The sequence below is a fragment of the Mycobacterium sp. NPDC003323 genome (assembly GCF_053589535.1).
Window position 1 is genome coordinate 55,996 of the sequence record NZ_JBSFSB010000002.1, and the last position, 56,343, is coordinate 112,338.

The window sequence follows — 56,343 nt, forward strand, 5'->3', positions numbered from 1 at the left end:
TGCCGTAGAGCATCTGGTACTCGAAATCGTCGAATGCCCTGCCGAATTCGCGCACCAGACCGGGCACCCGGTTGATGATCGCCGGATCGTGGGAGGCCACCATCGGGTATCCGGTGCCGGCCATCAGGACACGCAGACAGCGCAGATAGGCGTCGGTGATGTCGTCGCCGTCGCGGTGAGCCACCGAGGCCGGTTCGTCATAGGCGCCCTTGCACAACCGGATTCGGGCATCGGCGAAGTCGGCACAGTCGGCGGGGGTGCGCTTGAGGTAAGCCTGCAGCACGGTACCGACCCACGGGAAGTCGACCCGCAGGTCGGACACGATGGACAGGGTGGAATCGGTGGTGGTGTGATCCTCGGCGTCGACCGTCACCCACACCCCGAGCTGTTGCGCGCGTGCGCAGATGGCGCGCGCATTCTCCAGGGCCACCTTGGCCCCGTCGTGTGCGAGCGCCTGCCCCAGCGCCGACAGCTTCAACGACACCTCCAAAGGCCGCACCGGATGCTCGGAGTCACCGGCGGTCCCGAGCGCGTCGAGCAACCGGAGGTAGGCGGTGACGGTGTCGTCCGCGGTGTCGGTGTCGGTGACGTCCTCACCGAGATGGTCGATGCTGACCAGTCGCCCCGAGTTCCGCAGGTCGACAACGGCTTTGAGCGCGTCGTCGACGGTCTCGCCGGGGACGAACCGGTGCACGACGTCACGGGTGACCGGCAGCCGTTCGGCGGTGCGCCGCAACCGGTGTGAGCGGCTCGCGGCCAGTATCGCCGGCCGCGCGACCTTGTGGAAGACGCCCATCGTTCAGTCCTCCATGTGGGGGTACTCGTGGTGGACCGCCGGCACGAAGGTCTCCTTGACCGATCGTGCCGACGTCCAGCGCAGCAGGTTCAGCGGCGACCCCGCCTTGTCGTTGGTGCCCGATGCGCGGGAGCCGCCGAAGGGCTGCTGCCCCACCACCGCCCCGGTGGGCTTGTCGTTGACGTAGAAGTTGCCCGCCGTGTTCCGAAGAGCGTGCTGCGCCGCCATGATCGCCGTCCGGTCATCGGCGATGACGGCGCCGGTCAGCGCATACGGTGACGCCTCGTCGACGACCTGCAGGATCCGCTCGAAATCGTCATCGGGGTAGACGTGCACCGCCAGTATCGGCCCGAAGTACTCCTCGCGGAACGCCTCGTCGGCCGGATCGTCGGACAGCAGTACCGTCGGCTGCACGAAATAGCCCTCGCTGTCATCGGATTCACCGCCGACGGCAACGGTCACCGCGGGTGCACTCTTGGCGCGCTCCAGGGCCCGCACGCTCTTGGCGTAGGCGCGCTCATCGATGACGGCGCCGCCGTAGTTGGTCAGATCGGTGACATCGCCATAGCGCAACGACGCGGTGGCCGACAGCAGGTCGTCACCCATCCGCGCCCAGACCGAGCGCGGGATGTACGCCCGGGAGGCGGCCGAACATTTCTGGCCCTGATAGTCGAACGCGCCGCGAATCAGCGCGGTGCGCAGGACATCCGGTTGCGCGCTGGCATGGGCCAGCACGAAGTCCTTGCCGCCGGTCTCGCCGACCAGACGCGGGTAACTGCGGTAGCGGTCGATATGGGTGCCGACCTCGCGCCACAGATGCCTGAAGGTCGCGGTCGATCCGGTGAAATGGATACCGGCCAGCCGCGGGTCGGCCAGTGCCACCTCCGACACCGCGCGCCCGTCGCCGGTGACCAGGTTGATCACACCGGGCGGCAGTCCGGCCGCCTCCAGCAGCTGCATGGTGAGGTAGGCCGAAAAGGTCTGCGTCGGTGCGGGTTTCCACAGCACCGTATTACCCATCAGCGCCGGCGCGGTGGGCAGGTTGCCGGCGATGGCGGTGAAGTTGAACGGGGTGATGGCATAGACGAAGCCCTCCAGCGGACGGTAGTCGGTGCGGTTCCACACCCCCGGACCGCTGACGGGCTGCTGGGCCAGGATCTGGCGGGCGAAGGCGACGTTGAACCGCCAGAAGTCGACGAGTTCGCACGGTGCGTCGATCTCGGCCTGATAGGCGGTTTTCGACTGCCCCAGCATGGTGGCCGCGGCAATCTTCTCCCGCCACGGGCCCGCCAGCAGATCGGCCGCCCGCAGGAATACCGCGGCGCGCTGCTCGAACGGCATGCCCGCCCACTCGTCCTTGGCGGCCTCGGCGGCCTCGATCGCATCGGCCGCCTCGGTATGTCCGCCATTGGTCAGGGTCCCCAGGCGGGCGCGGTGCCGGTGCGGTTGCACGACGTCGAGGCGCTCCCCGTCGCCCATCCGGTGCACGCCGCCGATGACGTGCGGCAGGTCGATCGGATTGTCGGCCAGGTCGGCCAGTGCGGTCGTCAGCCGGCGGCGCTCGGCCGACCCGGGGGCGTAATCGTGTACGGGCTCATTCGACGGAACCGGGACGTCGGTGATGGCGTTCATGGCTGTCAGACTTGTCCGCCGACACCGCCACTGTGTTGTCTGATCAGCCAAAGATCGGCCGCACCGGCAGTAAGATCGGACAGATGCGGTCGGTGGGGTTGGGACAGCTCCTCCTGGCACTGGATGCCACACTCGTCACTCTGGTGCAGGCACCGCGCGGCCTGGATCTGCCGGTGTCATCGGCGGCGTTGCTGGACAGCGACGATGTGCGGCTGGGCCTCGCCGCCGCGGCCGGATCCGCGGATGTCTTCTTCCTGCTCGGCCTGGACACCGAGCACACCCTGCGCTGGCTGGACAAGCATCAGGGCCGACCGGTCGCGATCTTCGTCAAGCACCCCGAGCCGGCCGTGATCGCGCGCGCCACACGGTCCGGCGTCGCGGTGGTGGCCGTCGACCCGCGGGCCCGCTGGGAGCGGCTGTACCGGCTGGTCAATCACGTGTTCGAGCATCACCGCGAGGGGGCGATCCACGACTCGGGCACCGACCTGTTCGGGTTGGCGCAGTCGATCGCCGAACGCACCCGGGGACTGGTCAGCATCGAGGACGACAGCTCCCACGTGCTGGCCTACTCGGCGTCCGACGATGAGGCCGACGAGCTACGCCGGTTGTCGATCCTGGGCCGCGCCGGACCCCCGGAGCATCTTGAGTGGATCGCGCAGTGGGGCATCTTCGACGCATTACGTGCGCGACCGCAGGCGGTGCGGGTGGCCGAGCGACCCGAACTGGGACTGCGGCCGCGGCTGGCCATCGGCATCTTCGGACCGTCGGGGGACGCGCGACGCGCACCGGCGTTTCTCGGCACGATATGGGTGCAGCAGGGAAACCGGGCGTTGGCCGATGATGCCGAGGACGTACTACGGGGTGCGGCGGTCCTGGCCGGTCGCATCATCGCGCGGTTGGCGGCCGCGCCGCCGACCCATGCCGTGCGGGTTCAAGAACTGTTGGGACTGCGCGATGATCCTCCGGATGTCGAGGCGATCGCGCGGGAACTCGGTGTGGTCGCCGACGGGGCGGCCGCCCTCATCGGCTTCCAGGCGAGCAGACCCGCCACCCGACTGGCCGATCTGCTGGCGTTGAGCGCCAGCGCTTTTCGCCCGGACGCGCAGATCGGGTCGGCAGACGCGCGGGTGTACGTGCTGTTCCCGACTGTTGGCAGAACGCTCGCGTCGTGGGTGCGCAGCACGGTGGCGGGCCTGCGCACCGAGCTGCAGACCGATCTGCACGCGGTGATCGCCGCGCCGATCGCCGGCCTGGCCGGTGCGGCGCAGGCGCGCGCGGAAACCGACCGGGTGCTCGACAGCGTGCACCGTCACCCGGGCTCACTCGGTGCGGTGACCTCGCTGGCCGAAGCTCGGACCACCGTGCTGCTCGACGAGATCGTCACGGCCGTCGCCGGCGATGAGCGGCTCATCGATCCGCGGATCCGGTCGCTACGCGCGCAGGAACCGATGCTGGCCACCACTCTCGGGGTGTACCTCGACAGTTTCGGCGATATCGCTTCGGCCGCCGAAGAATTGCACGTGCATCCCAATACCGTGCGCTACCGCGTCCGGCGCCTGGAGAAGGTGCTGGGCAGTTCGCTGGGCGATCCGGATGTGCGACTGCTGCTGGCGTTGAGCCTGCGAGCCACGGCGTGAGCGCAGCGTCCACCATCTGGTTGACCCCCGATTCGACCGAGCGGTCGTCGCGTTTCGGCCGCGATGCGCGCACGCTCGAGTCATGAGCCAGCACACCGTCAGCGCAGCACCGCACCGGCCCTCAGCCAACCCGTTCCTGTCGGGCAACTACGCGCCCGTGCGGGAGGAGATCACCGCCACCGCACTCGAGGTCACCGGCACCATCCCGGATTACCTCGACGGCCGCTACCTGAGGACCGGGCCCAACCCGCTCGGCGATCCCGATCCGGCCACATACCACTGGTTCCTCGGTGACGGTATGGCCCACGGCCTGCGCCTGGCCGACGGCACCGCGCACTGGTACCGCAACCGCTGGATCCGGTCGGCCGAGGTATCCCGCAAATTGCGTGAGCCGTGGCCGAGCGGGGCGCGCACCGGCGGATTCGACTTCGCCGGTAACACCAACATCATCGGCCACGCCGGACGCACCCTGGTGATCACCGAGGCCGGTGCCCGACCCTATGAGCTCACCGACGAACTCGACACCATCGGCGGATCGGACTTCTGCGGAACCCTCGTCGACGGATACGCCGCCCACCCCAAACGCGACCCTGATACCGGCGAGTTGCATGCGGTGTCCTACAACCCGATGCGCGGCAATCTCGTTCGCTACACAGTCACCGGTGTCGACGGCAGGGTGCGTCGCACGGTCGACATCGCGCTGAACTCCGGCACCATGATGCACGACTTCTCGCTGACCGAACGCCATGTCGTCATCTACGACATGCCCGTGGTGCTGGATTTCGGCGGCAGGCCACTGACCAAGAGGGTGAGCCGTTTCATGTCCCGCCATCCGGCACCGGATGCGTTGGTACGGGCGATCATGCGTGGATCCGAACGTACCCGCGGGGGACTTCGCGGTATGCCCTACCGCTGGGCGCCGGACAAACCCGCCCGGGTGGGCGTCATGCCCCGCGAGGGTGAAGCCGGCGACATCCGCTGGTTCGAGGTGCCGCAGTGCTACGTGTTCCATCCGATGAATGCCTATGACGACGGCACGCACCTGGTGCTCGACATCGTCGCGCACCCCTCGGTGTTCACCGTCGGCACCAAACTGTTCGAACCGCCCACCCTGGACCGATGGACCATCGACCTCACCACCGGCGCTGTGGCGGCCGAACGCCTCGACGACCAGTCCCAGGAGTTCCCACGAGTGGATGAACGGTTGGTCGGCAAGCGGCATCGCTATGGCTACAGCGTCGGCAGTGTGCCCACCGAGCAAGGCTCCACACCGCGTGCCCTGCTGCGTCATGATCTGCACAGCCGTAACCTCCGGCGGATAAGCTTCGGCGACGATGCGGAACCCGGTGAGTTCGTCTTCGTCCCAGCCTCGGCCGACGCCGCCGAGGACGACGGAGTGGCGATGGGGTTCGTATATCACCGCGCCACCGACCGTAGCGATCTGGTCCTGCTCGACGCGCAGACCCTCGACACCGTCGGCACGGTGCATTTGCCGGTACGGGTACCGCACGGTTTCCATGGCAACTGGGTTCCCGGCGCGGGGACTACCATCACGCCATGACCGACAGCGCGTCGTCGGCCACGCCGGACGGCAGTGAGTGGCACTGGCTCTGGCAGGCCTACGTGATCGGCATGCTCGTCGTGGCCATGATCGCCGTCGCGCTGTTGCAGCACCGGTTCGGCGGCAACGTGCCGGTATCGGTGGCGGCCCTGACTGCGCTGCTGGCCGTTGTCGTGCTGCCCGGCAGGTGGATCATCCGTCGCAACGAGAACATGTGGTACACGGCCGCTTTCATCGGCGTGGTAGTCGTGCTGTGGACCGTGGCGATGGCCGCCTCGCCGGTTGCGATCACCGCGGTGCCGGCGCTGTACCCGCTGTTCTTCGCCGCGGTGCCGCTGGTGCCCGCGTTGGTGGTGACCACCGCGGTGAATCTCGTTCCGCTGTTGCTCGTGCTGATCGGCGGTCTGCGCTCACCCAATCTCTCGATCACCGTTGCCATCACCCTGATCGCGGTGGTGTCGGCGCCCATCATCGGGACGGTCATCATGACTTCCATGAAGCAGCGGCGGACGCTGGCTGCAGCCGTGGCCGAACTGGCGGCCAGCCGTGCGGAGGCCGCGCGGCTGTCCCGACTGGCCGGCGTTGCCGCGGAGCGGGAGCGGTTGTCCCGAGAGATTCACGACACGCTGGCACAGGGATTCACCAGCATCGTGACACTGAGCCAGGCGGTGCAGGCCGAGTTGGACGCCGATCGCGCCGCCGCCGACCGGCACATCGGCCTGATCGAGTCGACGGCCCGCGAGAATCTGGCCGAGGCACGGCAGATGGTGGCCAGCCTGACACCGGCCGCACTCGGTGACGACACCCTGCCCGCCGCGATTCGGCGCCAGTGTGCGCGACTGACCGCCGAGATCGGGATGCCCGTGGCGGTGCACATCGACGAGGGGCTGGCCTCGGCCGGTATGGGCGCAGATGTGGTGCTGTTGCGCGCCGCCCAGGAGGCGCTGTCCAACATCCGGCGGCACTCCCACGCCGACGCGGTGACCGTCGCGCTGACCAGAGATGCCCAGGCACTGCGGCTGACGGTGTCCGACAACGGCATCGGCCTCGATGAGCGCCATTGCGACGGTTTCGGACTGCGCGGCATGCGGTCTCGGGTGGCGCAGGTCGGCGGCACGGTCACGGTGTCATCCGATCATGGTGTGCGAGTGGAAGTCACGGTGCCGTTATGACCTCTGTGCTGCTGGTGGACGATCATCCCGTGGTCCGGGAAGGGCTGCGCGGCATGATCGAAGCCGAGGACGATATCACCGTCGTCGGTGAGGCCGGCTCCGGACGTGAGGCCGAGGCCCTGGCCGCCGCGCTGCGGCCGGACGTGATCCTGATGGATCTCCGGATGCCCGACGGCGACGGCGTCGTCGCCATCGAACGCATTCTGGCGCAGTTGCCGCGCATCCGGATCGTCGTCGTCACCACCTACGAATCCGATGCCGACATCCTGCGGGCGGTGGAGGCCGGAGCGGCGGGCTATCTGCTCAAGGACGCCTCGCGCACCGAACTCGCGACGGCGGTGCGCGACGCGGCTGCGGGAAAGACCGTGCTGGCCTCGGCGGTGGCAGGGCGGCTGATGGGACTGATGCGCGAACCTGCACAGGCGTCTCTGACGTCGCGCGAACTGCAGGTGCTGGCCCTGGTCGCCCGCGGGCACACCAACTCCGATATCGGCCGCGAACTGCACATCAGCGAGGCGACGGTGAAGACGCATCTGCTGCGGACCTTCGGCAAGCTGGGCGTATCGGACCGCACCGCGGCGGTCACGACGGCGATGTCGCTGGGGCTATTGAGCTAGCCGCGCCGCGGCCGCCTCGATCCGTTCGTCGGTGGCGGTCAGCGCGACCCGCACATGCTGTGCACCGGCGGGGCCGTAGAACTCGCCCGGTGCCACCAAGATTCCGCGTTCGGCCAACCATGCCAACGTGTCTCGGCACGGCTCACCCCGGGTCGCCCAGAGATACAGCCCGGCCTCGGAGTGATCGACGGTGAACCCGGCGTTCTGCAGCGCCGGCAACAGCACCGCGCGCCGGCGCGCATAGCGCTCGCGTTGCACTGCCACGTGCTCGTCGTCGGTCAGACCGGCGATCATCGCGGCCTGCACCGGTCCCGGCACCATCATCCCGGCGTGCTTGCGCACCGCGAGCAGTTCGGACACCACCGCCGGATCTCCGGCGACGAATCCGGCCCGATATCCGGCCAGCGATGAACTCTTGGACAGCGAATGGATCGCCAGCAGTCCGGTGTGGTCACCATCGCAGACGGTGGGATGCAACACCGACAGTGGCGCGGCATCCCAGGCCAGCCCGAGGTAGCACTCGTCGGAGGCGACCAGCACGCCGCGTTCGCGCGCCCAGCCGACGACCTTGCGCAGGTGATCGAGGCCGAGCACCTTGCCCGTCGGGTTGCTCGGCGAGTTCAGGTAGATCAGCGCCGGCGTCTGCGGTCCGATCTGGGTGAGCGAATCGGCCGCGAGGATGGTCGCGCCGGTCAGCCGGGCACCCACGTCGTAGGTGGGATAGGCCAGTTCCGGAACCACCACGGTGTCGGCGGGGCCGATACCGAGCAGGGTCGGCAACCAAGCGATGAGCTCCTTGGTGCCGATCACCGGCAACACCGCCTCGGGGGCGACGCCGGTGACACCGAATCGCCGCTCCAGCGCGGCGTGGATGGCCGACCGCAGCGCCGGGGTTCCCGCCGTGGTGGGGTATCCCGGTACGCCCGCGTCCGCCGTGAGCGCATCACGGATGACCGGGGCGACCTCGTCCACCGGCGTGCCGACCGACAGGTCGACGATGCCGTCGGGATATGCGCGTGCGGCGGTGGTGACGTCGGCCAGGGTGTCCCAGGGGAACACCGGTAGCCGGGCCGATATGGCCGATCGTGTCTCGGTCACTCGCCCTTGGGCTCGAGGTCCTTGATGGCCTGCGGATCGTTGTCGGTCTGGCCGACCTTCGACGCACCGCCGGGCGAACCCAACTCGCTGAAGAAGTCCGCGTTGCTCTGCGTGTAGCTGCTCCACTGGTCGGGCACATCGTCTTCGTAGTAGATGGCCTCGACGGGGCACACCGGTTCGCAGGCGCCGCAGTCGACGCACTCGTCCGGGTGGATGTACAGCATGCGAGCACCCTCGTAGATGCAGTCGACAGGGCATTCCTCGATGCATGCCTTGTCTTTGACGTCGACGCAGGGTTCGGCAATGACGTACGTCACTGATGTTTCTCCTGTCCAGTGGGCTGCTGGTCGGGTTCAGTTCTGGGTCGGGACCCGCTGAGCGTGTGTCCCGCGGGCCAGTATGAACGGCCCGTAACTGGACGTGCGTCTCAGTGTGTCCTAACTTCACACGCCGCCGGTTTCCCGGTGGCGTGTAGTTACTGATACTAGACGTCGCATATACAAATGGCCTAGTCACCACGCGCACATCCGAGCTGCAATGCAACTTGTTGCATAGGACCACCGGTACCGCATACGCTGCGAACGTGGGACTGCCGCACGCCATCCTCGTCTCGCTGCGCGAAAAGGCCGGCTCGGGCTACGAGCTGGCGCACCGCTTCGACCGGTCCATCGGATACTTCTGGTCGGCCACCCATCAGCAGATCTATCACACGTTGCGCGTCATGGAGGCCGACGGCTGGGTCCAGGTCCGCGCCGTCGCGCAGCACGGTCGGCCCGACAAGAAGGTCTACTCCGTCACGCCCGCCGGGCGCGCCGAGCTGGCCCGGTGGATCGCCGAACCACTGACCGGACGCGGGTCCACGGTGGCCGACAATCGCACCCGCGACCTGGCGGTCAAGATCCGCGCCATCGAATACGGCTGCCCGCACGCCGTCCGCGAACAAGCCGCCGCGCTGCGTGCCGAACGAACCGCACTGCTGGACACCTATCACGGTTTCGAGAAGCGGCAGTTCCCCGATCCCGCCCGGCTCACCGGTGCCGAATTGCACCAATACCTGGTGCTGCGGGGAGGTATCCGCGCCGAAGAGGGCGCCATCGAATGGCTCACAGAAGTTCTATCGGCCCTCGGAGGCACTCAGTGAACTATCCGAATCTGCTGTCCCCGTTGGATCTGGGCTTCACCACCCTGCGCAACCGGGTGGTCATGGGCTCCATGCACACCGGCTTGGAGGACCGCGCCCGGGACACCGACAAACTGGCCGCTTACTTCGCCGAACGGGCCCGAGGCGGCGTCGGGCTGATCATCACCGGCGGGTACGCCCCGAACCGGACCGGCTGGCTGCTGCCGTTCGCAGCCGAGATGCTCTCGGAATCCGATGCCCGCCGGCACCGCCGCATCACGACGGCCGTGCACGATGAGGGCGGCAAGATCGCGCTGCAGATCCTGCACGCCGGACGCTATGCCTACCACCCGTTCTCGGTGAGCGCGTCGTCGATCAAGGCGCCCATCAACCCGTTCCGCCCGCGCGCGTTGCGCAATGTCTCCGGCACCATCGACGATTACGTCCGCGCCGCGCTGCTGGCCCGCTCCGCCGGTTACGACGGTGTCGAGATCATGGGCAGCGAAGGCTATCTGATCAATCAGTTCCTGGCGCCGCGCACCAACAGACGCACCGACGCCTGGGGCGGTACCCCCGAGAAACGCCGCCGGTTCCCGGTCGAGATCGTCCGCCGCGTGCGCGAGGCGGTGGGCACCGACTTCATCCTGGTGTACCGGCTGTCGATGGCCGACTACGTCTCCGATGGCCAGACCTGGGACGAGATCGTGGCGCTGGCAACCGAAGTCGAGGCGGCCGGGGCGACGATCATCAACACCGGCATCGGCTGGCACGAGGCCCGGGTCCCCACGATCGTCACCTCGGTGCCCGACAGTGCCTTCGCCGGCACCAGCGGCGCACTGGCCGAGCACGTCGGGATCCCGGTCGCCGCCTCCAACCGGATCAACATGCCAGAGGCCGCCGAACAGATCCTCGCCGACACCGGGGTGCAGTTGATCTCGATGGCCCGTCCGCTGCTGTCGGATCCGGACTGGGTGCGCAAGGCGGCCGCGGACGCCGCCGATCAGATCAACACCTGCATCGCCTGTAACCAGGCCTGCCTGGATCACGCCTTCGTGCACAAGACGGTGTCGTGCCTGCTCAATCCGCGCGCCGGGCACGAGACGACACTGGTTCTCGGGCCGACCCGACGCGCCCGCACGGTCGCGGTGGTGGGCGCGGGCCCGGCCGGGTTGTCGGCCGCCGTCACCGCCGCGCAGCGCGGGCACCGGGTCACCCTGTTCGAGTCGGCGACCGTCATCGGCGGCCAATTCGATCTGGCCAGACGGGTGCCCGGCAAGGAGGAGTTCAACCAGACGGTGCGCTACTACACCCGGATGCTTCAGGTGCACGATGTCGACGTGCGCCTGGGTTGCCGCGCCGATGCCGACACCCTGGCCGGCTACGACGAGGTGGTGCTCGCCACCGGGGTGACGGCGCGCAAACCCGACATCCCCGGTATCGACCATCCCATGGTGCTGACCTATGCCCAGGCGCTCTCGGGTGCGCCGATCGGCAGATCGGTCGCGGTGATCGGCGCCGGCGGTATCGGTTTCGATGTCAGCGAGTTCCTGGTGACCGACGAGTCGCCGACACTGAATCGCAAGGAATGGCAGGCCGAATGGGGCGCCCTGGACCCGCAGGACGCCCCGGATGTGCGCGGCGCGTTGACCACACCGATTCCGCTACCGGCCGCGCGCGAGGTGTACCTGTTGGCGCGCACCAAGGGCCCGCAGGGCCGCGGCCTGGGCAAGACCACCGGCTGGGTGCATCGCGCCTCGCTGAAAGCCAAAGGCGTGCAGCAGTTGTCCGGGGTGAACTACGAACGCATCGATGACGACGGCCTGCACATCAGCTTCGGCTCCGACCGGTCCCGACCCCGCCTGCTGGCCGTCGACAATGTGGTGATCTGCGCCGGGCAGGAGTCGGTCCGTGAGCTCGAGGACGATCTGCGTGCCCGCGGAATCGAACCCCACATCATCGGCGGCGCGGCGCTGGCGGCCGAACTCGATGCCAAGCGGGCGATCCGCCAGGGCACCGAGCTGGCCGCCCAGCTGTAGCTCCCGTTCCCGGCGAGCGTGCGTGTCTGCTCCCCGACACGCCGGGCACAGCACAGAGTTCACGCACGCTCGGGGGGCGCGGTCAGGCCTGCTTGAGCGCCTCGACCTCGAGGGTGACGGTCACCTTGTCGCCGACCACGGCACCACCGGTCTCCAGCGGGGCATCGAAGTCAATGCCGAAATCCTTGCGGTTCAACACGACCGAGGCCTCGAAGCCTGCGACCTCGCCGTGCCCCATGCCGGGGTTCACGCCGTTGAACTCGAGCTTGAGCGAAACCGGCTTGGTGACACCCTTGAGGGTGAAGTCACCGTCGAGCACGTAATCGTCGCCGTCGGCGCGCACGGCGGTGGAGCTGAACGACGCCGTCGGGAACTGCTCGGCATCGAAGAAGTCGGCGGACTTCACGTGCGCGTCCCGCTGCTCGTTGCGGGTGTTGAGGGAGGTGACGTCGATGGTGGCGGTGACCGACGGGGTGCCATCCTCGGCGACGACGATCGCGCCCTCGAAGGAGTCGAACGAGCCGCGGACCTTGCTCACCATCAGATGCCGTACCGAAAAGTTGACCGACGAGTGCACGGGATCGATGGCCCAGGTACCGGCGGTCAGGGCGGTGGCTACGGATGCGGACATGATGGCTCCTTGTTCGGTGGGGCCGGCCGTCCCGGCACCCTCACCCGATCTAAACGGACCATGGTCCGATTTCATTCCGTAGCCGTCATTCGTCCCAGGACACGGTGCGCAACTGCCGTCGCGAGGTGATGCCGAGCTTGACGAACACCTTGCGCAGATGCCATTCCACGGTGTGCGTGCTGATGAACAATCGGGCCCCGATCTCCGGATTGGTCAGACCGTCGCGGGCCAGGCCGGCGATCTGCGCCTCCTGAGCGGTCAGCCCGTCACCGGATCGGACCGGTTGCTTGCGGACCTTTTCCCCCGTCGCCACGAGCTCGCGGCGCGCCCGCTCGGCGAAGCCCTGCGCGCCCATCTTCGTGAAGGTCTCATACGCGGTGCTCAGTTGGCTGCGCGCGTCGTTGCGACGATTCGCGCGACGCAGCCATTCACCGTAGGACAACCGCGCCCGGGACAGGTGCAGCGCGATATCCGCCCGTTCCAGACGCCGGATCGCCTCCAGAAACATCTCTTCGGCGTCGGCGTTGTCGGCCAGCAATGCCCGGGCCGCCGCCATCACGCCCAGACCCCAGTCCGAATCGGTGGCACCCGCGCGTGCCTGCAACTCGGGCAGCGTCGCGGCGGCACGGACACCATCGCCCACGTGCGCCGCAGCTTCGATCAGTTCGTAGAGGCACCAGGTGTGAAAGCCCAGATCCTCGTAGTCGCAACAGGTCTGCGCGGCCGACAGCGCATCCTCGTACCGGCCGAGCCCGTTGTACAACACGGCACTGCAGAATGCGGTCAGGCCGAGCAGTCTGCCTTCGCCCCTGGCCGCGCCGTCGGCCGCGGCGGATTCGATGATGCTCAGGGCGTCGGGCAGGCCCCGCCATGCCGCGAGGTTCAGTGCGTGGTAGCGCACCGGCGCATTGCCCATGGCGGCGGTGATCGATGCCGACTCCTCGATGAGCCGGTCCGCGGAATCGAACTCGCCGCGGTAGAAGTGGACGCCGGCGCGATAGCCCAGCGCCGGCGGTAGCGCCGCCAGTGCGCCGGCGTCCCGGGCCCGGTGCAGAATGCCCGTGGCGATCCGTTCGAGGACCTGGTCGTCCCACATCTCGTGCGCGGCGGATTCCTGCAGGACCGGGAACGGCCAGTACAGCCGTTCGCCGGGGTTCTGCTGCGCCTCGGTGTTCCACAGTTCCAGCGCGGCGCGCAGATCCGCGGTGCCGGTACCGGGGCCGTCGTTGATGCGCGCCGACATGCCCTTGAGCAGATGGTCGAGTGGCCGCCGCACATCGGCGAGGCGTCCCGCCGCGCGGGCACCCGCGGAGGCCACCTCGGTCAGCAGGCCGGCCGCGCCGAGACGCCCGGCGTACATCGCCGCCGCCAGCGCCTCCAGATAGGTGTCCCTGGCCAGCTCGTCATCGAGCCCGTCCAGAGCCTGTGCCGCACTGAGTAACTGAGCGCTCGCTTCACCGACGGTGGGTGCGCCCGCTGCGCCGGCCCGGCTGCGGACGAAGTCCATCTGCGCCCGCATCCGCGCCACCCGGGCGCGTTGCAGCGCGCTCAGCGGCGCGGTGTCCGCGATGGCCAACAGCGCGTAGGCGGCCTCGGGTGAGGCGGCCTCCCGCTTGGCATGTGCCGCGGCGATGGCTCGGGACCCGCGCAGCTGCGGATCCATCGTCAGGACCGCCGATCGCTCCAGAAAGGCGGCGGCGGCAGCGATCCCGCCCCGACGCTGCGCGCGGTCGGCCGAGATCTCCAGATCGGCGGCCACGGCGTCGTCGGGACCGGCGGCGGCGTTGGCGGCGTGCCAGGCCCGGCGGTCGGGGTCGGCCTGCGCATCGGTCGCCTCGGCCAGCGCCCGGTGCACGACGCGACGCTGCGACAAACTCGCCGCACGGTAGGCGGCCGAGCGCATCAACGGATGGTGGAAGCGCATCCGGGGACCGAACTCGATCAGGCCCGCGACCTCGGCCGGGGCCAGTGCGTCGACGGGCACGCCGAGTTCGGCTGCGGCACGCAGGAACAGCGCCGAGTCCCCGACCGGCTCGGCCGCCGCCGCCAGCAGCAACTGTCGGGTGTCGGCCGGCAACGCCTTGATGCGCGCGATGAATCCGTCCTCGATGGCGGCCGTCGACGAGCGGCGCCCGGAGATCCAGAAGCCGCCGGCCAGCTCGGAGGCGGACACGCTGCGCGGCACATCGAGGATCGCCAACGGCAGCCCGCGGGTTTCCTCGACGATGCGGTCGCGCACCAGCGGGTCGATGCCGCCGATCATCACCGAGTCCAGCAGTTCCCGCGCGGCGGCGTCGGACAGCACGGCGACGCTGTGCTCCGGCAGACCGGTCAGCACGTCGGAATAGCCGTCGCGAACCGCGAAGACCATCGCCACCTGTTCGGCCAGCAGCCGGCGCGCCACGAAAGACAACGTCTGCAGCGACACCTGGTCCAACCATTGCGCGTCGTCGACCAGGCACAGCAGTGGACGCTCGGCGGATGCGGCCGCCATCAAGCTGAGCACCGCCAGACCCACCAGGAACCGGTCCGGGGCGGGGCCGGTTCCGTAGCCGAACGCGACGTCCAACGCCTCGCGCTGCGGCGGCGGCAACGTCTCCAGGTGCGCCATCAGCGGCAGGCACAGCTGATGCAACCCGGCGAACGCGAGTTCCATGTCTTCCTCGACACCGATGACCCGGGTCGAGCCGAATCCGGCGGCCTGCTCAGACAGATACTCCAGCAGGGCGGTCTTGCCGACACCGGCTTCGCCGCGCAGCACCAGCACCTGGCCGCCCGAGCGTGCGCGGACCGTCAGTTCGTCCAGCACGGCGCGATCGCGTTCGCGGCCGAGCAGCTGGACTGACATGGCGGAATGGTAACTATTCACAACCGGTGTGAGCCATTGTCAAGATCACATCGCATCGTCCGGGCGGCGTGAGCGTGCGCATACTCCGCGAGAACATCGGTGTGTTGCACACAGACACGCACGCTCGCGGGGAACGGGAGGGGCGGGCAGATCGCGGGATCGCAGGATCTCAGGCGGCCAGCGGGGTGTAGTCGGTGGTGCGCTGCCGCGCCGGCCGGCCGATGCCCTGGGCGATGGCAACCAGTTCGGCCACGGTCTTGGCCGAGCCGTTCTCCGAGCCGGCCATCCGCGAGATCGTCTCCTCCATCAACGTGCCGCCCAGATCGTTCGCCCCACCGTTGAGCATCACCTGAGTTCGCTCGATACCCAGCTTGACCCAGCTGGTTTGGATGCTGGGGATCCTGCCGTGCAACATGATTCGCGCCAGGGCATGCACGGCCCGGTTGTCGCGGTGCGTCGGTCCCGGCCGCGCCCCGCCCGCCAGATACAGCGGCGAGGACTGGTGCACGAACGGCAGCGGCACGAACTCGGTGAAACCGCCGGTGCGGTCCTGGATGTCGCGCAACACGTTCAGGTGCCCCACCCAGTGCTTGGGGGTGTCGACGTGGCCGTACATCATCGTCGAACTCGACCGCAGCCCCACCTCGTGCGCGGTGGTGACGACGTCGATCCACTCCGCGGCCGGCAGCTTGCCCTTGGTCAGCACCCAGCGCACCTCGTCGTCGAGGATCTCTGCGGCCGTACCCGGGATCGAGCCCAGACCCGCCGCGCGCAGTTCGGTGAGCCATTCGCGCACCGACAGGCCGCTGCGGGTCACACCATTGGCGATCTCCATCGGCGAGAACGCGTGCACATGCATCGACGGCACCCGAGCCTTGACCGCGCGCACCAGATCGGCATACCCGGTGACCGGCAACTCGGGGTCGATCCCGCCCTGCATGCACACCTCGGTCGCACCGGCGACATGGGCTTCCCAGGCCCGGTCGGCGACCTCGTCGGTGGACAGCGAATACGCATCCGCATCACCCTTGCGCTGGGCGAAGGCACAGAACCGGCATCCCGTGTAGCAGATGTTGGTGAAATTGATGTTGCGGTTGATGACGAACGTGACGTCGTCACCGATCACGTCGCGGCGCAGCGAATCCGCCAGCGCGGCAACCGCATCCAGGGCCGTACCGTCCGCGGTGGCCAATGCCAGGTACTCGTCGTCGGTGCAGCCACCGGGATTGCGTTCGGCCGAGCGCAGCGCGGCCAACACATCGGTGTCGATGCGTTCGGGCGCCCGCGCGGCCAACTCCGAGACCTTCTCCCGAATGGACTCCCAGTCGCCGAACGCGCTGTCCAGATCGCTGCGCGTCTCGGTGCGCCGGCCCTCCGAATCGATGGCGGTGTGCAGGTCGGTACGGCCCAGCGACTCGGAAGCCTCATCGGGTTCCTGCCAGGGCCGCCCGGTCGGATTGACATCGCGGGCCAACCCGGTCTCCGGATCGGCCAGCGCGTCGACGTGACCACGCACCCGCGGATCGATCCACGCCGCCCCGGCCTGCACGTACTGCGGTTGGGCCGTGAGCCGCTGCACCAGGTCATAACCGGCCTCGGCGGTGACCGCGGCCAGATCATCCAGGTTGGGCCAGGGCCGCTCCGGATTCACGTGATCGGGCGTCAGCGGCGACACCCCACCCCAGTCGTCGACACCGGCGCCGATCAAGGCCAGGCATTCGGCCGGCGACACCAGATTCGGCGGGGCCTGGATGCGCATCTTGGGCCCCAGCACCAATCGCGTCACCGCGATGGTCGCCAGGAAATCGTCGATACCCGCATCGGGCGTCGCGGCCATCGCGGTGTGATCCTTGGCCCGGAAGTTCTGCACGATGACTTCCTGTACGTGCCCGAACTCCTTGTGCGATCTTCGGATCGCATGCATCGTCTCGGCACGTTCGGTCAGCGTCTCACCGATACCCACCAGCAGCCCGGTGGTGAACGGAATGGACAACCGACCCGCGTCGTCCAGCGTGCGCAACCGGACCGCGGGATCCTTGTCCGGGCTGCCGTAGTGGGCCAGCCCCTTGGTCTCGAACAACCGCCGCGACGTGGTCTCCAGCATCATGCCCATCGACGGCGCGACGGGCTTGAGCCGCGACAACTCCGTCCAGCTCATCACGCCGGGATTGAGGTGCGGCAGCAGACCGGTCTCCTCGAGCACCCGGATGGCCATCGCCCGGACGTAATCCAGGGTGGAGTCATAGCCGCGTTCGTCGAGCCACTGCTTGGCCTCGTCCCAACGCGCCTCCGGGCGATCACCGAGGGTGAAAAGCGCTTCCTTGCAGCCCAGCTCGGCGCCCCGGCGTGCGACATCGAGGATCTCGTCGGGCTCCATGAACATGCCCTTGCCCTCGGCGCGCAACTTGCCGGGCACGGTCACGAACGTGCAGTAATGGCACTTGTCCCGGCACAGGTGGGTCACCGGGATGAAGACCTTGCGTGAATAACTGACCGGCAGCCGACCGGTGGCGCCGCGGCGACCGGCCGATTCCAGGCCGGCATCGCGCACCCGGGCCGCGCTGGCACACAGGTCGGCCAGGTCCTCGCCACGGGCGGTCATCGCGATGGCGGCCTCGTCCACATTGAGCGCCACGCCGTCCCGGGCGCGACGCAACACCCGCCGCAACGCGGACGAGTTGGACTTCGGCGGGACCACCGGGCTGGGCAGATCGGAGCCGTGCTGGGGGTTCAGAGCCACTCCCGTGTAACCCCGGCGTCGGCGCGGATCATCCGCGCGTCCCACATTTTGAAACGGCTGCCCCTGGCATAGGGGTCACGATAGTCGCCGACCGAACACCGCGGCGCGACCCGTCCGCCGAAAGCCGCCCCGGTCGCTGACCAACGCGTAAGTTATCCGACGTCGGAACCGATCACAGGAGCTGTCATGCGGGTGCGCGTTCGTCCTTATCTGATGGCCGGGATTGCCGTGGTGGCCGCGGGCAGCATCGCGCTGCCGCAGTCGGTGACGCCGCCGGGCACCCCCACCGTGCGGCAGGACACCGTCGCGCTGACGGCCCAGACCAAATCGTTCGATCTGCTGCCCGCGGCATTGGTGGCGACACGGCCGCCCACACCCGGTACGGGCCCCACGGAGCTTCCCAAGCTGCTGGCCGAGGCGCTGGAGGCTGCGCCCGCGGTGACCCCGTCGGCTTCCGCGCCCCAGGCGTCGGCATTGGCGCTGCCGGTGCTGGGCAACGCCATCATCGAGGCGTACGACGTGATCATGCCGTGGGTGGACTGGGGCGTGAACCTCGGCATCTACGCCACCGAGTGGATTCCGGTCGTCAACTGGTTCACCCCGCAGATCAGCATCTTCTATTACTCGCTGATCCGACCCGTCATCACCAGCGCGGTGTTCAACATCGCGTACTGGGTGGGCGGCGCGATCAGCTTCGGCCAGGGGCTGTCGAACTTCTTCAACGACACCGTGGCGGCCGGCGTGAACTTCGTCAACGCCGAGATCGACTGGTTCCTCAGTTTCTTGCCGCCGCTGCCGCCGTTCTTCCCGCTGTCGGCCGCGTCGGAGGCGGTGATGGCCGTTCAGGGTGCGCGCACCGCGGTACAGATTCCGGCGGCGGCCGAAGCCCCGGCCGCCGAGACCGAAGAGTCCGTCGAGACGCCGGGCGAGTCCATCGGGGAGCCCGGGCAGACCGACGGTGAGTTGGCGCCGACTCCCACCGAACCCGTCGAGGCCGAACCCGAACCCGAACCGGCGGCCGAGGCCCCGCAGGTGCCGGCCGAGACCGATCCCGAACCCGAGGCGCCGGGCGACACCGTCGATCCCGAGGAGACCGAGCCCGAGGCCGAGGACCCCAAGAATCTCGAAGAGTCCGAGAACAGCGAGGGATCCGAGGACTCCATCGAGGACTCGAAGGACGATGAGGACGCCGCCGACGAGGGCGCCGAGAACCCCGCGCCCACCAAGCCCGACACCACCAAGCCCGACACCACCAAGCCCGACACCACCAAGCCCGACACCACGGACACCGACTCCGCGGATGACACCGCGCCGGAGAAGCCCTCGGACACCGCCGACAAGACCGAGAAGGCCGCCAAGACGGCCGACAAGCCCGGTTCTGACTCCTGAGGCCCGTGGATTTGGGCACCGTTTGTCACGCTCAGCGTGACAAACGGTGCCCAAATCGCCAGTGTCGTCAGGCGTAGCCGCGCAACACCGCGGCCGGCGGCAGCAATCCGCCGATGATCAGCAGCAGCACCGCGTAGGCCATCACCCCGGGGCCGTCGAACACCACGTCACCGCCGGGCCCGCCGAGGCTCAGCGCCAGGATCGTCGCCAGCCACGCCCACATCGGCAGAGCCGCGACCCGAGCCGACGTGGTCCATTGCAGCGCGACCCACACCAGGGCGGCGTTGACCGCACCGCTGATCACCACCGTGATCGGGAAGGGAATCGCACCGAGGCGCAGCGGAAGCAGGAACGCCGAGGCCAGCGCCGTCAGCACGCCGTCGAGGGCGAGCACCGAAAGGACGACGGGCGGCACCCAGGCCGGCCCGTCCCGTTGTTCGGCCGTCAGGTCGGGATGCTGTCGAGCAGCGCGACCAACGAGCCGATGACCCACTGGAGGTTGTCGGCGCGGTCCTGCTGATGCTGCAGGTTGGGATCCAAATCCGGGTCCATGACGCAGACCTTACCGCGTCCGTCTCCCGCTAACGGAGATTCAGCCCGGACAGCAGATCGGACTCCACGCCATCGGCGCCGCGCGTGCCCCCGGCCAGCACATAGTGCTCGATCCCCCACAGCGGCAACGCGATCTTGTTCGACAACGCCATCGAGTGCCCGTCGGGCGCCACCATCACCTGGGTGGCGTGCGCCCGCAGCGCGGCCACCTTGGCCGACAGGTGCTCGGTCGCGTCGATGACGGCATCCACCTGCTCGTCGGGAAACCCGAAGGCGAAGTCCTTGGCGTCGATGACCACCCAATCCGCCGGTGGCTCACCGATATTGCGGAAGCCCTCGACGAAGCCCGATACCGCCATCACCGTCCAGTAGAACTTCGGCACGGCCCAGCCGGCGTCGGCGGCAGCCGCCACCGCGGCGGTGCTCACCTCGTGCACCCGAATGTGGTCGGGATGCCCGTACCCGCCGTTGGGGTCGTAGCCGATGACGACGTGCGGGCGGAACTCGGTGATGATCGCGACCAGTTCGGCCACCGGCTCCGCCAGCGGGGCGGCGACGAAGCTCTGCCGGTGCCGCGCCGGCGTGCCGGGCATCCCGGAATCCCGCCAGCGGCCCGCGCCGCCGAGATAGTGCGGGCCGGACGCCCCCAGGGCGCCCAGCGCGGCGGTCAGTTCGGTGACCCGGTAACCGCCGAGCTGATCGGCGGCGTCGACCGCCAGACCGGCCCACCGGTCGCCGATCACCTCGCCCTCCTCGCCCATCGTGCAGGTGACCACGCGCACGTCGGCGCCCTCGGCGGCGTACTTGGCGATGGTCGCGCCGGTGATCAGCGATTCGTCGTCGGGATGGGCGTGCACAAACAGGAGCCGGGGGGTTTCCACTCCCCTAGGTTTACCGTGTGCCGCCAGCCGATGCGAGACGCCGTCACCGAGCACACCTGCGGTGCTGGATCACCGCACCTGATCGGTACGGTCGACAGCATCGGGAAACGACTGGAAGGACCCTGTGTTGCCGACCAATTTCTACTCGCCGGTGTCGTCCGCATCCACGCATGCGCTGTCCGCGCTCGCCCTCACCGGCGGCGCCCGGATCGGGGTGCACCGCGACCCGGTGTACGCCTGGGCGTTGGACCCCGACCCCGCCCGGCGCGTCGGTCTGATCAGCGGTGGCGGTGCCGGTCACGAACCCATGCACGCGGGATTCCTCGGCCGCGGCGGCCTCGACGCGGTATGCCCCGGTGAAGTCTTCACCTCCCCGCACAACCGCCAGATCCACGCCGCCAGTGGCAAAGTCGCCCGCGAGGGCGGTGTGCTGCACATCGTGAAGAACTACACCGGCGACGTGCTGAACTTCGCGATCGCCGCCGAACGGCTGCGCGGTGACGGTATCGAGGTGGACCGCGTGCTTGTCGACGACGATCTCGGCTCCGAAGGCCAGGAGGTCGGCAGGCGCGGCACCGGGGCCACCGTGGTGGTCGAGAAGATCCTCGGTGCGGCGGCCGATCGCGGGCTGTCGCTGGCCGAGCTCGTGGATCTGGGACAGGCGGTGGTGGCGGCGTCGCGCTCGCTGGCCGTTGCCCACCGCGCCTGCACCGTCCCCGGCGCGGACCGCCCGGCCTTCGACGTCGAGCCCGGGACACTGGAGTACGGCGTGGGTATCCACGGTGAGGCGGCACGCGAATCCATCCCGCGGCCCGACCTCGACGAACTCGTCACGCGCATGGTAGGCGAACTGCTCGACCATCTCCCCGTCACCGACGCCGGCGTGCTGGTGCTCGCCAACGGGCTCGGCGGAACCGGTGACCTCGAGCTGCTGCACATCCTGGCCGAAACCGAGCGGGCACTGTCCGAACGCGGTGTCGCGCTACGCAGTGCGGTATCGGGCACCTACGTCTCGGCGCTGGACATGGCCGGCTTCTCACTGACTCTCACCGCGGTCGGCGACGAGCAGTGGCTCGATGACTGGTGCGCTGAACACGCGACCACATCGCTGCCGTCGCCGGTGCGCGCGGAGACCACCTTCGTCGGCGAGCGGGCACCGGACACCGATGGCGAACCGTCTGCCTGGCTGCGGGCACTGGCCGATGATGTCGCCGAGATCCGCGACCCGCTCAACGATCTCGACCGGCGCGCCGGCGACGGTGATATCGGCACCAACCTCGACAACGCCCTGCGGGCAGCCGTCGGCCGGGGTGCCGGCGCCGAGGCGGATCTGGCGGCCGATCTGCGCGCGCTGGCGGCCGCGTTCGCCGAGGACGTCGGCGGTTCCAGCGGTCCGCTGTTCGGTCTGGTGCTGGGCCGCATTGCCGCGCAGGTCTCAGCGGATGGCGAGGGCGGGCCGGCAGTTCGCGTGGCGCAGGGCCTACGCGAGGGTGTCGAGGCGATCACCCGTGCCGGCGGTGCACGCGTCGGTGACCGCACCATGGTCGACGCGCTGCACCCCGCCGGATGGGATGGGCAGACACCTCGTGGCGCCCTCGATGACGACGCGCTGGCGGCCGCGCTGGCCGGGGCTGAGGCGACCGCCACGATGGTCGGCAAACGCGGGCGGTCCAGCTATGTCGGCGAAAAAGCCCTCGGCACACCCGATCCCGGGGCGTTGGCGGTGGTCGCGGTGCTCATCGCGATTGTCGAGCGCATCGACGGCGCCACTCGCCGCGACGGCCGGCGGGATCGGCTCGAGGCGCTGATCCGCGGCTGACGGTCAGGGCTGTTTGACCCACTTGCCGGCGTCGCCGACGATCCCGACGGGCACCGCACCGCTCAGGCTCACCCCGGCCACCCGCGGGCCGGCGGCCACGATGGTGGTGTCCTGCAGGATCGGCAGCACGGTCGACAGGTCCCACAGCCGCGGCTCGACCGCGTCGATCACCTTGCCGATCTCCTCGGTGCCGCGCAGCGCGGCATCGATCCTGGGCTGGATGCTGCGGTCGCAGATCCCGGTCAGGTTACTGGGCGCCTGCACCAATTCACCTGCGCCGCCGGGCGGCTCGGGCGCGGTCGTGCCGGTGGTGGTCGTGGTGGCTGACGGTGCCGGTGTCGTCGTCGAGCTGGGCGTGGTGGTGACGGTGACGCTCGGGGTCGGCGTCACGGTGGAGACGGCGGTGGCCTCCAGCGCCGGGCAGCCGTAGCGCGATGCCAACGCGGTGGCCAGGTCGCCGCCGGCGTGGTGCCAGCCGACGATCGCGTCGACGGTGTTCTCGACGAGCGCCTCGCTGTAGAGCGTCACCGGGTCCAGCGCCGACACCGACGCGGCGATGCCGACGCTGCGTAACTGATCGGCGGCGGTGTTGGCGACCGCGATCGAGGTGGGGTCATTGGCGGCGACCCCGAGCACGATGGTCAGCGGTTCGCCGTCCTTCATGAGCTGTCCGCGCGACTCGTCGGGGGCCGGCGTTCCCGGCGCCGACGTCGCCGTCGGCGACACCGGGGCGATCTGATAGCCGGCGTCGACCAGCAGCCCCATCGCGTCCTCCCGGCTGATCGCCTTGGGCGCGGTGGGCACGTAGCCGGGGTCCGAGGGTGAGCGCACCTGTGCCTGCGCCAGGGTCACGGTGTTGTCCGAACCGGCGCCGACGGCGGCCAGCAGGTCGACGTCGAGCAGCCCGAACAGCGCCTTGCGGACCCGCAGATCGGTCAGTGCGGGCTGCTGCGCGCGCAGGGTCAGCTGCATGACGCGCGGGGTGACGATGCGTGCCGTGCGCACATCCGGGATGGCCGACAGCTGCGCGAAGGCCGCCTGCCCGCCGTGCACCTGCGCCACCTGGGTGTCCCCATTGCGGATCGAATCGGCAAGCGCCGCAGGCGATCCACCGCGGCGGAAGAGGATCTCGTCGGGCGCGGCGGGCTCGCCCCAGTAGCGGTCGTTGCGGGCCAGCAGAATCTCGTCGCGCTGCGGGTCGATGCTCTCCACCCGGAACTGTCCGCCGGTCACCGGCAGGGCGCGCGCCAGGCCGGCGCTGAAGCTGCCCGGCATGTCCTTGACGATATGGGCGGGCAGGATGTTGTTGAACAGTTCCCGCCACGCGGGATACGGCTGGGCGAAGGTGACGACGGCAGTCTTGCCGCCCTCGACCGACTGGACGCCGGTGATCAGGTCGTAGCCGGCGGGATCCACGACACCGGGGACGCTGACCATCTGCCGCCACAGGTACCAGAAGTCGTCGGCGCCGATCGGTGCGTTGTCGGTCCAGGCCGCCTCCGGGCGGATCTTGTAGGTGACCGTGAACGGGTCCTCGTCGGTGACCTCGACCGACTCCAGCAGCGTCGGGTCCATCTCCCAGCGCGAGCCGGTCGGGGTCGCCGGGTCCGGGATGGGCCGGAACGAACTGGGCAGCACCAGCGCGGCGACGGCAGCGTTCACCGAGGACTGATCCGACAACAGGTGCGGGTTGAACCCGGCCCCGATGGCGTCGATGGCCATGATGATCTGCATGGTCCGCGCCTTCGGGGGCGGCGGGGTCTGGGTGGTCTCGGTGCTCTGCGGCGCCGGCGGCGGGCTGACGGTGCAACCGCCGAGCAGCAGCACCGACAGCAAGGCCGCGAGCACGGTGAAGCGGCGTCGGGCTGTCGGCACGAGGTTCAGGGTATCGGCTAGTTGTTGGCCTGCTGCTTGGCGCGCGCCTTGGCCCGGGCCCGCAGGCTCGCGGTCAGCTCTACCTTGCGCACCCGGACGATCTCCGGGGTGACCTCGACGCACTCGTCCTCGGCGCAGAACTCCATGGCCTTCTCCAGGTCGAGTTCCAGCGGCCGGGCGAGCGTCTCCATCACATCGGCGGTCGAGCTGCGCATGTTGGTCAGCTTCTTCTCGCGGGTGATGTTGATGTCCAGATCCTCGGCGCGCGGGTTGATCCCGACGACCTGACCCTCGTAGGTCTCCTCGCCGGGCTCGACGAAGAACTGCCCGCGGTCGGCGAGCTGGATCATCGCGAACGGGGTGATCTGTCCGCTGCGGTCGGAGACCAGCGATCCGGTGTGGCGCGCCCGGATCTCACCGGCCCACGGCCGATAACCGTCGAACACGGCGTTGGCGATGCCCGTGCCGCGGGTGATGGTCAAGAAGTCGGTGCGGAACCCGATCAGGCCACGGCTGGGGACGATGAAGTCCATCCGGACCCATCCCGCGGCGTGGTTGGTCATCTGCTCCATGCGGCCCTTGCGGGCGGCCATCAGCTGCGTGATCGCGCCGAGGTGCTCCTCCGGGCAGTCGATGGTCAGCGCCTCGAACGGCTCGTGCAGCTTGCCGTCGATGGTCTGGGTGACCACCTGCGGCTTGCCCACGGTCAGCTCGAAACCCTCGCGGCGCATCTGCTCGACCAGCACGGCCAGCGCCAGCTCACCGCGGCCCTGCACCTCCCAGGCGTCCGGGCGGCCGACGTCGACGACCTTGATCGACACGTTGCCGATCAGTTCGGAGTCCAACCGGTTCTTGACCATGCGGGCGGTCAGCTTGTGTCCGGACACCTTGCCGGCCAGCGGCGAGGTGTTGGTGCCGACGGTCACCGAGATGGCGGGCTCGTCGACGGTGATGCGTGGCAGTGCGTGGGCGTGGTCCGGGTCGGCCAGGGTGTCGCCGATCATGATGTCCGGCATCCCGGCGACGGCGACGATGTCCCCGGCGACGGCCTCGTCGGTGGGCGTGCGCTCGACACCGACGGTCACCAGCAGTTCGGTGATCTTGGCGTTCGTGATGACGGGGTGCCCGTCGACCTCACGCATCCAGGCCACCTGCTGGCCCTTCTTGATCTTGCCCTTGTAGATGCGGATCAGCGCCAACCGGCCAAGGAACGCCGAGGCGTCGAGGTTGGTGACCAACGCCTGCAGCGGGGCCTCGGGATCGCCCTGCGGCGGCGGGATGTGCTCCATCAGGACGTCGAACAGCGGGTCGAGATTCTCGCCGTCGGGGTTCTGGCCGTTCTCGGGCTGAGTGGTGCTGGCGATTCCGGCGCGGCCCGAGGCGTACAGAGTCGGCAGATCCAGGGCCTTCTCGGCGGCCGCCTGGGCGTCCTCGTCCAGATCGGAGGCGACGTCGAGCAGCAGGTCGTGGCTTTCCTCGACGACCTCGGCGATGCGGGCGTCGGGCCGGTCGGTCTTGTTGACCACCACGATCACCGGCAGGTGCGCGGACAGCGCCTTGCGCAGCACGAATCGGGTCTGCGGCAGCGGGCCCTCGGAGGCGTCGACCAGCAGCACCACACCGTCGACCATGGACAGACCGCGCTCGACCTCGCCACCGAAGTCGGCGTGGCCGGGGGTGTCGATCACGTTGATGACGGTGACGGTGCCGTCGGCGTTGTGCCGGTGCACCGCGGTGTTCTTGGCCAGGATGGTGATGCCTTTTTCCTTCTCAAGGTCACCGGAGTCCATGATGCGTTCGGTCGAGTCGTCGCCGCGATGCGACAACGCACCGGACTGCCGCAGCATGGCGTCGACCAGCGTTGTCTTACCGTGGTCGACGTGCGCGACGATGGCTACGTTGCGAAAGTTCGGGCGAGAATCCACGTAGGTGATTGTCGCAGTGCGGGTACCTGATCACGAAAACGACCGGGTTCATCGGAAGGCGTGCGTGAAGAAGCTGCTTTTGGCCAAACCGAAGAAGAAGTGCTGCCGTAGTAAGCCCCGCTGCAAGAAGTGCCCGCTGGTACTGCACAAGGTGCAGAAGGCGGCGCACAACGGGATGCGGGGCAAGGAACTGGAGAAGGTGTACAAGCTGGCAAGAAAAACGTAGTGACCTGCGTCGATACCTGTTGTCCCGGCCGCGGCGGGCGTACCGTTGAGGTATCCGTCCGGTGTGGTTGGAGGTATCCATCATGACGGTTTACGAGGTACTGACCGTGGCGCTGATCGTGGTGCTGGCGCTGGCCACCACGCTGGCGATCTACGTCGGGATGGCCAACTGGTTCGGCGTCGCCCACGTCGTGCGGTGTGCCGCATGTCACCATCTGACGCTGTCCTCGGCGCGGGCTGCGCAGGGTTCGTGCCCGCATTGCCGCCATCCAGCGCTGCTGCACCCGATCTACACCGCGGGCCATCGCGGCCAGCCGGTGCGGGTGGTCGGCGATCACTTGCGCTACTAGCGCGGTCCCAGACGGGAAAATCTTGGCAAACTCTCAGGGTTCGTCAATTAACTTCTCCGTCAAAAGAACTCGCGGCGGCACCGGTGTGCCCGGTGCCGGTACCGGCTCCTGGCTGCGAAATCAGTTGGTAACGTTCGCCCATCCTGCGCGATGAAGTGAGTGACCAGAGCGGTCCGATGTGAACGAAGGGTTTGTGCCGATGCCTGTGACCACCCGAAGCCTGGTGCGTGCCGCCACGAAGTTGACCGTCGTGGGCATCGGAGCCGCCGCCGTGGCAGCCGCCCTCGCCACCGTCAACGCCGGCACCGCCTCCGCCGAGGTCACCGAGATCGCTCCCGGCCCGTACGTGAGCAGCCGACAGGCCGTCCTGGTCGACAAGAACGCGCTGCGTCGCACCCGTCAGGGCGTGGCACGCGGATCGGGCGCCGAGAACCGCCGCGCCGACAACGGCGGCGTGCACGCCCAGGGCGAGGTCCGCGACGGCGTCATCGCCGTTCCGGGCACCGCCTCGGCACCGTTCGGCGTGGGCCGTGATGCGCAGTTCCGCCAGGGCGCTCCCATCGGTAGTTGGTAGACACCTGCGCCACAAGGGCTTTCACCGCATCGCTGCGGTCAGCTCGGGCAGCCACACCCGGTCGGCCGGCACCCAGGCCAACCCGTCGAGTTCCTCGGCGCGCACCCAGCGCAGCGCTCGGTGATCGTGCGGGTGCGGGCTGCCCGAATCGAGACTGACGAAATAGGCGCGCAACGTCGCGGTCGCACTCAGCGCGACCTCGGCGTCCAGCCGCGCGCCCACGGACACCTCGACGCCGAGTTCCTCGCGCAATTCACGGGCCAGCGCGTCGGCGTCGCTCTCCCCCGCCGCGGCCTTGCCGCCGGGCAGTTCCCACAGTCCGGCCAGTTCAGGTGGGCGGGCGCGCTGGGCGACCAGCAGCGCGCCACCTGAGATGAGCGCCCCGGCAACGACAATCTGCTCGGTCATCGCGCTAGACGGTATACCGTCGAATTCATGGCTGTATTGACCAACGACCAAGTCGACGCCGCACTGCCCGGTCTGAACGGTTGGGAGCGGGCCGACGGCGCATTACGTCGCTCGATCGAGTTCCCGGCGTTCCTGGCAGGCATCGACGCCGTCGGCCGGGTCGCCGAGCTCGCGGAACAGAAGGACCATCACCCCGACATCGACATCCGTTGGCGGACGGTGACTTTCGCCCTGGTCACGCATTCCGAGGGCGGGATCACGGACAAGGATGTGGAGATGGCGAAGGCGATCGATCAGCTGCTCGCCGGCTGAGCACGATCCACCCGAGGGTGGCCAGCGTGGCCACCGGGTACACCAGGCCCGCCCAGGCCAGATGCCACGGCCGGCCGATCTCCCAGATGGTCGGCTGGGCGAAGCTCAGCAGCCAGGGCACCCCGATGAGGGTCAGCGCCAACCATCCCCAGCCCAGCACCCGGGCACCCAGCCGCGCCCGCAGCGGGCCGTGCAGCAGCCAGATCATCAACGGGATCAACCACACCCAGTGATGTGTCCACGAGATCGGCGACAGCAGCAGCCCGAACAGTTGCACGGTGACGATCCCGCCGAGCCGGTCGGCGGTGCCGATGGTGCGCCACGCCAGCAAAGCCAGCGCCGCGGTCAGCACCAGCGCCACCAGCACGATGGGTCCGTAGCCGGCGTCGTGGCCCAGGATGCGTGAGATCGCGCCCCGCCAAGACTGATTGAACGAGGTGCCGATCGGCCCGACCCGCCGGGCGTCGCCCAGCAGATCGGTGAAGTAGTAGCGGGCCTGCTCCCCGACGACCAACGCCGACGCGCCGACCGTGGCGAAGAAGACCACGGCCGAGAAGACCGCGGCGCCGTAACGACGCACGCCGACGAAGTACAGTCCCGCCACCGCCGGCGTGAGCTTGACGCCGGCGGCCAGCCCGACCAGCAGCCCCGACAGCCACCATCGGGTGCTGCGCACCGCCCACAGCACCGCGAGCACCAGCAGCACGTTGATCTGCCCGTAGTCGAAGGTGCTGCGCAGCGGTTCGGTCCAAATGCCGACGGCGGTCCAGGCCATCGCCGGGTGGGAGTCATCACAGCCGACGAGGTCCAGGCTGATGCGCACCACGCCGTAGAGCGCGGCGAAGATGCCCAACTGCCAGATCAGCGCCACCAGGTCGAACGGCAGCATGCTCAGCGGATAGAACACCACCGCGGCGAACGGCGGATAGGTGAACGGGAGCGGGAAGTCCGGGGTCTGCTCGGCGTAGACATAGTCGTAGAGGGCGCCGGGGGTTTCCAGCGCGTCGGCGCCACCGACATAGACGTGCAGGTCGACGAAGTTCGCACCGTTGGGCACCAGATAGGTCCAGGCGAGCCGCGCGGCGATGCTGGCCGCCAAGAACAGCGGCGCCCAGCGATAGAGCTGTGCCATGCGCGAGGTGGTGCGGTTCGTGTTTACCGCTCCGACTCTATCCACCGGCACCGCCGCGCCCGCTGCCATCCTCACCCGACATTCGCGAGGAATCGTGGCGCGCGCGGTGTGCCGGACTTTCCGATCACCATCGGCGCACGCCTCCGTAACGGTTGAATAAACCACACTCCTGTCACTTGAGTAACACCAGTAACTCGCTACCTTCGGTTTCAGACGTGCCGCCAACGAAACGGGGAGAACCGTGTCATCTTTCAGAAAACTCTTTGCCACCAGCATGATTGCCGGTGCCGGCGCGGCCTTGGCCGCGCTGACCTTGAGCCCGGCCGCCGCGGCCGAGCCCGCGCCGCCGGCGCCCAACCCGCCGGCCGTTCCCGGTGCCCCGAACGTCCCGTTCGCACCGCAGCTGGCCAGCATCCAGACCGTGGCCCCGCAGATCATCCAGGGTGTCGCGTCGGTCCTCACCGGCGGTAGCCAGACCAGCTCGCTGCCGGTCGATCCGATCACCCCGGCCGGCGCCCCCGCCGCGGTGCCGGCCACGGCCACCGCCCCGGCCGCCGCCGCACCCGCGGCCGCGATGGCCGGTGTGCAGAACCTGGTGCCCGGACTGGCCGGGCTGATGCCGGCCGGCACCCCGCTGGCGGGCCTGCTGCCCGCGACCGGGGCCGCCACTCCCGCCGCCGCACCGGCCGCCCCCGCCGCACCGGGTGCACCCGCCGCCGGTCTGCCGACACCGTCGGACGCCGCGCAATCGATCGTGCCGATGTTCGTGCCGCTGTCGGGTCTGCCCTGATCTCACACCGACCGACCGAAAACCCAACCTAACCAGGGGGAGTCATGCCATCGATCCGGACCACGCTGACCAGCACCACGGCCGCCGCGCTCGTGGTGCTGGGCGGGGGCTCCGTGATTCCAGCCCACGCCGAACCGGCCGCGCCGATGCCGCTGCCGATCAACGGCCTGCAGGCACCGGGGCTACCGGCGATGGAGACTCTCGGACCGGCCATCCAGCAGGCCGCCGCCAATCCCGGCGATGCGGCGTCGATGCTGATGGCGGCCGCCGCCGCGTTCGCGGGAAACGCGGCGGCTCCGGCGGATTCGCAGAATCTGGCCACGGCGGTCAACGAGTTCGTGTCCGCGCCGCAGGTGCACACCCCTGCGGCCGGCGCGGGCGCCCAGGCGCACCTGCCCGCCGGGGTCAATCCCGCCTACTCGGTGGGCCCGGTGCCCCTGTCGATCGCCGACGCGCCCGCACCGGCAGCGGTGCCGCCGGTCCCCGAGGCCGCCGTCGAGGCGCCCGTCGTTCCCGCGCCCGAAGCCGTGCCGCCGGCACCGGTGCCCCCGCCGGCCGATCCGCTGGCCGCCGCGCCGGCCCCGGCACCCGGACCCGCCCCGGCGCCCGGTGCGATGCCGGACTTCGGGCCGGACGCGCCGACCACCCAGGACTTCATGTATCCGTCGATCAGCAACGGCTGCCTGGCCGATGGCGGCAATGTGTTGGCGACCGCCATCTCGGTGGCGGGCCCGGCGAAGATCCCCGCACCCGGACCGGCCGCCGGCCAGACCGCCTATGTCTTCACCGCCGTCGGCACACCCGGCCCGGCCGCCGAGCAGAAGCTGCCGCTCAACGTCACCTGGGTGAACCTGAGCACCGGGAAGTCCGGCACCGCCACCCTGAAGCCGCAGGCCGATATCAACCCGGCCGGGCCCACGACGCTGACCGCCATCGCCGATACCGGCTCGGGAAGCATCATGTCGACGATCTTCGGTCAGGTCACCACGACCGAGAAGCAGTGCCAGTTCATGCCCACCATCGGCTCGACGGTGGTGCCGTAGTAACGGTGGCTCAGTAGGCCATGAAAAGGATCATCTCGCGGTCGTATTCGCGACCGGGATGCGATTCGGCCAGGTGTGCCTGAGCCTTGGTCACCAGGTCGTCCTCATCGGTGCCCTGAATGGCTTCACCGCACGGGCAGTTGAGATGTGTCTTCGCCATATGTCCACAATCGCATACGCACCAAGATGGTGAGCATGGATATCTACGACGTCATGCGCACGACCGGTGCGGTCCGCCAGTTCACCGGCGATCCGCTGCCCGATGAGACGCTGACCAGGATCCTCGACAACGCCCGGTTCGCGCCGAGCGGCGGGAACCGGCAGGGCACCCACATCGTCGCGGTCCGCGACGCCGCGACCAAGGAAGCGCTGGCCGATTTGAGCGTGACCGGCGCGCGACGCTATATCGCCCAGCAGCGCAACGGCGAGAGCCCATGGAATCCGTTGCGTCCCATGGAGGTATCCGAACAGGACCTGGCGGCGGTGAAGGTGCCGCGGGCCGGGCAATTGACCGATGCCGAGGTGGTCCTGGTGGTGTGCGTGGACCTCGGCGTCGTCGCGGCGTTCGACCAGAACCTGGACCGCATCGGTGTGGTGTCGGGCGCCTCGGTGTATCCGCTGGTGTGGAACATTCTGCTGGCCGCCCGCAACGAGGGATTCGGCGGCGTACTCACCACGATGGCCATCGCCGAAGAGCCCGCGGTGAAACAACTGCTCGGGATACCCGAGGACTACGCGGTCGCGGCGGTGGTCCCGTTGGGCAAGCCGGTCACGCAGGTGCGCAAGCTGACCCGCAAGCCGGTGGCCGAGTTCGTCACCCGCGAGCGGTTCGACGGGCTCGCCTTCGGCTGACTCTGCGGTGACGGCGCACGCCTCTCGCCACTTTCGCGCCGTGGGCGCAGAGTCACGCTTGCTCACGACGGTGCACTGAGATCGAGGAAGCAGCCAGAAGTTCGATCTGTATGCACCGTCGGCACCCGACACATGTTGAGTCTGCGCCGTGGGCGCAACGTCAAGCCTTCGCGGCCTTGGCTGCGGCCTTCATCTTCTTCTTGTACGCCCGGACCTCCTGCAGCGAGCCGGGGTCGACGACATCGGCCACCGACATGTGGGTGCCTGCCTTGCCGTAGTCACCGGCCGCGGCGCGCCAGCCCTGCGGCGTCACGCCGTACTGCTTGCCCAGCAGCGCCAGGAAGATGCGGGCCTTCTGATCGCCGAAACCGGGCAGCCGCTTGAGCCGGCGCAACACCTCGGCGCCGTCGGGATCACCGGCGGTCCACAGCGCGGTCACGTCACCGTCGTATTCGTCGACGACGGCCTGGGCCAGCGCCTGCACCCGCTTGGACATCGAGCCCGGGAAGCGGTGGATGGCCGGGGTCTGCGAGCACAGTTCGGTGAACTCGTCGGGGTTGTAGTCGGCGATGAGCCGGGCATCGACCTCGCCGATGCGATCGGCGATCTTCTTGGGCCCCGCGAACGCCGTCTCCATCGGGATCTGCTGATCGAGCAGCATGCCGACCAGGAGCGCGAACGGGTTGGCCTCGAGCAAAGCGTCGGCCGCCGGATCTTGAACTAGCTGCAGGGTGGGCACCCGCACAGTCTAGAACTGCGAATCCACCGACGGTGTCGGTGCAGTGTGCGAATGTAATGCCCTGACCTGGGAGAGGAGAAGGCCATGAGACGCGTCATCACCCCACTCGTGGCGGCCGTCGCCGCCTCGATCGCGCTGGCCGGCGCCGCGCACGCGATCCCCGACCAGGGCACGCCGGCGTTCGACGAGTACCTGGCCGGCCTGCAACGCAACGGCTACAACCTGCACCCGGACACCGCCTGGCGCGCCATGCACCAGGCGTGTGTGGGTGGCCTGCCGGGCTATATCGGTCTGGAGCTGGCCGCGCAGGGCGCCGTCGGCCCCGGAGCGCAGGAGCGGGTGTTCGACGTGGCCAGGAAGTACGCCTGCCCGGTTCAGTAGCCGCACCGGCATAGGGTTGGCGCCACGATGTCGGGCCAGTTCGCGGTGATGCTGGCCGCGGCGCTGCTGCTGGCAGCGGTCGCGGCCGTCCTCGTGGTGCGCACCCGCCGCGTCGTGGCCACCCCCACCGAACGCGCCGTCCACGCGGCCCTGCACACCGCGTCACTGGCGGCACGCGCCCTGCGCCAGGGACTGGACACCGGATCCGCGGCCACCGCCGCCCCATTCTTGCGCGATCTCACCGGAACCGACGGCGTCGCGCTGTTCGACGGTGACGGGCAACTGCTCGCCGGGGACCCCGATGACAAGTTCATCTGGCGCCGCGAGGTCAGTCAGACCGCGGCGAGCGCGGCCGCGGCGTCCATCGCCGGCGAGCGCCGGGTGCTGAACAGTGTCGGCCCCAATACCGTCGTCGCGCAGCCGCTGCTGGCCGAGGCCGGTGACGTGCTCGGCGTCCTGGTGGTGGTCGCGGCGGGCACGCCGGGTCCGGGCATGCTCGGCGCCATCGGCGAGGTCGCCCGCTACGCGGCCAGCCAGATCGAGCTGGCCGAGCTCGACGCCTCCCGAGCCCGTCTGGACAAGGCCGAGGTGCTGGCCCTGCGCGCCCAGATCAGTCCGCACTTCATCTACAACGCGCTCAACACCATCGCCTCGTTCGTGCGGACCGACCCCACCCGGGCGCGTGAGCTGATCCTGGAGTTCGCCGATTTCACTCGGTACTCCTTCCGCGCGGCCGGGCAGTACACCACGCTGGCCGAGGAACTGCGCAACATCGATCGCTACCTGACGCTGGAGCGGGCCCGGTTCGGCACCGCGTTGACGGTGCGCCTGCAGGTCGCCCCCGAGGTGCTCAACGTGGTGGTGCCGTTCCTGGCGCTGCAACCTCTGGTGGAGAACGCGGTCCGGCACGGACTGGCCGGCCGGGGCGGCGGCTCGGTGGAGATCATCGCCAACGACGCCGGCTCGGATTGCGTCATCACCGTCGAGGACGACGGCGCTGGAATGGATCCCGAGGCGCTGCGGGCCGGGCACGGCGACGCGCTGGCCGACGCGACCGACCACTCCGCACACGTCGGGCTGACCAATGTCGATCATCGGCTGCGCGCGGCCTTCGGCAACGACTACGGTCTGGTGGTCGAGACGGCAATCGGAGCGGGAACCAAGGTCATCATGCGGGTACCGAAATTCCGGTCCGGGGTGCGGGCCGGTGGAGGGGCGTTGGCGTGAGTGCGATCTTGACCGTGCTCGCCGTCGACGATGAGGCGCCTGCTCTCGACGAACTGGCCTACCTGCTGGGCGAGCACCCCTGCATCGGGCAAGTGCACACCGCCGGTGATGCCACCTCCGCGCTGCGAGAACTCAACCAGCACAGCATCGATGCGGTCTTCCTCGACATCAACATGCCGGGACTTTCGGGGATCGAACTGGCCGGTGTGCTGACCAATTTCGCCAACCGGCCGGCGGTGGTGTTCGTGACGGCGCACGACGACAAGGCCGTCGCGGCGTTCGACGTCGGCGCCGTCGACTATCTGCTCAAACCGATCCGGCAGAACCGGCTCGACGAGGCGGTGCGCCGCGTGGTGACCGCGCGCGCCACCGAAGCTCCGCCGGAGGCACCGGACACCGTCGACTCCGATGTCATCCCCGCCGAACTCGGCGGCATCACCCACCTGGTGCCCCGCGACAGCATCGGCTGGGTCGAGGCCGAGGGCGACTACGCCCGGCTGCACTCGGCCACCGGCGCCCATCTGGTGCGGATCCCGTTGAGCACTTTGGAAACGCGTTGGCGCGATCACGGCTTCCAGCGCATCCACCGGTCTTACCTGGTGTCGCTGCGGCTGGTCACCGGCCTGCGCACCGGCGACGGTGGCCTCCTCGTGCGGTTGCGCGCCAACGGCTCCTCCCCCGCCGTCGAATTGCCGGTCAGCCGCCGCCAGGCCCGCGAACTGCGCGACCGCCTGGTCCGCGACCCGATGCGCCACCTGAAACCGGCGGGCGCCGATGAATGAGCGACCGGGGCCCACCGCGGCCCGCCAACGCGTGGTGCTGGCCCACCGTCGCGGCGCCCGGATGGTGCGCACACGCGTCGAGGTGCAGGAGCAGACCCAGGTCGGCGACGCCCTGGTGCGCGGTCTGGTGCGCGCCCAACTGGGGCTGGCGCTGCGGCTGACGCTGGTGGTGGTGTGCGCGGTCGCCGGCATCCTGGTGCTCACCTCGACGGTGCCCGACCTGACGGTGCTCGGCATGCGGCTGAACTGGCTGCTGCTGGCGGTATTGGCCTATCCCCTGCTCTACGGCGTGGGCCGGCTGTATGTGCACCTCGCCGAGCAGGGTGAGCGCGATTTCGTCCGCGTCGTCGACAGCGAACCGTGACCGGTTCACCGCTGACCGCGGCCGCCCTGTTGGCCGCCGCGATCGCCACCGTGGTGATCGGCAGCTGGGGGGTGCGGCTGTCGCGGACCACCTCGGATTTCCTGGTCGCCTCGCGCAGTGTCGGTCCGCGCTGGAACGCCGCCGCCATCTCCGGTGAATACCTCTCGGCGGCATCGTTTCTCGGTGTCGCCGGACTGATCGCCAAGTACGGTGCCGACGCGTTGTGGTACCCGGTCGGCTTCACCGCCGGTTATCTGGGCCTGCTGCTGTTCGTCGCGGCACCGCTGCGCCGCTCCGGTGCCTACACCGTGCCCGACTTCGCCGAGTTCCGGCTCGGCTCGCCGCGACTGCGCAAGGTCGCCATGCTGGTGGTGGTCATGGTGTGCCTGTTCTACCTGGCCCCGCAGTACCAGGGTGCGGGGTTGGCATTGAAAACCCTTCTCGGGATGCCGGTCTGGACCGGCCCGGTGCTCGTCGGGATCATCGTCATCACCAACGTCGTCGGCGGCGGGATGCGCTCGATCACGTTCGTGCAGGCCTTCCAGTACTGGCTCAAACTGACCGCCGTCGCCATCCCCGCGCTCGCCCTGCTGGGCCTGTTCCTCAGCGACCGCGGCGAACTGGGCGGCCCCATGCCGCCGAGCGTGGAACAGCGCACCACCGTACAGATAGAGACCGATGTGGTGGTGCAGGTCGTCGACCCGGCCGGTATCACCGTGACCGGCGTGCTCGACGGAACCGCGGTGCGCGCCAGCGGCTTCGGCGCACCGGGTGAACACACCCTCGGCGCGGGCACCAGCCTGACGCTGGCCGCCGGCGCGGCCACACCGGTGGTGGCGGGCACGCCGAGCACCAATAGCGAGTGGATCACCTCGGGCACCGGGTTGGGCGGCGGGCATCCGCTGTATCAGGTGCTGTCCATCATCATCGCCACATTCCTGGGCACCATGGGTCTGCCGCATGTGCTGGTCCGGTTCTACACCAACCCCGACGGTCGGGCCGCACGGCGTACCGCGTTGGCGGTGATCGCGCTGCTGTCGCTGTTCTACCTGTTCCCGGTGCTGCTCGGGGTCTTCTCCCGGCTCTACGTGCCGCAACTGCTGATCACCGGAACCGCCGATGCCGCAGTGCTGTTGGCGCCCGGCGCCGCGATCGGCGGCGCCCTCGGCCAACTGCTGGCGGCCCTCGTCGCCGCCGGTGCCATCGCCGCCTTCCTGGCGACATCATCGGGGCTGCTGGTCAGCATCGCCGGCGCGCTGGCCACCGATGTACTGCGCGGCCGGGTCCGCGACTTCCGGGTGGCGGCGGTGATCGGCGGGGTGATCCCGATTCCGTTGTCGCTCATGGTGTCCGATCTGGAACTGTCCCGCACCGTGGGCCTGGCCTTCGCCGTCGCCGCCTCCACGCTGTGTCCGCTACTGGTGCTGGGTATCTGGTGGCGCGGACTGACCGCGGCCGGCGCCGCCTGTGGACTGGTGGTGGGCGGACTGGTGTGCGGCGGCGCGGTGCTGGTGGCCATCGCCGGCGGTGTCGACGAAAGCGTGCTGGGCGGCTGGCCCGCCGTGATGGTGGGCTATCCGGCGGCGCTCAGCGTGCCGATCGCCTTCGCGACGATGATCGTGGTCAGCCGCTTCACCCGCCCCACTCCGGGCGTCGCGCAGATCTTCGCCCGGATGCACGTGCCCGAACGACTCGGCATGGGCATCGAACGTCTCCCGCGCGGCTGAGCCGCACCGCTCATCGCCGACGACTGACCGTTCACCGCACCTGACACCCGTTTCGGCATGTTCACCTGGGGGAACACTTCGGTTGTGACCTGAGTCTCAATACGCTTTCTCCCAGTTGCGGAACACAGTCGAACAGTCAGGAGCATCGCGGTGCCCACCACCGAAAGCAGGCCGGCCCCCACCGGTCAAGAGTTCATCGCCATGCAGGCGAGTCCGGAATTCCAGGAGCTGCGCAGCAGGTTGCGGCGGTTCGTCTTCCCGATGACGGCGTTCTTCCTCGTCTGGTACGGCCTGTACGTACTGCTGGGCGCGTTCGCCCACGACTTCATGGCCACCAAGGTGTTCGGTGACGTCAACGTCGGGCTGATCATCGGCCTGGGCCAGTTCGTGACGACGTTCGTCATCACCGGCCTCTACGTCCGCTTCGCCAACCGCGAGCTGGACCCCCGCGCCGCCGCCATCCGCGAGGAGCTGGAAGGACCGATCCAGTGACCTACCTCGCAGCGACCGAGGCGGTCGGCAATCCGATCGCCAACATGGCCATCTTCGGCCTCTTTGTCGTCGTCACCATGGTCGTGGTGATCCGGGCCAGCAACAAGAACGCGACCGCGGCGGAGTTCTTCACCGGCGGCCGCGGATTCTCCGGACCCCAGAACGGCGTCGCCATCGCCGGCGATTATCTTTCGGCGGCAAGCTTCCTCGGCATCGCCGGGGCCATCGCCGTCTACGGCTACGACGGCTTCCTCTACTCGATCGGCTTCCTGGTGGCCTGGCTAGTGGCCCTGCTGCTGGTCGCCGAACTGCTGCGCAACACCGGAAAGTTCACCATGGCCGACGTGTTGAGCTTCCGGCTCAAGCAGCGCCCGGTCCGGGTCGCCGCCGCCACGTCGACACTGACGGTGTCGCTGTTCTATCTGCTGGCGCAGATGGCCGGTGCCGGTGGTCTGGTGGCGCTGCTGATGAACGTCAACAGCAAGAGCGGGCAGGCGCTGGTGATCGCCGTCGTCGGCATCCTGATGATCGTCTACGTCCTGGTCGGTGGCATGAAGGGCACCACCTGGGTGCAGATCATCAAGGCCGTCCTGCTGATCGCCGGCGCCGGGATCATGACCGTGATGGTGTTGACCAAGTTCGGGCTCAACTTCTCCGAGATCCTGACCTCGGCGCAGACAGCGATCACCGGTTCGGCCAGCGAGGCGGTGGCCGGCCGTGACGTGCTCGCCCCGGGCGCACAGTACGGCGGATCGCTGACCAGCCAGATCAACTTCATCTCGCTGGCGCTGGCCCTGGTGCTGGGCACCGCGGGTCTGCCGCACGTGCTGATGCGGTTCTACACCGTGCCGACGGCCAAGGAGGCGCGCCGGTCCGTCGTCTGGGCCATCGCGCTGATCGGCGCCTTCTACCTGTTCACCCTGGTGCTGGGCTACGGCGCCGCCGCACTGGTCGGACCGGACCGCATCCTCGGCGCCGCCGGCGGCGTCAACTCCGCGGCCCCGCTGCTGGCCCTGGAACTGGGCGGTGTGGTCCTGCTGGGCATCATCTCCGCGGTCGCCTTCGCCACCATCCTGGCCGTGGTGGCCGGGCTGACTATCACCGCGTCGGCGTCGTTCGCCCACGACATCTACGCCTCGGTGTTGAAGTCGCACAAGGTGACCGAGGACGAGCAGGTGAAGGTCTCCCGCATCACCGCGGTGGTGCTGGGCATCCTGGCCATCGGGCTGGGCATCCTGGCCAACGGACAGAACGTGGCCTTCCTGGTGGCACTGGCCTTCGCCATCGCCGCGGCGGCCAACCTGCCGACCATCGTCTACTCGCTGTACTGGAAGCGGTTCAACACCCGCGGCGCGCTGTGGAGCATGTACGGCGGCCTGATCTCCACACTGGTGCTGATCATCTTCTCCCCCGCGGTGTCGGGCACCAAGACCGCGATGATCCCGGGCGTGGACTTCTCCTGGTTCCCGCTGGCCAACCCGGGCATCGTGTCGATCCCGCTGGCGTTCCTGCTGGGCATCGTCGGCACGCTGACCTCCAAGGACACCGGTGATCCCGCGATCAACGCCGAGATGGAGGTCCGCTCCCTGACCGGGGTGGGCGCCGAGAAGGCGGTCGCGCACTAGCGACCCGGAACTACCGGACCGGCGGCGGCGTTGTTCACACTCGTGAACACCCGCCGCCGGTTCGCGTTCGCCGCCCTGGCCTATACCTTCGCCGTCACGATGCTCGGCACGACCGTGCCCACCCCGATGTACGCGCTCTACGGCGAACAGATGCACTTCGCCGTGTTCACCACCACGGTGGTGTTCGCGGTCTATGCCCTCGGGGTGCTCGCCGCGCTCCTGGTCGCTGGGAGTTGGTCCGATGTGTTGGGCAGGCGACCGGTGCTGCTGGCCGGGATCGCTTTCGCGATGGCCAGTTCGGTGGTATTCCTGTTCGCCGACAACATCGCCATGCTGCTCGTGGGCCGGCTGCTCTCCGGCTTGTCGGCGGGACTGTTCACCGGCACGGCGACGGCCGCGGTCGTGGAATCGGTGCCCGCCGAGCGACGCGACCAGGCGGCCACCGTCGCCACCATGGTCAACATCGGAGGCCTGGGCAGCGGGCCGGTGCTGGCCGGCCTGCTCGTGCAATATGCGCCGCAGCCGTTGCTGCTGTCGTTCATCGTGCACATCGCACTGCTGCTGCTGGCCGTCCCCGCGGTGCTGCTCGCCCCGGAGACTTCCGGCGGGGCCGGCCGCATCACGTTGCAGCGGTTGGCGATACCGGCCGAGGTCCGCGCCGTGTTCGTCACCGCCGCGACGGCCGCCTTCGCCGGGTTCGCGGTCACCGGACTGTTCGCCGCGGTCGCGCCGGCGTTTCTCGCCGAGGTGATCGGCGTGGACAACCACGCCGTGGGCGGGGCGGTGTCGGGTTCGATCTTCCTGTCCTCGGCAGTGGCACAACTTCTCGGGCGCCGCATCCCGCCCACCCGGGCGGTGGCACTGGGCTGCGCCATCCTGGTCATCGGCATGATCATCCTGGCTGTGGCACTGTCGGTTTCGTCGCTGCCGGGCATCATCGCCGCGGCGGTCGTGGCCGGTGTCGGACAGGGCATCAGTTTCAGCCGCGGCCTGGCCGCGGTCGTCGAGCAGGTCCCCGACCGACGCCGCGGCGAGGTCAGCTCGACCTACTTCGTGGTGGCCTACGTGGCGATCGCGCTGCCCGTGGTCGGCGTCGGCGTGGCCGCGCAGGCCTGGGGGCTGCGCACCGCCGGTGAGGCTTTCGCCGCCGCGATTGCCGTACTGGCGCTGTTCTGCCTGGTGTCGATCGTCGTGCAGAAGCGGCGCGCCGACAGTTGAGTGGTTCTACTCAGGTCCGACACCGCGACCCGGCCTAGATTCGGGTGATGCCGACCGCAGCGTTTCCCACCGTGGCTCAGGTGCACGCGGGCACCCCCGCCGACCGTGATCGCGCCATCGACGTCATCCGCATCACCGCACTGCTCGGCGTGGTCACGGGGCACACCGTCATGGCCACCAGCATCATCCGTGACGATGTCTTCGTCTGGGAGAACCTGCTGACGACCTCGGTGCTGTTCCAGGCCTTGACGTGGGTGTTCCAGATCATGCCGCTGTTCTTCTTCGCCGGTGTGGCCGCCGGCGCCCACCGCGGTGACTGGGGCGCCTGGCTGCTGCGGCGGTGCACCCGGTTGTATCGGCCGGTCTTCTACTACCTGGCGTTCTGGGCCGTCGCGCTGATGGTGGGACACCGGGTGCTGCCCATCCACGTCTACGAGCCCATCGCCGGGATCTCCATCCAACTGCTGTGGTTCCTGGGTGCCTATGTGCTGGTGCTGGCCGCGGTGCCGCTGCTCGACCGCGTCCGCACGCCGGGTCGTCTGGCCGCGGCGGTGGCCGGGTTGTACGGTCTGGTCGTCCTGGTGGACTTCATCCGGCTCGGCGATCCCGGCTGGGCGCCGCTGGGCTACCTGAACCTGATGGTATGGCTCATTCCCGGGCTGTTCGGGGTGGCCTACCGCCACCGGTTGCTGACCGTGGCGCAGGCGACGATGGCGGGTGCGGTGATGCTGGCGGTGAACCTCGCGCTGGTGCGGTTCGGACCGTATGAGCTGAGCCTGGTCGGTATCGAGGGCCAGCAGCTGACGAACATGATGCCGCCATCGCTGTTGCTGGCCGGGCACGCAATCATGATGTGCGCGTTCGCGATCGCCGCGGCACCGGCGATCAGCCGGTGGGCCCGACGTCCCCGGGTCTGGTGGCTGACCGTCGTCGGTAACAGCGGTGCGATGACGCTGTATCTGTGGCACATCCCGGCGTTGCTGGGCATGCACCTGGCGTTCGACATGCTGGGTCGGCCCCGCTACCCGGGCCAACCGCATTTCCTCGCGCTCAGCATCGCGCAACTGGTCATCATGGCGATCCTGGTGGCCGCACTGTTCGTGTTGCTGCGCCCGGTGGAGAACGACCCGCTCCCCCTCTGGGACGGCGGCGTCGTCGAGCACCGGCGCAGTGTGGCCGTCGGTGTGCTGCTGTGCATCGCCGGCGCGGCGACACTGGCCTCCTGCGTATGGGGCCTGAAGGACCTTGGCCTGTACTGCGTGGCCGTCATGCTCGCCGCGCTGGTCGGCGCCCGCGCGCTGGCTTAGCCGCTCTTGCGCCGGAATTCGCGACGGTTCTCCACCGGACCGTGCGCCCCACGGGCCTGCTTGCGGCCGCCGTCGGCATGCGATGTCCCGCCGCCGGCCTGGGCCTTCTTGCGCTCCAGCGCCTCCCGGAACTTGCGCTTGGTGTCGTCTTCGGGAGTCTGATCGGCCATGGCGTCAGCCTAGCCCCGTCAGCGCAATCCGGGCGGCATCCCGTACAGATGGGTGATCGGCAGGGTGAGCAGCACCCGGCGGTCGTCGACCATGGCGCGGCGGTAGTCGTCCCAGTCCGGGTGCTCACCGGCGATGTTGCGGTACAACGCAATCAGACCCTCGACGGTGTCATCGTGCGGGTTCGCCGCGGGTGGGGTCAGCACCGCGTCACCCTCGGCGACCGCATAGGACCAGCCGTCGTCGGAGGACACGTGCACCGAGGCGCGTGGGTCACGACGCAAGTTGCGGGTCTTGGCGCGCGGTTCGGTGATCGACACGCAGATGGCAGTGTTGCGAGCGTCGAACCAGTACGAGACGTTGGACAGCTGCGGCCGGCCGTCCCGTTTGATGGTGGCCAGCACACCGAGGGAGTTCCCACTGATCAGTGCCAGCAGCTTGTCGTCGAAAACCAGGCGGCCCATCACACGAGCCTACGACTCTACGATCGGAGACATGAGTGGGATCGACGGAACCAGTTTGGAAGGAGTGTCCGCGACGACGTTGTGGACCCTGCACAACCGAGGCACCGAGGCCAAGCGGTCCGACGGGGTGATCCGCGATCCCTGGGCGGTCAGCCTGTTCGACGCGATCGACTACGACTACCGCAAGTTCGGCAAACCCAATCAGTCACACGCCCTGCGCGCCCGCGCCTTCGACGCCGCGGCCACCGAGTACCTGCGCGCACATCCCAGGGCGTCCGTCGTGGCCCTGGCCGAGGGTTTGCAGACGAGTTTCTGGCGGTTGGCCCGCGCCGGAGTGGCCGACGAATTGACCTGGTATTCCATCGATCTGGAACCGGTGATGGAACTGCGACGAAAGTTGCTGCCGCGCGACGACCGGATCGTCGAACTGGCCCAGTCGGCGTTGGATCGCAGCTGGATGAACCGCATCGATCCGTCCGACGGTGTCTTCATCACCGCCGAGGGCCTGCTGATGTACCTGGAGCCGGAGGATTCGCTGGGCCTGATCGCCGATTGCGCCGCCCGCTTCCCCGGTGGGCAGTTCATGTTCGACTCCATCCCACATTGGTTCAGTCGCAAGACCTTGACGGGGCTGCGGTTGTCGGACCGCTACCTCACCCCGGCCATGCCGTTCGCGCTCGACACCGACGAGGCACTGGCCCTGGCGGGCACCATCGACGGCGTGCGCACCGCCCGCGATGTGCACTACCCGCCCGGTCGCGGGCTGTGGCGGCTGGCCACCCGACCGGTGCTCGACGGTATCGGTCCGATCCGGCGCAGCAGACCGAGCATGACGCTGCTTGAGTTCGCGCACCCGTCGGTACCCTCGGTGCAGTGACCTCCCCGAGAGCCGATGCCAGCACCCTGACCGGGGTGTCCGAGACCGCCCTGCTGACATTGAAGGTGCGCGCCACCGAGGCCGCCCGCGCCGATCGCATCATCGACGACCCGCAGGCCGTCGCACTGGTCGAGGCGATCGACTTCGATTTCGCCAAGTTCGGTTTCGTCGGCCGCCAAGACATGGCGCTGCGGGCGCGCGCCTTCGACCGGGAGACCTCGAAGTACCTGCGCGACCATCCCGCGGCCACCGTCATCGCGCTGGCAGAGGGCCTGCAGACCAGCTTCCACCGTCTCGACGCCGGCGATGTCGGCCACGAGTTCCGTTGGCACACCGTCGATCTGCCGCCCATCGTGGCGCTGCGAGAAAAATTGTTGCCACCGTCGGACCGGGTGACGGTCAGCGCCCAGTCGGCACTGGACTACAGCTGGATGGATGCCGTCGACGCCACCGACGGGGTGTTCATCACCGCCGAGGGTCTGCTGATGTATCTGCAGCCCGCCGAGGCGCTGGGTCTGATCGCCGCGTGTGCCGAGCGCTTCCCCGGTGGGCAGATGATGTTCGACCTGCCGCCCCATTGGTTTGCGTGGTGGGCGCGCAAGGGTCTGCTGCGGCCGTCACTGCGCTACAAGGTGCCGCCGATGCCGTTCAGCCTCTCGGTCGCGGGCGCCGCCGATCTGGTGAACACGGTGGCCGGGGTGCGGGCCGTGCACGACATCCCGATGCCCACCGGTCGCGGCACGGTGCTCAATACACTGCTGTGGGCTGCGCACCGGTTGCCGCTGCTGGATCCGGTGCGCCCGGTGCTGACCCGGCTGGAATTCGGCTGAACCGCAGGGACGGGTCGGTGACCGGGCCGTTGCGCAGCACCTCGACATCGGTGCGGTAGTTCATCGTCATCGTCCACGGTCCGGCTGTCCCCTGGCGGGGCAATTCGTCGATGACACGCTGGACGTAGCCCGCCGCGAAGTCGAGTAACGGCCGCGTCGGCATCTGCGCATCCTCGACCGGACGCACCTGGTCGTATCCGTAGGTGTCCATATGGGTCAGCAACCGGCAGAAGTGTTCGCACAGCAGGCCGACCTTGAGCGTCCACGACGAATTGGTGTAGCCGAACGCAAAGGCAAAGTTCGGTATCCCGCTGAGCATGATGCCCTTGTAGGCCACAGTCTGGGACAGGTCGACCGGTTCGCCGTCGACGGTGAGCGTCATCCCGCCGAACAGCTGTATGTTCAATCCGGTGGCGGTCACGATGATGTCGGCGTTCAGTTCGCGGCCCGACGCCAGCCGGATCCCGGTCTCGGTGAAGGTGTCGATCCGGTCGGTCACCACCGAGGCGCTGCCGGCGCCGATGGCATCGAACAGGTCACCGTCGGGCACCGCGCACAACCGCTGGTCCCACGGGTCGTAGTCGGGGTTGAAATGCTCGTCGACCGGATAGCCCGCGGGCAGCTTGCCGGCGTTGATCCGGCGGATCAACCGGCGGGCCGCGGTCGGGTATTTCTGGCAGAAGGTGTACACGGCGCGCTGCTTGAGGATGTTCTTGGCGCGTGCCAGGGCATAGCCACGGTCATCGCCGAGCAGTCTGCGGGCGGCGTTGGCGAACCCGTCACGCGAGGGCACCGGCATGACGTAGGTCGGTGAGCGCTGCAGCATCGTGACGTGCCCGGCGGTCGGGGCCATCGAGGGCACCAGCGTCACCGCGGTCGCCCCGCTGCCGATGACGACGACGTCCTTGCCGGTGTAATCCAGGTCCTCGGGCCAGTGCTGGGGATGCACGAGTTGGCCGCCGAAGCGCTCACTGCCCGCGAACTCGGGGGTGAAACCCTGGTCGTAGCGGTAGTACCCGCCGGCGCAGAACAACCAGTTCGCACAAAGCTGGATCAGCTCGCCGTCATGCTCCACATCGACGGTCCAGCGGGCTCGGGCGCTGTCCCACGCGGCGCCGAGCACCTTGTGCCGGAAGCGGATTCGCTGCCCGATACCGTTCTCGTCGACGGTCTCACGAAGGTAGGCCAGAATCTTGTCGGCGGTGGCGATGGCACGCTCGTCGCGCCAGGGCTTGAACTCGTAGCCGAAGGTGTGCAGGTCGGAGTCGGAGCGGATGCCTGGATATCGGAACAGGTCCCAGGTGCCGCCGGTGGCCTCGCGGGCCTCCAGGATGGCGTACTCGCGGCCGGGATGCTCACGCTGCAGGTAGTAGGCGGCGCCGATGCCGGAGATGCCCGCGCCGACGATGAGAACGTCAACTGAATCCATGCTCCGATGGTGACGAGCCGAAGCACCACCGCGATAGGGCAGATCGACCCACATTCGCCGAATACTGGTGCTATCTGCACCGGCACCCTACGCTGCGAACATGACCACGACGCTGCCGTCGCCGCGGGTTCGTGACCTCATCCGGCAATGCGCGCAGATCGTCGTCAACGCCCGCCCGGAATGGCTCGACGAACTCGATGCGGCCGTGCTGGAGGCCAGCCCCGCCATCGCCGCCGATCCGGAATTGGCCGCGGCGGTGAGCCGCAGCAACCGGGCCAATCTGTTCTTCTGGGCCACCGCCAACGTCCGCGATCCCGGGGCGCCGGTCCCACCCAACACCGGTCCCGAGCCGTTGAGCATCGCCCGCGAACTGGTGCGGCGCGGTGTCAGCGGTTCACCGCTGGAGGCCTATCGGGTCGGCGAGGGTGTGGCCTGGCGCCGGCTGATGGACATCGCCTTCGAACTCACCTCCGACCCCGCCGAACTGCACGAACTGCTGCAGACCTGCTCACGCTCGATCAGCGCGTTCGTCGACGCCACGCTGGCGGGCATCGCCGGACTGATCGAGATGGAGCGTGACGAGCTCACTCACGGCACCCACGCCGAACGACGCGAGACCGTCGCATTGCTGCTGGAGGGCGCCCCCATCCCGCAGGCCCGCGCCGAGAGCCGGCTCGGCTATGCGCTGACCGGGAACCACACCGCGGCCGTGTTGTGGACCGGCGGGCCCGACGCCGACCTGGCCCAGCTCGATCACGCGGCCGAGGCGGTCGGGCGCGTCGCCGGGGGGCGCCCGTTGAGCGTGCTGGCCAGCAGCGCCACCCGGTGGGTGTGGGCGCCCGGACCGGTGGACACCACCGCACTCGCCGAGGCGATCGGCGAAGTGCGGGTGGCTGTGGGCACCACCGGTCGCGGGGTGGACGGATTTCGGCGCAGCCACTTCGAGGCGATCACCACTCAGCAGATGGTCACCCGCTTGCATTCCCGCCAGCAGATCGCCCGCTTCACCGATGTGGAACTCGTCGCGCTGATCACCGCCGATCCCGACCGCGCGGCCGTGTTCGTCGACCGGGTGCTGGGCGACTTCGCCGGCGCATCGGCCGAATTACAGGACACCGTGCGGGTTTTCGTCGCGACGCAGTGCAATGCCGCCCGGGCGGCCGCGCGGTTGTTCACCCACCGCAACACGTTGCTGCGCAGGCTCGCCCGCGCCGAGCAGATGCTGCCCGCCCCACTGGCCGACAACACCGTCGAGGTGGCCGTGGCGCTGGATGTGCTGCGCTGGACCGGCTAGTCGAACGCGCCGTCCAGATAACGCACGGCCTCATCCTTGCCCAGCCCCAACCCCTTGGCGACCTCGGCGAAGGCGTGCGCGGCGGCGGCCATCGCGTTGTCGGCCGGGTCGACCCTTGCCACGAATGTGCCGAAACGCCCTCGGGTTTCGAGGACGCCGGCGGCCTCCAGCTCGCGGTAGGCCCGCGCCACCGTGTTGACCGCCAGCCCGAGTTGCCCGGCCAGGTCCCGGACGGTGGGCAACCGGGTGCCCGGCTCCAGCGTGCCGTCGCGCACCGCGTCGATGATTTGGGTGCGGAGCTGGTCGAACAGCGGCGCCGCCGCGTCGGCGTCCAGCCGTACCCAGTCCCCCAGACCTCCCACCGGCCCAGTATCGCGCACACGCGCTACTTTGGTGAGGTGCGAGTGACGTTGCTGAGTGGGGCGGGCATGTCCGCTGAGAGCGGGGTGCCGACGTTTCGCGACGTCGAGACGGGGTTGTGGGCGCATGTGGACCCGTATGAGATCTCCAGCAGCGACGGCTGGCAGCGCCACCCCGAGCGGGTGTGGGCCTGGTATCTGTGGCGGCACTACATGATGAGCGCCGTCGACCCGAACCCCGGACATCTCGCGGTGGCCGCCTGGGAGGACTACGCCGAGGTGCATGTGGTCACCCAGAACGTCGACAACCTGCACGAACGCGCGGGCAGCACCCGGGTGCACCACGTGCACGGCAGCCTGTTCGAATTCCGTTGCGATCGTTGCGGATCACCGTTCACCGGTGAACTACCGGCCATGCCGGAGCCGGTGGAGGTCGTCGAACCGCCGCGGTGCGCGTGCGGTGGACTGATCCGGCCCAACGTGGTGTGGTTCGGCGAGGGCCTGCCCGATGACGCCTGGGACGCCTCGGTGGAGGCGGTCGCCAAGGCCGACGTGGTGATCGTGGTGGGCACGTCGGCGGTGGTCTATCCGGCCGCCGGCCTGCCCGAGGCCGCGATCGCCAACGGGATCCCGGTCATCGAGGTCAACCCCGCCCCGACACCGCTGTCGGCGGCGTGCACCGCCGTGGTGCGCGAGACCTCGGCCACCGCGCTGCCGCAGCTGCTGCAACGCCTGCCCGAGCTCATCGGCTAGCTGCGCACCGCCCGCCCGATCGCGAACTCCGAGACCGGCACCGGCGCCCACGCCGGGACCGCCCACTCGCGGCGCGAACCGGCCACCGTGAACCCGGCACCGGCGATGGTCGCCTCGGTGTTGCGGTGGGTGTGGCAGTTGCCGAGCAGTCGCGGCCAGACGGTGGCGTCGGCCACCCGCTGCAACACGGCGCGGCCACCGGTGCCCGCCACGTGTTCCAGGTAGCGCAGCTCACCCCCGGGACGCAGCACCGAGAACAACTGGCGCACAACGCTGTCCGGCTCGTCGACCGAGCAGAGCACCAGCGAGCACACCACCGCGTCGAACTCGGCGGGCAGGAGCGCAGCGACTGGGGATTCAGTGCCGGCACCGGCGGCGAACTCCTCGATGGTGGCGGTGCTGACGGTCACCGGCACCGGCGCCGCCGCGGCGGCCTTGCGGGCCACCTCGGCCAGCCGGCGCTCGGGTTCCAGGGCGATGACCTCGGTGACGCCGGCGGGATAGTGCGCGAAGTTGGTGCCGGTGCCTGCGCCGACCTCCAGCACCCGACCGCTGAGCCCGGCGAGGTTCTCGGTGCGCAACCGGCGCAGCGATTCGGGTTCATGACCCGACATCAGCGTCCAGAGCCGGGCGAAGAACGGGTTGTCGACGATATCGGTCATGATCTCAGCTTCTCCAGTTTCGCGATCGTCTCTTCCGGAGTGGCGTCCGATCCCACGATGCCATAGACGATGCGCCCGCAACAGACCGCGCTGAGCACCCGGTCGGCGAACTCTTCGACGTCTCCCCACGGCAGATAGGGCTTGGCGATCAGCAGGGCGGCGACCCCGTGCACCGCCGTCCATAGCTCCAGTGCGGCGGTGGTCGAATCCCCCTGCGGATAAATGCCTTCGGCCATCAACGCCTCGACCGAGGCACGCATGTGCACGAACGCCGAACTGGCCAACGTCACATCGACATCACTGCCGGGGCGGCCCTCCCCCATCGTCGCGATGCGGTACAGCTCCGGGGTCTGCCGCGCGAAGCGCACGTAAGCCAGTCCCTGTGCGCGCAACACCTCGATGGTCGAGGTGTGATCGGCCGCGACGCGCTGCATCTCCTCGTCGAGTTTCTCGAAGTACCGTGCGCAGACGGCGTCCAGCAGCGCATTCTTGTCGGCGAAGTGCAGATAGATCGACGGGGAGGTGACCCCGACCCGCTGCGCCACCGCGCGGATGGACACCGCCTTGGCGTGCCCGGTCTCCAGCAGCAGATCGGTGGCGGCGTCGAGGATCTCGTCACGCAACTGGTCACCGGATCCGCGCGCGGCGCGGCGTCGTCTCAATTGTGGGGCGGACACGCTAACCAGTGTCCGCCACCGACGCCGGAACCCTTCGCACAGGTTCGGACTCGCTGATACCGATGCGCTCATGCAAGGCCACCAGTGGTCTCGGCGCCCACCAGTTCCAGCCGCCGAGCACGTGCATGAACGCCGGTACCAGCACCATCCGCACCAGGGTCGCGTCGACCAGCACGGCCAGCGTCAGCCCGACGCCGAACATCCGCATGAAGGACACCTCGGCGGCGATCAGCGCCGCGAAGGAGATGGACATGACCAAGGCGGCCGCGGTGATGACGCGGCCGGTTCGGGCCAGCCCGAGGGCGACGGCCTCGTCGTTGTCGGCGTGCACCGACCCGCCGTCGCGCAGCGCCAGCCAGTTCTCCCGGATGCGGGCCAGCAGGAACACCTCGTAGTCCATGGACAGACCGAAGGCGATGCAGAACAACAGCACCGGCATGTTGGCCACCAGCGTGCCGGTCGGGGTGGTCCCGAGCGCACCGAGGTGTCCGTCCTGGAAGATCCACACCAGCGCGCCGAATGCGGCGGTGAGCGAAAGGATGTTCAGCACAATGGCTTTGAGCGGCAACACGACGCTGCCGGTCATCAGGAACAGTAACCCGAAGGTGATCACCGCGATCAGTCCGAGCACCCAGGGCAGCCGCTCGGTGATGGCGGTGACGCTGTCCCGGTTGACTTGCGCGATACCGGCCAGTTGCACCGATCGCCCATCCGGACCGGTGACCGCATGCAGCGCGTCGAGCTGACGTTCGGACGCGTCGGAGAACAACGGCGCGGTGCTCGCAACGGTGAGAAACGCGCTGCCCTCGGCGATGCCGGTGGCTGCGATCGGCGGTCCGGTCTTGCGGCCGTCGACGAAGGCCCCCGTCGGGCTTGAGACGGCAGCGACGTCGGGAACGCGGGACAGTTCGGCGGCATAGCGCTCGACCTGGGCGGGGGTGAGCCCGTCGGCGTCGGGAATGACGGCGGTGACCGCGGTGGCGGAGTTGTCGGCGAAGTCGTCGCGCAGCTGATCGCCGACCTGATGCGCCGAGGCCGAGGCCGGTAACACCCGATCATCGGGGAAGCCCCATTTCACGCCGAGGAACGGTGCGCCGAGGACCAGCAGCAGGAGCACCACGGTCAGACCGAGCGGGATGGCGCGGCGCATCACGCCGTGTGTCCAGCGGTACCAGAACTGGTGCTCGACGGGTTTGGGCGTCCGGTCGCGTCGGAAGACGTTCAACGCGTCGAGGCGGTCGCCGAGCAGCCAGATGGCGGCCGGGGTCACGACGATGGCGGCGACGGCGGCGAAGGCGACGGTGGCCACGCCGGCGTAGGCGAAGGATTTCAGGAAGTACATCGGGAACAGCAGCATCGCGGCCATCGACAGCGCGACCGTCGTCGCCGAGAAGATCACGGTGCGACCCGCGGTGGCCATGGTGCGGGAGAGCGCCCGGTCTCGGGTGGCGCCGTCGGCCAGCTCGTCGCGGTAGCGGCTGATGATCAGCAAGGTGTAGTCGATGGCCAGTGCCAGCCCCATCGCGATGGACAGGTTCAGCGCGAAGATCGAGACGTCGGTGGTGAAGGTGATCAGCCGCAGCACCGACATCGACCCGACGATCGCGAAGACGCCGACCGCCATCGGCAGGGCGGCGGCCACCAGCCCTCCGAACACCCAGACCAGTACCAGGAAGCTGAGCGGGATGGCGATCGCCTCCATGCGCAGTAGGTCGCGTTCGGTCTGCGCGTTGATCTGGGCGTAGACCATGGCGGTGCCGCCGGAGCGCACGGTCACGCCCGGGCGGTCGTGTGCCAGTTCGTCGGACAGCGCCTCGGCGTACTTCTGCGCGTCGTTCTCGCCGCCGGTGATGCCGGCGGCGATCAAACCTGCAGTGCCGTCGCGGCTGAGCAGTTCGGCGGCCGCACCCGGCGGCGCGGTCCACGCCGAGTTGACCTGGGCCACATGTGGGGACTGTTCCAACCGGTCGACGATCTGGCGCGCGGCCGCGGTTGCGGCCGGATCCATGGCACCGGCGGGTGAGCTCACGGTGAACAGCAACTGCATATCGCCCTGGTCGAACTTCTCGGTGAGCAGCGCCGTGGCCGCCGACGACTCGGACGTCGGGTCCTGAAAGCCACCCGCGGACAGCGTCTTGGCGACCGGTACGCCGAAGATGGCGGCGGCCGCCAGCACCAGGGCGGCAAGGGCCAGCACCCGACGCGACGCCGTCATGGAGATGCGGGCGATGCGGTTCAACACGAGACGTCCTTCCCTTCTGCTATCGACGTTAAGTTAACAGCGATAAGTCAGGATTGGCAACGGGCCTTTCGGGCGAGACACGATGCCGGCGGGTCGGCGGTTCAGCTTCGGGGTTCGCGCTGTCGCCACGTCTGGACATACGTGGTTTCAGCCTGGTCGAGCCCCGCCTCACCAGGCTGAAGCCCGGCAGGTGTTTCCGCCCCGCGGGCATACGCCAGTTCAGCCGGGTGAAGCCGGCGCGAACGAAACTGAAACCAGGTAGATAGCGACCCAACCCACGGCGAGCCGGGGTGGCGATGCGGACCCAGCGGACCGGCGGGCATACGTGGCTTCAGCCTGGTCGAGCCCCGCCTCAACAGGCTGATGTCAGGTAGACATTCCGGCCCGCAGACCTACCTGGCGTCAGTCCAGCGACGTCAATGCCGACGAAACTGAAATCAGGCAGATGCCGCACGCGGGATCCGTTGACCCGAGTGCGGAACGCCAAGCTTCAGCTGGCACCCGGACATACGTGGCTTCAGCCTGGTCGAGCCCGGCTCCGGCAGGCTGAAGCCAGGTAGACATTCCGGTCCCCAGACCTACGTAGTTTCAGCCCAGCGAGAATGACACGCAGGCGACTGAATCCACGCACGAAGCCCACCCCTGACTAAGTCACACCAGTCTCATTAGTCACAAAAGTAACGCCCGTCACACGCTCACAGCGCAGTCGACCTACTGGTGAGTAAGAGTTTGCTGAGACACCCGTCGAAACCACCGGTCTCGGCAAACCCGAGAATTCGATGTTTAGAGTTGCGAAACACCGAAACCACGCAGCTCAGGCCGCATTTTGGCCGTCGCGAAATCCGATGTTTAGAAACTGCCAGCAGCGTCAACCTACCCGGCGGTAAGAATTGCCACGAAACTCCGAACCGGGCCTCAAGGAACCCTTAATCACCGGCCATACGCTTAATGTCATGTGGATCGACGACACCAGTGCCGATGTCATCAAGGTTGATTTCGACGCCCTGTACCACGGGGACGTCCTGGTCGAGGGTGACACCTCCGAGCAGTTTCCAGATCTCGCTGCCGCAGTCTGACAGCGAGGCCCTGACGCGGCCCATCCGGAGACGTCAGGCGCTCCAGACATAAAGAACCGCCCGATCGAACACCGCGAGTCTCTTCGCGGGCTCGACCGGGCGGTTCTTGTTTTCCGACCTATTCCGACCTAGGCGGAGGCCTGCTCGGGCTCGTCCAGCGAGACCATGTCGGCCAGCCGACCGGTGATGATGTCCTCGGCCTCGTCGACGATGCGGCTGATGAGCTCGTCGACCGTCGGGATGTCGTGGATCAGGCCCATGACTGTGCCCGCCGTCCAGATGCCGGCGTCGATATCGCCGTCATCGAACACCTTGCGCCCACGCACACCGGCGACCAGATCCTTGACGTCCTCGAACTGACCGCCGTCCTTGAGGATCTGCACCACCTCACGCGAGACGGCGTTGGAGGCCACCCGCGCGGTGTTGTGCAGGCTGCGGAAGATCAGTTCGGTGCCCCGCTCGTCAGTGGCCACGATGGCCTCCTTGACGTTCTGGTGGATGCAGGACTCGACGGTGCACATGAACCGGGTGCCCATGTTGATACCGTCGGCGCCCAACGCCAGCGCCGCCACCAGGCCGCGCGCATCACCGAAACCTCCCGAGGCGATCATCGGGATCTCGATCTCCTTGGCCGCGGCCGGGATCAGCACCAGGCCCGGCACATCGTCCTCACCCGGATGTCCCGCGCATTCGAAACCGTCGATGCTGATGCCGTCCACGCCCAGGGTCTGCGCCTTGACCGCGTGGCGCACCGAGGTGCACTTGTGCAGCACCTTGATGCCGTTGTCGTGGAACATCGGCAGATGCGGCGCCGGGTTGGATCCCGCGGTCTCGACGATCTTGATGCCGGAGTCGACGATCACCTGGCGGTACTCGTCATACGGCGGCGGGTTGATCGCCGGCAGGATCGTCAGGTTCACCCCGAACGGCTTGTCGGTCAGGTCCCGGGTCTTGGCGATCTCGTTGGCCAGGTCGGCCGGGGTCGGCTGGGTCAGCGCGGTGATGAACCCCAGACCGCCCGCGTTCGCGACGGCCGCGACCAGCTCGGCGCGACCGACCCACTGCATACCGCCCTGAGCGATCGGATGTTCGACACCGAAGGCCTCGGTGAACTTGGTAACCAGTGCCATATCAGTTCCTTTACCTGGGAGCCATACGGATCGCGCCATCCAACCGGATGACCTCACCGTTGAGCATCGGGTTTTCCACGATATGCACGGCCAGGGCGCCGTATTCGTCGGGGTCACCCAGGCGGGCCGGGTGCGGCACCTGCGCGCCCAGCGACTTCTGGGCCTCCTCGGGCAGCGAGCCCAGCAGCGGGGTCTTGAACAGGCCCGGGGCAATGGTATTGACGCGAATCAGGCTGCGCGACAGGTCACGGGCGATGGGCAGCGTCATGCCGACCACGCCACCCTTGGATGCCGAGTAGGCGGCCTGACCGATCTGGCCGTCGAACGCGGCGACCGAGGCGGTGTTGATGATGACGCCACGCTCCTCACCCTTGAGCGGTTCGGTCTTGGCGATCCGCTCGGCGGTCAACCGCAGCACGTTGAAGGTGCCGAGCAGGTTCACCTCGACGACCTTGCGGAAACCGTCCAGCGGGAACGGGCCTTCCTTACCGAGGGTCTTGATCGCGTTGCCGATGCCCGCGCAGTTGACGTTGATGCGCACCGGGCCGAGTGACTCGGCGATGTCGAGCGCCTTGGCGACGGCGTCCTCGTCGGTGACGTTGGCGGCGACGAACTTGGCGCGCTCACCCAGTTCGGCGACCGCTTCCTCACCCTTGAGGTCGATGACGACGACCGACGCGCCGGCGTCGAGCAGTCGCTTGGTGGTGGCCAGGCCGAGCCCGGAGGCCCCACCGGTGACGACCGCTACCGAATCCTTGATTTCCACGTGTTGTGTTCCTTCCTTGTTAGGTCGTTGCGGGCGCTATGCCCAGTCTTTGAGGACGGCCTCGTTGTCGGCGCCGACCAGCGGCGGCGGGCTGGGCACGTCCGGCTGGGTGCGCGAGAAACGCGGCGCCGGCATCGGCTGCAACCCGTGCTGGGTCTCGTAGAACGTCGAGCGCGCGGCGATGTGCGATTCGTCGAGCACCTCTCCGAAGGCCAAAACCGGTGTCGCACAGGCATCCGAGCCGGCGAACACCGCCGCCCACTCGTCGCGGCTCTTGGTCTTGAACACGTCGGTGAACGCGGCGCGCAGTTCCTCCCAGCGGCTCATGTCGTTCTGCGCGGGCAGATTCGCGGCGTCCAGGCCGAGCTTGTCCAGCAGCTCGGCGTAGAACTGCGGTTCGATCGCGCCGATGGCGAAGTACTTGCCGTCGGCGGTCTCATAGGTGTCGTAGTACGGCGCACCGGTGTCGAGCATGTTGGTGCCGCGCTCATCCGACCACAGCCCCTGCGCACGGAAGGCCCACATCATCTGGATCAGCACCGAGGAGCCGTCGATCATGGCGGCATCGACCACCTGCCCCTTGCCCGAGGTCTGCCGCTCCCACAGCGCCGACAGGATGCCCAGCAGCAGGAACATGGATCCGCCACCGAAGTCACCGACCAGGTTCAGCGGCGGAACGGGGCGCTCACCCTTGCGCCCGATCGCATGCAGCACGCCGTTGAGCGAGATGTAGTTGATGTCGTGTCCGGCCTGCAGGGCGCGCGGCCCCTGCTGACCCCATCCCGTCATCCGGGCGTAGATCAGCTTTTCGTTGACCTTCGCGCAATCCTCGGGCCCCAGACCGAGTCGTTCGGTGACGCCGGGCCGGAAACCCTCGATGAGCACATCGGCCTTGGCGACGAGATCGAGCACGAACTGGCGCCCCTCAGCGGATTTCAGATCCGCGGTGACCGAGCGCCGGTTGCGCAGCATGGCGTCCTTGATGGCGCCGTTGGTCGCCGTCGGGCGGTCGACGCGTACGACGTCGGCTCCCAGATCGCCCAGAATCATCGCGGCGTGCGGGCCGGGACCGATACCGGCCAATTCGACGACTCGCAATCCTTGCAGTGGTCCCGCCATGCCTACCGTCCTTCGTCGTTGAGTACTGAGTAGTTGACCGCCGACATAGCTTACTTGTATAACCAAGTCGACCGGCCGCGGGCAACCCACCCCGCCAGACCTGAGGGCGTACCCATGACGTATCGCAGCATCGATCAGTTGACCGTGGAGCTCGCCGACGGCGTGCTGTCGGTGACCCTGAATCGGCCCGACACGCTGAACTCGTTGTCGGAGGCCATGCTGACCGGTATCGCCGAGGCCCTCGAGCAGGCCGCCACAGATCCCGCGGTCCGCGTCGTGAAGTTGGCCGGCGCGGGCCGCGGTTTCAGCTCCGGTGCCGGGATCAGCGAGGAGGACGTCTCCGCCAAGTCCGTGAACGGACCCGAGGTCGTGCTCGACGCCGCCAACCGCGCCGTGCGCTCGATCGTCGCACTGCCCAAGCCGGTCGTCTCGGTGGTGCAGGGCCCGGCCGCCGGCGTCGGGGTGTCGCTGGCGATCGCGTGCGATGTGGTCCTGGCCTCGGAGAAGGCGTTCTTCATGTTGGCGTTCACCAAGATCGGCCTGATGCCCGACGGTGGCGCCTCGGCGTTGGTCGCCGCGGCCGTCGGCCGGATCCGCGCCCAGCGGATGGCATTGCTGGC

55 protein-coding genes (2 of these 55 cut by a window edge) are annotated in these 56,343 nt (G+C 68.6%); 30 read left to right on the top strand and 25 right to left on the bottom strand.

Annotation, left to right across the window (positions count from 1 at the left end; genetic code table 11):
- Positions 1-796 carry the 5' portion of a proline dehydrogenase family protein gene (locus ACWDUN_RS07000; RefSeq protein WP_449926494.1) on the bottom strand. The gene continues 152 nt to the left of window position 1, outside the view, so only the first 796 of its 948 coding nucleotides appear in the window; the start codon lies at positions 794-796; its stop codon lies beyond the left edge, outside the window.
- A 3-nt stretch (positions 797-799) separates the two neighbouring features.
- Positions 800-2,428, bottom strand: coding sequence for an L-glutamate gamma-semialdehyde dehydrogenase (gene pruA / locus ACWDUN_RS07005; RefSeq protein WP_449926495.1), 1,629 nt, complete (start codon positions 2,426-2,428; stop codon positions 800-802).
- Positions 2,429-2,511: 83 nt separating this feature from the next.
- Between pruA and ACWDUN_RS07010 the strand changes: the two genes are divergently transcribed.
- The 4 genes from ACWDUN_RS07010 (at position 2,512) to ACWDUN_RS07025 (ending at position 7,415) form a co-directional block, all read left to right on the top strand.
- The gene (locus ACWDUN_RS07010; RefSeq protein WP_449926498.1) at positions 2,512-4,065 is read left to right on the top strand and encodes a PucR family transcriptional regulator; all 1,554 of its coding nucleotides are present in this window, start codon (positions 2,512-2,514) and stop codon (positions 4,063-4,065) included.
- An 82-nt stretch (positions 4,066-4,147) separates the two neighbouring features.
- Positions 4,148-5,626 carry a carotenoid oxygenase family protein gene (locus tag ACWDUN_RS07015; RefSeq protein ID WP_449926501.1) on the top strand — a complete coding sequence of 493 codons (1,479 nt, stop codon included), beginning with the start codon at positions 4,148-4,150 and terminating at the stop codon, positions 5,624-5,626.
- Positions 5,623-6,798, top strand: coding sequence for a sensor histidine kinase (locus tag ACWDUN_RS07020; RefSeq protein ID WP_449926503.1), 1,176 nt, complete (start codon positions 5,623-5,625; stop codon positions 6,796-6,798). Before ACWDUN_RS07015 ends, ACWDUN_RS07020 begins: the two co-directional genes overlap by 4 nt.
- Positions 6,795-7,415: a response regulator gene (locus ACWDUN_RS07025; protein ID WP_449926506.1), complete on the top strand. Its 621-nt coding sequence runs from the start codon at positions 6,795-6,797 to the stop codon at positions 7,413-7,415. The genes ACWDUN_RS07020 and ACWDUN_RS07025 overlap by 4 nt, the downstream gene beginning before the upstream one ends.
- Here the strand turns inward: ACWDUN_RS07025 and dapC are convergent.
- On the bottom strand, positions 7,404-8,492 hold the full coding sequence (dapC, locus tag ACWDUN_RS07030; RefSeq protein WP_449927763.1) for a succinyldiaminopimelate transaminase: 1,089 nt from the start codon (positions 8,490-8,492) through the stop codon (positions 7,404-7,406). The genes ACWDUN_RS07025 and dapC overlap by 12 nt on opposite strands.
- A 17-nt stretch (positions 8,493-8,509) precedes the next feature.
- Positions 8,510-8,830: a ferredoxin gene (fdxA, locus tag ACWDUN_RS07035; RefSeq protein WP_149446875.1), complete on the bottom strand. Its 321-nt coding sequence runs from the start codon at positions 8,828-8,830 to the stop codon at positions 8,510-8,512.
- Between the two features lie 266 nt (positions 8,831-9,096).
- Between fdxA and ACWDUN_RS07040 the strand changes: the two genes are divergently transcribed.
- Both ACWDUN_RS07040 and ACWDUN_RS07045 read left to right on the top strand, forming a co-directional pair.
- On the top strand, positions 9,097-9,654 hold the full coding sequence (locus ACWDUN_RS07040; protein WP_449926509.1) for a PadR family transcriptional regulator: 558 nt from the start codon (positions 9,097-9,099) through the stop codon (positions 9,652-9,654).
- Entirely contained in the window at positions 9,612-11,669 is a 2,058-nt protein-coding gene (locus ACWDUN_RS07045; RefSeq protein WP_449926511.1) for an oxidoreductase, read from the top strand. The genes ACWDUN_RS07040 and ACWDUN_RS07045 overlap by 43 nt, the downstream gene beginning before the upstream one ends.
- A gap of 82 nt (positions 11,670-11,751) precedes the next feature.
- Here the strand turns inward: ACWDUN_RS07045 and ACWDUN_RS07050 are convergent, their stop codons facing one another.
- The 3 genes from ACWDUN_RS07050 to ACWDUN_RS07060 all read right to left on the bottom strand — a co-directional run bounded on the left by ACWDUN_RS07050 (position 11,752) and on the right by ACWDUN_RS07060 (position 17,888).
- Complete coding sequence (locus ACWDUN_RS07050) at positions 11,752-12,300, bottom strand: YceI family protein (protein ID WP_449926514.1); 549 nt, start codon at positions 12,298-12,300, stop codon at positions 11,752-11,754.
- 85 nt (positions 12,301-12,385) lie between these two features.
- Positions 12,386-15,148: an AAA family ATPase gene (locus ACWDUN_RS07055; protein ID WP_449926517.1), complete on the bottom strand. Its 2,763-nt coding sequence runs from the start codon at positions 15,146-15,148 to the stop codon at positions 12,386-12,388.
- A 169-nt stretch (positions 15,149-15,317) separates the two neighbouring features.
- Complete coding sequence (locus tag ACWDUN_RS07060) at positions 15,318-17,888, bottom strand: bifunctional FO biosynthesis protein CofGH (RefSeq protein ID WP_449926520.1); 2,571 nt, start codon at positions 17,886-17,888, stop codon at positions 15,318-15,320.
- A gap of 186 nt (positions 17,889-18,074) precedes the next feature.
- Between ACWDUN_RS07060 and ACWDUN_RS07065 the strand changes: the two genes are divergently transcribed.
- Entirely contained in the window at positions 18,075-19,277 is a 1,203-nt protein-coding gene (locus tag ACWDUN_RS07065; RefSeq protein WP_449926523.1) for a hypothetical protein, read from the top strand.
- A 67-nt stretch (positions 19,278-19,344) separates the two neighbouring features.
- Here the strand turns inward: ACWDUN_RS07065 and ACWDUN_RS07070 are convergent, their stop codons facing one another.
- Both ACWDUN_RS07070 and mshB read right to left on the bottom strand, forming a co-directional pair.
- Entirely contained in the window at positions 19,345-19,770 is a 426-nt protein-coding gene (locus tag ACWDUN_RS07070; RefSeq protein ID WP_449926526.1) for a hypothetical protein, read from the bottom strand.
- Between the two features lie 88 nt (positions 19,771-19,858).
- Complete coding sequence (gene mshB / locus ACWDUN_RS07075; RefSeq protein ID WP_449926529.1) at positions 19,859-20,710, bottom strand: N-acetyl-1-D-myo-inositol-2-amino-2-deoxy-alpha-D-glucopyranoside deacetylase; 852 nt, start codon at positions 20,708-20,710, stop codon at positions 19,859-19,861.
- Between the two features lie 127 nt (positions 20,711-20,837).
- On the opposite strand from mshB, the gene ACWDUN_RS07080 reads away from it, so the two are divergent.
- Positions 20,838-22,529 (top strand): dihydroxyacetone kinase subunit DhaK, encoded by a 1,692-nt coding sequence (locus ACWDUN_RS07080; protein ID WP_449926532.1) that lies wholly within the window; start codon positions 20,838-20,840, stop codon positions 22,527-22,529.
- A 3-nt stretch (positions 22,530-22,532) separates the two neighbouring features.
- On the opposite strand, the gene ACWDUN_RS07085 is transcribed toward ACWDUN_RS07080, so the two are convergent.
- Positions 22,533-24,404: an ABC transporter family substrate-binding protein gene (locus ACWDUN_RS07085; protein WP_449926534.1), complete on the bottom strand. Its 1,872-nt coding sequence runs from the start codon at positions 24,402-24,404 to the stop codon at positions 22,533-22,535.
- Positions 24,405-24,421: 17 nt separating this feature from the next.
- Positions 24,422-26,329 carry a translational GTPase TypA gene (gene typA, locus ACWDUN_RS07090; protein WP_449926536.1) on the bottom strand — a complete coding sequence of 636 codons (1,908 nt, stop codon included), beginning with the start codon at positions 26,327-26,329 and terminating at the stop codon, positions 24,422-24,424.
- 4 nt (positions 26,330-26,333) lie between these two features.
- Between typA and ACWDUN_RS07095 the strand changes: the two genes are divergently transcribed.
- From ACWDUN_RS07095 to ACWDUN_RS07105, 3 genes are all read left to right on the top strand, one after another.
- Positions 26,334-26,555, top strand: coding sequence for a hypothetical protein (locus tag ACWDUN_RS07095; RefSeq protein WP_449927823.1), 222 nt, complete (start codon positions 26,334-26,336; stop codon positions 26,553-26,555).
- An 82-nt stretch (positions 26,556-26,637) separates the two neighbouring features.
- Positions 26,638-26,904 carry a hypothetical protein gene (locus ACWDUN_RS07100; protein WP_449926539.1) on the top strand — a complete coding sequence of 89 codons (267 nt, stop codon included), beginning with the start codon at positions 26,638-26,640 and terminating at the stop codon, positions 26,902-26,904.
- Positions 26,905-27,103: 199 nt separating this feature from the next.
- Positions 27,104-27,478 (top strand): hypothetical protein, encoded by a 375-nt coding sequence (locus ACWDUN_RS07105; RefSeq protein ID WP_449926541.1) that lies wholly within the window; start codon positions 27,104-27,106, stop codon positions 27,476-27,478.
- A 21-nt stretch (positions 27,479-27,499) separates the two neighbouring features.
- On the opposite strand, the gene ACWDUN_RS07110 is transcribed toward ACWDUN_RS07105, so the two are convergent.
- Positions 27,500-27,886, bottom strand: a complete 387-nt coding sequence (locus ACWDUN_RS07110) for a (deoxy)nucleoside triphosphate pyrophosphohydrolase (protein ID WP_449926543.1) — start codon at positions 27,884-27,886, stop codon at positions 27,500-27,502.
- A gap of 27 nt (positions 27,887-27,913) precedes the next feature.
- On the opposite strand from ACWDUN_RS07110, the gene ACWDUN_RS07115 reads away from it, so the two are divergent.
- The gene (locus ACWDUN_RS07115; RefSeq protein ID WP_449926545.1) at positions 27,914-28,198 is read left to right on the top strand and encodes a 4a-hydroxytetrahydrobiopterin dehydratase; all 285 of its coding nucleotides are present in this window, start codon (positions 27,914-27,916) and stop codon (positions 28,196-28,198) included.
- Here ACWDUN_RS07115 and ACWDUN_RS07120 read toward each other — a convergent pair.
- Positions 28,143-29,330 carry a mannosyltransferase gene (locus ACWDUN_RS07120; protein ID WP_449926548.1) on the bottom strand — a complete coding sequence of 396 codons (1,188 nt, stop codon included), beginning with the start codon at positions 29,328-29,330 and terminating at the stop codon, positions 28,143-28,145. The genes ACWDUN_RS07115 and ACWDUN_RS07120 overlap by 56 nt on opposite strands.
- Positions 29,331-29,571: 241 nt before the next feature.
- Here ACWDUN_RS07120 and ACWDUN_RS07125 point away from each other — a divergent pair, with 241 nt between their 5' ends.
- Complete coding sequence (locus ACWDUN_RS07125; protein ID WP_449926550.1) at positions 29,572-30,120, top strand: hypothetical protein; 549 nt, start codon at positions 29,572-29,574, stop codon at positions 30,118-30,120.
- A 44-nt stretch (positions 30,121-30,164) separates the two neighbouring features.
- Positions 30,165-31,163 (top strand): Rv1157c family protein, encoded by a 999-nt coding sequence (locus ACWDUN_RS07130; protein WP_449926553.1) that lies wholly within the window; start codon positions 30,165-30,167, stop codon positions 31,161-31,163.
- A 10-nt stretch (positions 31,164-31,173) separates the two neighbouring features.
- Here the strand turns inward: ACWDUN_RS07130 and ACWDUN_RS07135 are convergent, their stop codons facing one another.
- Entirely contained in the window at positions 31,174-31,323 is a 150-nt protein-coding gene (locus ACWDUN_RS07135; protein ID WP_449926557.1) for a DUF1059 domain-containing protein, read from the bottom strand.
- Positions 31,324-31,358: 35 nt separating this feature from the next.
- Here ACWDUN_RS07135 and ACWDUN_RS07140 point away from each other — a divergent pair, with 35 nt between their 5' ends.
- Complete coding sequence (locus ACWDUN_RS07140) at positions 31,359-32,015, top strand: nitroreductase family protein (RefSeq protein ID WP_449926560.1); 657 nt, start codon at positions 31,359-31,361, stop codon at positions 32,013-32,015.
- A 160-nt stretch (positions 32,016-32,175) separates the two neighbouring features.
- Here ACWDUN_RS07140 and ACWDUN_RS07145 read toward each other — a convergent pair whose 3' ends face one another.
- Positions 32,176-32,754, bottom strand: a complete 579-nt coding sequence (locus ACWDUN_RS07145; protein WP_449926563.1) for an HhH-GPD-type base excision DNA repair protein — start codon at positions 32,752-32,754, stop codon at positions 32,176-32,178.
- A gap of 84 nt (positions 32,755-32,838) precedes the next feature.
- Between ACWDUN_RS07145 and ACWDUN_RS07150 the strand changes: the two genes are divergently transcribed.
- The 9 genes from ACWDUN_RS07150 (at position 32,839) to ACWDUN_RS07190 (ending at position 41,877) form a co-directional block, all read left to right on the top strand.
- Positions 32,839-33,135 (top strand): DUF732 domain-containing protein, encoded by a 297-nt coding sequence (locus ACWDUN_RS07150; protein ID WP_449926566.1) that lies wholly within the window; start codon positions 32,839-32,841, stop codon positions 33,133-33,135.
- 27 nt (positions 33,136-33,162) lie between these two features.
- The gene (locus tag ACWDUN_RS07155) at positions 33,163-34,362 is read left to right on the top strand and encodes a sensor histidine kinase (RefSeq protein WP_449926568.1); all 1,200 of its coding nucleotides are present in this window, start codon (positions 33,163-33,165) and stop codon (positions 34,360-34,362) included.
- A complete protein-coding gene (locus ACWDUN_RS07160) occupies positions 34,359-35,144 on the top strand; it encodes a LytR/AlgR family response regulator transcription factor (protein ID WP_449926571.1) in 786 nt (261 codons plus the stop codon). The genes ACWDUN_RS07155 and ACWDUN_RS07160 overlap by 4 nt, the downstream gene beginning before the upstream one ends.
- Positions 35,137-35,508: a hypothetical protein gene (locus tag ACWDUN_RS07165; RefSeq protein ID WP_449926574.1), complete on the top strand. Its 372-nt coding sequence runs from the start codon at positions 35,137-35,139 to the stop codon at positions 35,506-35,508. The genes ACWDUN_RS07160 and ACWDUN_RS07165 overlap by 8 nt, the downstream gene beginning before the upstream one ends.
- Positions 35,505-37,235 carry a sodium/solute symporter gene (locus ACWDUN_RS07170; protein ID WP_449926576.1) on the top strand — a complete coding sequence of 577 codons (1,731 nt, stop codon included), beginning with the start codon at positions 35,505-35,507 and terminating at the stop codon, positions 37,233-37,235. Before ACWDUN_RS07165 ends, ACWDUN_RS07170 begins: the two co-directional genes overlap by 4 nt.
- Before the next feature lie 201 nt (positions 37,236-37,436).
- On the top strand, positions 37,437-37,727 hold the full coding sequence (locus ACWDUN_RS07175; protein WP_449927765.1) for a DUF485 domain-containing protein: 291 nt from the start codon (positions 37,437-37,439) through the stop codon (positions 37,725-37,727).
- 44 nt (positions 37,728-37,771) lie between these two features.
- Positions 37,772-39,352, top strand: coding sequence for a solute symporter family protein (locus tag ACWDUN_RS07180; protein WP_449927767.1), 1,581 nt, complete (start codon positions 37,772-37,774; stop codon positions 39,350-39,352).
- 99 nt (positions 39,353-39,451) lie between these two features.
- Positions 39,452-40,570, top strand: coding sequence for an MFS transporter (locus ACWDUN_RS07185; RefSeq protein ID WP_449927769.1), 1,119 nt, complete (start codon positions 39,452-39,454; stop codon positions 40,568-40,570).
- Positions 40,571-40,617: 47 nt separating this feature from the next.
- Positions 40,618-41,877, top strand: a complete 1,260-nt coding sequence (locus ACWDUN_RS07190; protein ID WP_449926579.1) for an acyltransferase family protein — start codon at positions 40,618-40,620, stop codon at positions 41,875-41,877.
- Here ACWDUN_RS07190 and ACWDUN_RS07195 read toward each other — a convergent pair.
- Both ACWDUN_RS07195 and ACWDUN_RS07200 read right to left on the bottom strand, forming a co-directional pair.
- Positions 41,874-42,047, bottom strand: coding sequence for a DUF5302 domain-containing protein (locus ACWDUN_RS07195; RefSeq protein WP_449926582.1), 174 nt, complete (start codon positions 42,045-42,047; stop codon positions 41,874-41,876). The genes ACWDUN_RS07190 and ACWDUN_RS07195 overlap by 4 nt on opposite strands.
- An 18-nt stretch (positions 42,048-42,065) precedes the next feature.
- Positions 42,066-42,509 (bottom strand): PPOX class F420-dependent oxidoreductase, encoded by a 444-nt coding sequence (locus ACWDUN_RS07200; RefSeq protein ID WP_449926585.1) that lies wholly within the window; start codon positions 42,507-42,509, stop codon positions 42,066-42,068.
- Between the two features lie 31 nt (positions 42,510-42,540).
- On the opposite strand from ACWDUN_RS07200, the gene ACWDUN_RS07205 reads away from it, so the two are divergent.
- Both ACWDUN_RS07205 and ACWDUN_RS07210 read left to right on the top strand, forming a co-directional pair.
- Entirely contained in the window at positions 42,541-43,386 is an 846-nt protein-coding gene (locus tag ACWDUN_RS07205; RefSeq protein ID WP_449926587.1) for a class I SAM-dependent methyltransferase, read from the top strand.
- Complete coding sequence (locus tag ACWDUN_RS07210) at positions 43,383-44,216, top strand: class I SAM-dependent methyltransferase (protein ID WP_449926589.1); 834 nt, start codon at positions 43,383-43,385, stop codon at positions 44,214-44,216. Before ACWDUN_RS07205 ends, ACWDUN_RS07210 begins: the two co-directional genes overlap by 4 nt.
- Here ACWDUN_RS07210 and ACWDUN_RS07215 read toward each other — a convergent pair.
- Positions 44,134-45,645: a flavin-containing monooxygenase gene (locus ACWDUN_RS07215; RefSeq protein WP_449926592.1), complete on the bottom strand. Its 1,512-nt coding sequence runs from the start codon at positions 45,643-45,645 to the stop codon at positions 44,134-44,136. The two genes, ACWDUN_RS07210 and ACWDUN_RS07215, sit on opposite strands and share 83 nt — an antisense overlap.
- Before the next feature lie 100 nt (positions 45,646-45,745).
- Here ACWDUN_RS07215 and ACWDUN_RS07220 point away from each other — a divergent pair, with 100 nt between their 5' ends.
- Positions 45,746-46,939 (top strand): PucR family transcriptional regulator, encoded by a 1,194-nt coding sequence (locus ACWDUN_RS07220; protein ID WP_449926595.1) that lies wholly within the window; start codon positions 45,746-45,748, stop codon positions 46,937-46,939.
- Here ACWDUN_RS07220 and ACWDUN_RS07225 read toward each other — a convergent pair.
- Complete coding sequence (locus ACWDUN_RS07225; protein WP_449926598.1) at positions 46,936-47,301, bottom strand: GntR family transcriptional regulator; 366 nt, start codon at positions 47,299-47,301, stop codon at positions 46,936-46,938. The two genes, ACWDUN_RS07220 and ACWDUN_RS07225, sit on opposite strands and share 4 nt — an antisense overlap.
- Positions 47,302-47,337: 36 nt before the next feature.
- On the opposite strand from ACWDUN_RS07225, the gene ACWDUN_RS07230 reads away from it, so the two are divergent.
- Positions 47,338-48,051: an NAD-dependent deacylase gene (locus ACWDUN_RS07230; RefSeq protein WP_449926601.1), complete on the top strand. Its 714-nt coding sequence runs from the start codon at positions 47,338-47,340 to the stop codon at positions 48,049-48,051.
- Here ACWDUN_RS07230 and ACWDUN_RS07235 read toward each other — a convergent pair.
- Genes ACWDUN_RS07235 through ACWDUN_RS07245 form a run of 3 tightly spaced genes read right to left on the bottom strand, consistent with a single transcriptional unit; the run spans position 48,048 to position 51,632 of the window.
- Positions 48,048-48,713, bottom strand: coding sequence for a methyltransferase domain-containing protein (locus ACWDUN_RS07235; protein WP_449926604.1), 666 nt, complete (start codon positions 48,711-48,713; stop codon positions 48,048-48,050). The genes ACWDUN_RS07230 and ACWDUN_RS07235 overlap by 4 nt on opposite strands.
- A complete protein-coding gene (locus tag ACWDUN_RS07240; RefSeq protein WP_449926607.1) occupies positions 48,710-49,390 on the bottom strand; it encodes a TetR/AcrR family transcriptional regulator in 681 nt (226 codons plus the stop codon). The genes ACWDUN_RS07235 and ACWDUN_RS07240 overlap by 4 nt, the downstream gene beginning before the upstream one ends.
- Before the next feature lies 1 nt (position 49,391).
- Entirely contained in the window at positions 49,392-51,632 is a 2,241-nt protein-coding gene (locus ACWDUN_RS07245; protein ID WP_449926610.1) for an MMPL family transporter, read from the bottom strand.
- A 953-nt stretch (positions 51,633-52,585) separates the two neighbouring features.
- Between ACWDUN_RS07245 and ACWDUN_RS07250 the strand changes: the two genes are divergently transcribed.
- Positions 52,586-52,708, top strand: a complete 123-nt coding sequence (locus tag ACWDUN_RS07250) for a hypothetical protein (protein WP_090363461.1) — start codon at positions 52,586-52,588, stop codon at positions 52,706-52,708.
- 128 nt (positions 52,709-52,836) lie between these two features.
- Here the strand turns inward: ACWDUN_RS07250 and ACWDUN_RS07255 are convergent, their stop codons facing one another.
- From ACWDUN_RS07255 to ACWDUN_RS07265, 3 genes are read right to left on the bottom strand one after another with little or no spacing between them, the layout of a single operon-like run.
- A complete protein-coding gene (locus ACWDUN_RS07255) occupies positions 52,837-53,838 on the bottom strand; it encodes an NAD(P)H-dependent flavin oxidoreductase (protein ID WP_449926615.1) in 1,002 nt (333 codons plus the stop codon).
- A gap of 10 nt (positions 53,839-53,848) precedes the next feature.
- A complete protein-coding gene (locus tag ACWDUN_RS07260; protein WP_449926618.1) occupies positions 53,849-54,604 on the bottom strand; it encodes a 3-hydroxyacyl-CoA dehydrogenase in 756 nt (251 codons plus the stop codon).
- 36 nt (positions 54,605-54,640) lie between these two features.
- Entirely contained in the window at positions 54,641-55,723 is a 1,083-nt protein-coding gene (locus tag ACWDUN_RS07265; protein WP_449926620.1) for a CaiB/BaiF CoA transferase family protein, read from the bottom strand.
- Positions 55,724-55,837: 114 nt separating this feature from the next.
- Here ACWDUN_RS07265 and ACWDUN_RS07270 point away from each other — a divergent pair, with 114 nt between their 5' ends.
- Positions 55,838-56,343, top strand: the 5' portion of a protein-coding gene (locus ACWDUN_RS07270; RefSeq protein WP_449926622.1) for an enoyl-CoA hydratase. 289 nt of this gene lie beyond the right edge of the window; the window shows 506 of its 795 coding nt (coding positions 1-506); its start codon is at positions 55,838-55,840; its stop codon lies off the right edge, out of view.

What these genes read in the sequence shown, in the direction of transcription:
- pruA (WP_449926495.1), bottom strand. Translation starts at nt 2,428, where the DNA reads ATGAACGCCATCACCGACGTCCCGGTTCCGTCGAATGAGCCCGTACAC.
- ACWDUN_RS07010 (WP_449926498.1), top strand. Translation starts at nt 2,512, where the DNA reads ATGCGGTCGGTGGGGTTGGGACAGCTCCTCCTGGCACTGGATGCCACA.
- ACWDUN_RS07015 (WP_449926501.1), top strand. Translation starts at nt 4,148, where the DNA reads ATGAGCCAGCACACCGTCAGCGCAGCACCGCACCGGCCCTCAGCCAAC.
- ACWDUN_RS07020 (WP_449926503.1), top strand. Translation starts at nt 5,623, where the DNA reads ATGACCGACAGCGCGTCGTCGGCCACGCCGGACGGCAGTGAGTGGCAC.
- ACWDUN_RS07025 (WP_449926506.1), top strand. Translation starts at nt 6,795, where the DNA reads ATGACCTCTGTGCTGCTGGTGGACGATCATCCCGTGGTCCGGGAAGGG.
- ACWDUN_RS07045 (WP_449926511.1), top strand. Translation starts at nt 9,612, where the DNA reads ATGGCTCACAGAAGTTCTATCGGCCCTCGGAGGCACTCAGTGAACTAT.
- ACWDUN_RS07050 (WP_449926514.1), bottom strand. Translation starts at nt 12,300, where the DNA reads ATGTCCGCATCCGTAGCCACCGCCCTGACCGCCGGTACCTGGGCCATC.
- ACWDUN_RS07055 (WP_449926517.1), bottom strand. Translation starts at nt 15,148, where the DNA reads ATGTCAGTCCAGCTGCTCGGCCGCGAACGCGATCGCGCCGTGCTGGAC.
- ACWDUN_RS07065 (WP_449926523.1), top strand. Translation starts at nt 18,075, where the DNA reads ATGCGGGTGCGCGTTCGTCCTTATCTGATGGCCGGGATTGCCGTGGTG.
- ACWDUN_RS07100 (WP_449926539.1), top strand. Translation starts at nt 26,638, where the DNA reads ATGACGGTTTACGAGGTACTGACCGTGGCGCTGATCGTGGTGCTGGCG.
- ACWDUN_RS07105 (WP_449926541.1), top strand. Translation starts at nt 27,104, where the DNA reads ATGCCTGTGACCACCCGAAGCCTGGTGCGTGCCGCCACGAAGTTGACC.
- ACWDUN_RS07110 (WP_449926543.1), bottom strand. Translation starts at nt 27,886, where the DNA reads ATGACCGAGCAGATTGTCGTTGCCGGGGCGCTCATCTCAGGTGGCGCG.
- ACWDUN_RS07115 (WP_449926545.1), top strand. Translation starts at nt 27,914, where the DNA reads ATGGCTGTATTGACCAACGACCAAGTCGACGCCGCACTGCCCGGTCTG.
- ACWDUN_RS07120 (WP_449926548.1), bottom strand. Translation starts at nt 29,330, where the DNA reads ATGGCACAGCTCTATCGCTGGGCGCCGCTGTTCTTGGCGGCCAGCATC.
- ACWDUN_RS07130 (WP_449926553.1), top strand. Translation starts at nt 30,165, where the DNA reads ATGCCATCGATCCGGACCACGCTGACCAGCACCACGGCCGCCGCGCTC.
- ACWDUN_RS07135 (WP_449926557.1), bottom strand. Translation starts at nt 31,323, where the DNA reads ATGGCGAAGACACATCTCAACTGCCCGTGCGGTGAAGCCATTCAGGGC.
- ACWDUN_RS07140 (WP_449926560.1), top strand. Translation starts at nt 31,359, where the DNA reads ATGGATATCTACGACGTCATGCGCACGACCGGTGCGGTCCGCCAGTTC.
- ACWDUN_RS07150 (WP_449926566.1), top strand. Translation starts at nt 32,839, where the DNA reads ATGAGACGCGTCATCACCCCACTCGTGGCGGCCGTCGCCGCCTCGATC.
- ACWDUN_RS07155 (WP_449926568.1), top strand. Translation starts at nt 33,163, where the DNA reads ATGTCGGGCCAGTTCGCGGTGATGCTGGCCGCGGCGCTGCTGCTGGCA.
- ACWDUN_RS07165 (WP_449926574.1), top strand. Translation starts at nt 35,137, where the DNA reads ATGAATGAGCGACCGGGGCCCACCGCGGCCCGCCAACGCGTGGTGCTG.
- ACWDUN_RS07175 (WP_449927765.1), top strand. Translation starts at nt 37,437, where the DNA reads ATGCAGGCGAGTCCGGAATTCCAGGAGCTGCGCAGCAGGTTGCGGCGG.
- ACWDUN_RS07180 (WP_449927767.1), top strand. Translation starts at nt 37,772, where the DNA reads ATGGCCATCTTCGGCCTCTTTGTCGTCGTCACCATGGTCGTGGTGATC.
- ACWDUN_RS07185 (WP_449927769.1), top strand. Translation starts at nt 39,452, where the DNA reads ATGCTCGGCACGACCGTGCCCACCCCGATGTACGCGCTCTACGGCGAA.
- ACWDUN_RS07190 (WP_449926579.1), top strand. Translation starts at nt 40,618, where the DNA reads ATGCCGACCGCAGCGTTTCCCACCGTGGCTCAGGTGCACGCGGGCACC.
- ACWDUN_RS07195 (WP_449926582.1), bottom strand. Translation starts at nt 42,047, where the DNA reads ATGGCCGATCAGACTCCCGAAGACGACACCAAGCGCAAGTTCCGGGAG.
- ACWDUN_RS07200 (WP_449926585.1), bottom strand. Translation starts at nt 42,509, where the DNA reads ATGGGCCGCCTGGTTTTCGACGACAAGCTGCTGGCACTGATCAGTGGG.
- ACWDUN_RS07205 (WP_449926587.1), top strand. Translation starts at nt 42,541, where the DNA reads ATGAGTGGGATCGACGGAACCAGTTTGGAAGGAGTGTCCGCGACGACG.
- ACWDUN_RS07215 (WP_449926592.1), bottom strand. Translation starts at nt 45,645, where the DNA reads ATGGATTCAGTTGACGTTCTCATCGTCGGCGCGGGCATCTCCGGCATC.
- ACWDUN_RS07220 (WP_449926595.1), top strand. Translation starts at nt 45,746, where the DNA reads ATGACCACGACGCTGCCGTCGCCGCGGGTTCGTGACCTCATCCGGCAA.
- ACWDUN_RS07235 (WP_449926604.1), bottom strand. Translation starts at nt 48,713, where the DNA reads ATGACCGATATCGTCGACAACCCGTTCTTCGCCCGGCTCTGGACGCTG.
- ACWDUN_RS07250 (WP_090363461.1), top strand. Translation starts at nt 52,586, where the DNA reads ATGTGGATCGACGACACCAGTGCCGATGTCATCAAGGTTGATTTCGAC.
- ACWDUN_RS07255 (WP_449926615.1), bottom strand. Translation starts at nt 53,838, where the DNA reads ATGGCACTGGTTACCAAGTTCACCGAGGCCTTCGGTGTCGAACATCCG.
- ACWDUN_RS07265 (WP_449926620.1), bottom strand. Translation starts at nt 55,723, where the DNA reads ATGGCGGGACCACTGCAAGGATTGCGAGTCGTCGAATTGGCCGGTATC.